At 43.3% G+C, this 57,671-nt stretch carries 51 protein-coding genes (2 of these 51 cut by a window edge); 36 read left to right on the forward strand and 15 right to left on the reverse strand.

The features are described from left to right. Positions 1 to 674, reverse strand: partial view of a hypothetical protein gene (locus AB4111_RS27750; protein WP_442034277.1) — the 5' portion only. 250 nt of this gene lie to the left of the window's left edge; only the first 674 of its 924 coding nucleotides appear in the window; the start codon lies at positions 672 to 674; its stop codon lies beyond the left edge, outside the window. Between the two features lie 496 nt (positions 675 to 1,170). On the opposite strand from AB4111_RS27750, the gene AB4111_RS27755 reads away from it, so the two are divergent. Further along, positions 1,171 to 1,644, forward strand: a complete 474-nt coding sequence (locus tag AB4111_RS27755) for a hypothetical protein (protein WP_442034279.1) — start codon at positions 1,171 to 1,173, stop codon at positions 1,642 to 1,644. A 22-nt stretch (positions 1,645 to 1,666) separates the two neighbouring features. On the opposite strand, the gene AB4111_RS27760 is transcribed toward AB4111_RS27755, so the two are convergent. Both AB4111_RS27760 and AB4111_RS27765 read right to left on the reverse strand, forming a co-directional pair. After that, complete coding sequence (locus AB4111_RS27760) at positions 1,667 to 2,818, reverse strand: hypothetical protein (protein WP_442034281.1); 1,152 nt, start codon at positions 2,816 to 2,818, stop codon at positions 1,667 to 1,669. 53 nt (positions 2,819 to 2,871) lie between these two features. Further along, entirely contained in the window at positions 2,872 to 3,120 is a 249-nt protein-coding gene (locus AB4111_RS27765; RefSeq protein WP_442034283.1) for a hypothetical protein, read from the reverse strand. Positions 3,121 to 3,383: 263 nt separating this feature from the next. Between AB4111_RS27765 and AB4111_RS27770 the strand changes: the two genes are divergently transcribed. Next, the gene (locus AB4111_RS27770) at positions 3,384 to 3,761 is read left to right on the forward strand and encodes a helix-turn-helix domain-containing protein (protein ID WP_442034285.1); all 378 of its coding nucleotides are present in this window, start codon (positions 3,384 to 3,386) and stop codon (positions 3,759 to 3,761) included. 41 nt (positions 3,762 to 3,802) lie between these two features. Here the strand turns inward: AB4111_RS27770 and AB4111_RS27775 are convergent, their stop codons facing one another. The 4 genes from AB4111_RS27775 to AB4111_RS27790 all read right to left on the reverse strand — a co-directional run bounded on the left by AB4111_RS27775 (position 3,803) and on the right by AB4111_RS27790 (position 6,005). Further along, entirely contained in the window at positions 3,803 to 4,054 is a 252-nt protein-coding gene (locus tag AB4111_RS27775; protein WP_442034287.1) for a hypothetical protein, read from the reverse strand. Between the two features lie 69 nt (positions 4,055 to 4,123). Continuing rightward, on the reverse strand, positions 4,124 to 5,167 hold the full coding sequence (locus AB4111_RS27780; RefSeq protein WP_442034289.1) for a hypothetical protein: 1,044 nt from the start codon (positions 5,165 to 5,167) through the stop codon (positions 4,124 to 4,126). A 32-nt stretch (positions 5,168 to 5,199) separates the two neighbouring features. Beyond that, entirely contained in the window at positions 5,200 to 5,583 is a 384-nt protein-coding gene (locus AB4111_RS27785) for a hypothetical protein (protein WP_442034291.1), read from the reverse strand. After that, positions 5,580 to 6,005, reverse strand: coding sequence for a hypothetical protein (locus AB4111_RS27790; protein WP_442034293.1), 426 nt, complete (start codon positions 6,003 to 6,005; stop codon positions 5,580 to 5,582). The genes AB4111_RS27785 and AB4111_RS27790 overlap by 4 nt, the downstream gene beginning before the upstream one ends. A 345-nt stretch (positions 6,006 to 6,350) precedes the next feature. Here AB4111_RS27790 and AB4111_RS27795 point away from each other — a divergent pair, with 345 nt between their 5' ends. The 24 genes from AB4111_RS27795 (at position 6,351) to AB4111_RS27910 (ending at position 37,101) form a co-directional block, all read left to right on the forward strand. Beyond that, positions 6,351 to 7,811 (forward strand): ATP-binding protein, encoded by a 1,461-nt coding sequence (locus AB4111_RS27795; protein ID WP_442034295.1) that lies wholly within the window; start codon positions 6,351 to 6,353, stop codon positions 7,809 to 7,811. A 1-nt stretch (position 7,812) separates the two neighbouring features. Continuing rightward, the gene (locus tag AB4111_RS27800; protein WP_442034297.1) at positions 7,813 to 10,542 is read left to right on the forward strand and encodes a Z1 domain-containing protein; all 2,730 of its coding nucleotides are present in this window, start codon (positions 7,813 to 7,815) and stop codon (positions 10,540 to 10,542) included. Then, entirely contained in the window at positions 10,532 to 11,467 is a 936-nt protein-coding gene (locus tag AB4111_RS27805) for a PD-(D/E)XK motif protein (protein WP_442034299.1), read from the forward strand. The genes AB4111_RS27800 and AB4111_RS27805 overlap by 11 nt, the downstream gene beginning before the upstream one ends. Before the next feature lie 19 nt (positions 11,468 to 11,486). Beyond that, positions 11,487 to 13,565 (forward strand): AIPR family protein, encoded by a 2,079-nt coding sequence (locus AB4111_RS27810; protein ID WP_442034301.1) that lies wholly within the window; start codon positions 11,487 to 11,489, stop codon positions 13,563 to 13,565. A gap of 16 nt (positions 13,566 to 13,581) precedes the next feature. Beyond that, the gene (locus tag AB4111_RS27815; RefSeq protein ID WP_442034303.1) at positions 13,582 to 15,273 is read left to right on the forward strand and encodes a DNA cytosine methyltransferase; all 1,692 of its coding nucleotides are present in this window, start codon (positions 13,582 to 13,584) and stop codon (positions 15,271 to 15,273) included. Next, a complete protein-coding gene (locus AB4111_RS27820; protein WP_442034462.1) occupies positions 15,236 to 15,457 on the forward strand; it encodes a very short patch repair endonuclease in 222 nt (73 codons plus the stop codon). Before AB4111_RS27815 ends, AB4111_RS27820 begins: the two co-directional genes overlap by 38 nt. A 201-nt stretch (positions 15,458 to 15,658) precedes the next feature. Further along, positions 15,659 to 16,435 carry a hypothetical protein gene (locus AB4111_RS27825; RefSeq protein ID WP_442034305.1) on the forward strand — a complete coding sequence of 259 codons (777 nt, stop codon included), beginning with the start codon at positions 15,659 to 15,661 and terminating at the stop codon, positions 16,433 to 16,435. Between the two features lie 467 nt (positions 16,436 to 16,902). Then, positions 16,903 to 17,934: an NUDIX hydrolase gene (locus tag AB4111_RS27830; protein WP_442034307.1), complete on the forward strand. Its 1,032-nt coding sequence runs from the start codon at positions 16,903 to 16,905 to the stop codon at positions 17,932 to 17,934. An 84-nt stretch (positions 17,935 to 18,018) separates the two neighbouring features. Next, positions 18,019 to 18,939 carry a bacteriophage abortive infection AbiH family protein gene (locus AB4111_RS27835; protein WP_442034309.1) on the forward strand — a complete coding sequence of 307 codons (921 nt, stop codon included), beginning with the start codon at positions 18,019 to 18,021 and terminating at the stop codon, positions 18,937 to 18,939. Positions 18,940 to 19,189: 250 nt separating this feature from the next. Then, positions 19,190 to 20,389: a hypothetical protein gene (locus AB4111_RS27840; RefSeq protein ID WP_090780241.1), complete on the forward strand. Its 1,200-nt coding sequence runs from the start codon at positions 19,190 to 19,192 to the stop codon at positions 20,387 to 20,389. Between the two features lie 704 nt (positions 20,390 to 21,093). After that, a complete protein-coding gene (locus AB4111_RS27845; protein WP_442034311.1) occupies positions 21,094 to 22,266 on the forward strand; it encodes a hypothetical protein in 1,173 nt (390 codons plus the stop codon). Between the two features lie 209 nt (positions 22,267 to 22,475). Further along, positions 22,476 to 22,673, forward strand: coding sequence for a hypothetical protein (locus tag AB4111_RS27850; protein WP_442034313.1), 198 nt, complete (start codon positions 22,476 to 22,478; stop codon positions 22,671 to 22,673). Next, positions 22,666 to 23,238, forward strand: coding sequence for a zeta toxin family protein (locus AB4111_RS27855; protein ID WP_442034315.1), 573 nt, complete (start codon positions 22,666 to 22,668; stop codon positions 23,236 to 23,238). The genes AB4111_RS27850 and AB4111_RS27855 overlap by 8 nt, the downstream gene beginning before the upstream one ends. 548 nt (positions 23,239 to 23,786) lie before the next feature. After that, a complete protein-coding gene (locus tag AB4111_RS27860) occupies positions 23,787 to 24,713 on the forward strand; it encodes a metal-dependent hydrolase (RefSeq protein WP_442034317.1) in 927 nt (308 codons plus the stop codon). A 130-nt stretch (positions 24,714 to 24,843) separates the two neighbouring features. Beyond that, positions 24,844 to 25,551 carry a uracil-DNA glycosylase gene (locus AB4111_RS27865; RefSeq protein WP_442034319.1) on the forward strand — a complete coding sequence of 236 codons (708 nt, stop codon included), beginning with the start codon at positions 24,844 to 24,846 and terminating at the stop codon, positions 25,549 to 25,551. A 104-nt stretch (positions 25,552 to 25,655) separates the two neighbouring features. Further along, the gene (locus AB4111_RS27870) at positions 25,656 to 26,018 is read left to right on the forward strand and encodes a hypothetical protein (protein WP_442034321.1); all 363 of its coding nucleotides are present in this window, start codon (positions 25,656 to 25,658) and stop codon (positions 26,016 to 26,018) included. Between the two features lie 562 nt (positions 26,019 to 26,580). Beyond that, entirely contained in the window at positions 26,581 to 28,737 is a 2,157-nt protein-coding gene (locus AB4111_RS27875) for a cache domain-containing sensor histidine kinase (RefSeq protein WP_442034323.1), read from the forward strand. Then, positions 28,728 to 30,506, forward strand: coding sequence for a response regulator (locus AB4111_RS27880; RefSeq protein ID WP_442034325.1), 1,779 nt, complete (start codon positions 28,728 to 28,730; stop codon positions 30,504 to 30,506). Before AB4111_RS27875 ends, AB4111_RS27880 begins: the two co-directional genes overlap by 10 nt. Positions 30,507 to 30,696: 190 nt before the next feature. Beyond that, positions 30,697 to 32,010: an extracellular solute-binding protein gene (locus AB4111_RS27885; protein WP_442034327.1), complete on the forward strand. Its 1,314-nt coding sequence runs from the start codon at positions 30,697 to 30,699 to the stop codon at positions 32,008 to 32,010. 71 nt (positions 32,011 to 32,081) lie between these two features. Next, the gene (locus AB4111_RS27890; RefSeq protein WP_310342013.1) at positions 32,082 to 32,951 is read left to right on the forward strand and encodes a carbohydrate ABC transporter permease; all 870 of its coding nucleotides are present in this window, start codon (positions 32,082 to 32,084) and stop codon (positions 32,949 to 32,951) included. Positions 32,952 to 32,966: 15 nt separating this feature from the next. Continuing rightward, positions 32,967 to 33,842: a carbohydrate ABC transporter permease gene (locus AB4111_RS27895; protein ID WP_442034329.1), complete on the forward strand. Its 876-nt coding sequence runs from the start codon at positions 32,967 to 32,969 to the stop codon at positions 33,840 to 33,842. Between the two features lie 187 nt (positions 33,843 to 34,029). Beyond that, positions 34,030 to 34,653, forward strand: a complete 624-nt coding sequence (locus tag AB4111_RS27900; protein WP_442034331.1) for a polysaccharide deacetylase family protein — start codon at positions 34,030 to 34,032, stop codon at positions 34,651 to 34,653. 164 nt (positions 34,654 to 34,817) lie between these two features. Continuing rightward, positions 34,818 to 36,071 (forward strand): mechanosensitive ion channel family protein, encoded by a 1,254-nt coding sequence (locus tag AB4111_RS27905; protein WP_442034333.1) that lies wholly within the window; start codon positions 34,818 to 34,820, stop codon positions 36,069 to 36,071. A gap of 175 nt (positions 36,072 to 36,246) precedes the next feature. Next, on the forward strand, positions 36,247 to 37,101 hold the full coding sequence (locus AB4111_RS27910; RefSeq protein WP_442034335.1) for an aldo/keto reductase: 855 nt from the start codon (positions 36,247 to 36,249) through the stop codon (positions 37,099 to 37,101). A 109-nt stretch (positions 37,102 to 37,210) separates the two neighbouring features. On the opposite strand, the gene AB4111_RS27915 is transcribed toward AB4111_RS27910, so the two are convergent. After that, positions 37,211 to 40,384, reverse strand: a complete 3,174-nt coding sequence (locus tag AB4111_RS27915; RefSeq protein WP_442034337.1) for an alpha-mannosidase — start codon at positions 40,382 to 40,384, stop codon at positions 37,211 to 37,213. A gap of 199 nt (positions 40,385 to 40,583) precedes the next feature. Here AB4111_RS27915 and AB4111_RS27920 point away from each other — a divergent pair, with 199 nt between their 5' ends. Further along, complete coding sequence (locus AB4111_RS27920) at positions 40,584 to 41,507, forward strand: helix-turn-helix transcriptional regulator (RefSeq protein WP_091012062.1); 924 nt, start codon at positions 40,584 to 40,586, stop codon at positions 41,505 to 41,507. A 135-nt stretch (positions 41,508 to 41,642) separates the two neighbouring features. Here AB4111_RS27920 and AB4111_RS27925 read toward each other — a convergent pair whose 3' ends face one another. From AB4111_RS27925 to AB4111_RS27955, 7 genes are all read right to left on the reverse strand, one after another. Further along, positions 41,643 to 42,326 carry an ABC transporter ATP-binding protein gene (locus AB4111_RS27925; RefSeq protein WP_442034339.1) on the reverse strand — a complete coding sequence of 228 codons (684 nt, stop codon included), beginning with the start codon at positions 42,324 to 42,326 and terminating at the stop codon, positions 41,643 to 41,645. Continuing rightward, positions 42,326 to 43,447 (reverse strand): ABC transporter permease, encoded by a 1,122-nt coding sequence (locus AB4111_RS27930; protein ID WP_442034341.1) that lies wholly within the window; start codon positions 43,445 to 43,447, stop codon positions 42,326 to 42,328. Before AB4111_RS27930 ends, AB4111_RS27925 begins: the two co-directional genes overlap by 1 nt. Positions 43,448 to 43,568: 121 nt before the next feature. Further along, on the reverse strand, positions 43,569 to 44,135 hold the full coding sequence (locus AB4111_RS27935; protein WP_124118296.1) for a TetR/AcrR family transcriptional regulator: 567 nt from the start codon (positions 44,133 to 44,135) through the stop codon (positions 43,569 to 43,571). Positions 44,136 to 44,389: 254 nt separating this feature from the next. After that, complete coding sequence (gene pdxA, locus AB4111_RS27940) at positions 44,390 to 45,391, reverse strand: 4-hydroxythreonine-4-phosphate dehydrogenase PdxA (protein ID WP_442034344.1); 1,002 nt, start codon at positions 45,389 to 45,391, stop codon at positions 44,390 to 44,392. Further along, a complete protein-coding gene (locus AB4111_RS27945; protein WP_442034346.1) occupies positions 45,388 to 46,683 on the reverse strand; it encodes a four-carbon acid sugar kinase family protein in 1,296 nt (431 codons plus the stop codon). Before AB4111_RS27945 ends, pdxA begins: the two co-directional genes overlap by 4 nt. Before the next feature lie 93 nt (positions 46,684 to 46,776). After that, the gene (locus AB4111_RS27950) at positions 46,777 to 47,763 is read right to left on the reverse strand and encodes a 2-keto-3-deoxygluconate permease (protein WP_210110264.1); all 987 of its coding nucleotides are present in this window, start codon (positions 47,761 to 47,763) and stop codon (positions 46,777 to 46,779) included. A gap of 167 nt (positions 47,764 to 47,930) precedes the next feature. Then, positions 47,931 to 49,613 carry a PrpR N-terminal domain-containing protein gene (locus AB4111_RS27955; RefSeq protein ID WP_442034348.1) on the reverse strand — a complete coding sequence of 561 codons (1,683 nt, stop codon included), beginning with the start codon at positions 49,611 to 49,613 and terminating at the stop codon, positions 47,931 to 47,933. Positions 49,614 to 49,840: 227 nt separating this feature from the next. Here AB4111_RS27955 and AB4111_RS27960 point away from each other — a divergent pair, with 227 nt between their 5' ends. The 9 genes from AB4111_RS27960 to AB4111_RS28000 form a co-directional block, all read left to right on the forward strand. After that, positions 49,841 to 50,059 carry a hypothetical protein gene (locus AB4111_RS27960; RefSeq protein ID WP_442034350.1) on the forward strand — a complete coding sequence of 73 codons (219 nt, stop codon included), beginning with the start codon at positions 49,841 to 49,843 and terminating at the stop codon, positions 50,057 to 50,059. A 102-nt stretch (positions 50,060 to 50,161) separates the two neighbouring features. Further along, a complete protein-coding gene (locus AB4111_RS27965; RefSeq protein WP_442034352.1) occupies positions 50,162 to 51,115 on the forward strand; it encodes an alpha/beta fold hydrolase in 954 nt (317 codons plus the stop codon). A gap of 197 nt (positions 51,116 to 51,312) precedes the next feature. Next, the gene (locus AB4111_RS27970) at positions 51,313 to 52,017 is read left to right on the forward strand and encodes a PspA/IM30 family protein (protein WP_442034354.1); all 705 of its coding nucleotides are present in this window, start codon (positions 51,313 to 51,315) and stop codon (positions 52,015 to 52,017) included. A gap of 36 nt (positions 52,018 to 52,053) precedes the next feature. Further along, positions 52,054 to 53,085 carry a TFIIB-type zinc ribbon-containing protein gene (locus AB4111_RS27975; protein WP_253429098.1) on the forward strand — a complete coding sequence of 344 codons (1,032 nt, stop codon included), beginning with the start codon at positions 52,054 to 52,056 and terminating at the stop codon, positions 53,083 to 53,085. Next, positions 53,082 to 53,882 carry a TPM domain-containing protein gene (locus AB4111_RS27980; RefSeq protein ID WP_442034356.1) on the forward strand — a complete coding sequence of 267 codons (801 nt, stop codon included), beginning with the start codon at positions 53,082 to 53,084 and terminating at the stop codon, positions 53,880 to 53,882. The genes AB4111_RS27975 and AB4111_RS27980 overlap by 4 nt, the downstream gene beginning before the upstream one ends. 47 nt (positions 53,883 to 53,929) lie before the next feature. Continuing rightward, positions 53,930 to 54,967 carry an SPFH domain-containing protein gene (locus AB4111_RS27985; RefSeq protein WP_442034358.1) on the forward strand — a complete coding sequence of 346 codons (1,038 nt, stop codon included), beginning with the start codon at positions 53,930 to 53,932 and terminating at the stop codon, positions 54,965 to 54,967. A 252-nt stretch (positions 54,968 to 55,219) separates the two neighbouring features. Further along, positions 55,220 to 55,447: a DUF896 domain-containing protein gene (locus AB4111_RS27990; RefSeq protein WP_091012171.1), complete on the forward strand. Its 228-nt coding sequence runs from the start codon at positions 55,220 to 55,222 to the stop codon at positions 55,445 to 55,447. A gap of 115 nt (positions 55,448 to 55,562) precedes the next feature. Beyond that, complete coding sequence (locus tag AB4111_RS27995) at positions 55,563 to 56,519, forward strand: ring-cleaving dioxygenase (RefSeq protein WP_442034360.1); 957 nt, start codon at positions 55,563 to 55,565, stop codon at positions 56,517 to 56,519. A gap of 235 nt (positions 56,520 to 56,754) precedes the next feature. After that, positions 56,755 to 57,671, forward strand: partial view of a low temperature requirement protein A gene (locus tag AB4111_RS28000; protein ID WP_442034362.1) — the 5' portion only. The gene runs 172 nt beyond the window's last position; the window shows 917 of its 1,089 coding nt (coding positions 1-917); the start codon lies at positions 56,755 to 56,757; the stop codon falls past the right edge of the window.

The following is a 57,671-nucleotide window of genomic DNA, read 5'->3' on the forward strand; positions in this document are numbered from 1 at the left end:
TTGGATAAGCTAGATAAAATAGATGATACTGTATTTCCGTGTAGGGATACTAAGATTTGAAATGTTGAGAATGAAAACTCAGAAATAAACTCTGGACGTTTTATATCAGTTAACAAATTTGGATGAAAAGTAAGTTCATATTTATCTCCAAGTCTTTCTACGACCTTTTCTCTTAACATATCCCCTTTATAATTTGCAAAATAATCAACTAGATTATCTGCTGCTATCTCAGCATGTGGAGTATAGCATTGTTCAATTCCTAACATGTTCAATAGGTAATTAGTTGGAAGTATATATTTATTTGAGACTCGTCTCGATTCTGATGAACTTAAATCTATGATGTAGTGCATATTTTCTACAAGAAAGCCTGTATCGCTTTTTAATTTATTTGATGCTCGCTCAGCAAATTGTTCAAGATTTCGCATTCCGCCAATAGGGAGCGGAATGGGGAAAAAAAGAGTAGCCAAGAAATAGTGTCCTCTATTTAGTATGTCAAATTTTAGCTCTCCTGCATTACTCAAATGCTTTATAAAGAGGGACGTTGCAAGTGCGACGCTAGTTCCTTGATCAAAAATATTAAGGTCAGAAAATTTTTGATCTTGAAATCCAATAATCTCAAAAGTAATTCCGTTAGCATATCTTTCATCTAAGATCGGTTGTGTAGTTGTATTCATGTTGGACTCCTTTGTTAGTTTTATAGAAATTTTTAATTAAACTCTCCTATTTAAATAATGTTAAACATACTAAACGGATAGAATTAGTTGGTTTTTAGATTGAGTTTCACTTCCTTTCTCTTTAAAGATCGCAGGTGCGTCTAAGGTAAAACTTATTCTGATTTCAAAGGGCAGCTGAAAAGCTTTGTATTCCGTGAGAAGAAATATATCACAATATGCACTAGTGGTGAAGACCTACAACTGTCGACATATAAGGGTTTGTGGTGAAGTTACAAACGTATATGACTATTAAAATTCATAACTTTTCAAAAATAACTAGTTTTATCGGATAATATGCAAAAAAAATAGCTTATATTTTAATGTGAGTATACGATAGAATCCTGGTATTACTTAAAATATCGAGAGTGGGTATATATGCAAAGGTGTTATGGGAGTCATCGGCGGTGAAGGATGAATGTGACAAATTTGTGTCATAAACTGATTGAGGGGAATTTATATGGAGAAATCAATATCACTTGTAAACAGAAGAGAATTTATAGTTAAGTGTGTAACAGATAAAATAGTCACTTCTCAAAGACAATTAAGTAAAATGTTGGTTAAAGAAGGGATTGTTGCTTCTCAATCAACATTAAGTAGGGACATTGAAGCTTTAGGTATTATTAAGGATTCAAACGGAAAAATGACACTAGGTGATGGAGCAAAAAGAGAAAAACAGAGAGAACTACTTATTCAGTTGCTCACAAATGAAGAAGGCTATGTAGTGACCAAAACAAGAACGTTTTTCCTGGTTGCAAAAAATCGAAGTGCAGAAATGATTGGACACTTATTAGAAGAACTGTATGAAGACAAGATATTGGGTACATTGGCAACAGAGGGTGGACTGCTTGTTATTGTAAATGGTGATACTTATGTGAGTAACAGTTTAAAGAAGGAAATAAGAAATTTAATAAAAAAAGGAATCGTCCGATGACGATTCCCTTTAGAGTATTTGATTATCTCTTTAACCACTCCAACCACTTTTTATTTACTTGCTCTAACCCTTCGAAGCTTTCTACAAAGGCTTCTTCCAAAGTTGGCTTGCTACTGGTTAGGAAGGTATCGTACTTTTTGGCTCCGTACTGTTCATATAAAAATGTAGTAAACGTGTAGCCTGCGATATAAGGTGTACGAACAACTAAATTATCTTTGTATAAGGTAATGTGTTCTTGAGGATTCTTGAGAATGATTGGTTTCCAATGGGCTTTATTTTTCTCTAAATCTTTGGTGCCTTTCGCTGCAAGGTACTCTGCCTGTCCCTCTTTGATCCATTGTGTCTCCTGCCCCCCTGGATACCACCCTTTTTCACCACGAAGTCTCTCTGCAATCATTGATTGTGGGGTATGGATGAATTCATGTTTGAACAGGTGAGTAAAGTATTCCGGGTTATCGTATGTTCCACCATCTAGGGTGTATCCTTTCTTCTGATATGCGGATGGTGTGAGAACATGGATTTCTGATTTCAGAACTTCGGCAGTACCATACGTATAGTTGTAGGCTGAACCTTCACTAACTTGGTCAGTTGCCGTAGGATGTAGATAAATGTAGATCGGATAGAGATCGCTATTTAACATGGTCTTCACTTCTGGAAGCAAATTAGTGAATTCTCTAACCGCAACCTCGTATCCTTTCTCAAAGTCAGCTTCGACTTGCTTAATATCTTTTTCATATGTCTTCGTATATAGAAGTGTAAAATGCTTCGAACGGTATTCCAGCCAGCCCTCTGATTTGTTTTTAGCAGATTGGAGTTCGGCGACCTGTTTCTTGAGAGTTGATACCTGACCTTGAAGCATTTTAATATTGGCGGCATCCTCACTCTTTTTGTAGCTATTGAACATGAGTGTATTTGATTTTGAATCATACATATAGTTTGCTCGGATGACTCCTCCAATAGCTGGAGCGGCAATATATGTTGTACCATTTTGACTTAACGTTGCAGGAACCATTTTATTTCCTACCTGAACTTTTCCTTTTGTTCTGGTCATATCAAGAGTGAAACCATCTAATCCAATTTTGAGGATGCTGGTTGCTCCTGATACTACTGCGGCAGAACTGAACAGTGAGATACAGAGTATGCTTATAATGATTTTCATTTTGGTAAGCTTCAATATTGGTGCCTCCTTAGGTGCTTTATTGAGAGAAACTGTTAAGTTTATGTAGCCTAACGATTACCCTTTCTCGCCCCGATTGTGATTAGTCCAATAACAACGATAATGATACCAGTCCAAACATAATGATTCTTAGCGAAAGACAAGCCCCATTCGGCTATTCCGATTCCTAACATAATGCAGATACCGAAAACAACGATCAATCCGTAAAACCCTGCAAATGTTATGGATAGCACTCGATTGAGTATGATAAACAGTGTTATTCCTATGATGAGACCTACAATGATACTAAATGTGCTCAAAATTCATCTCTCCTACAGTAATTTAGATGTCAGTTTCTTCGTTGTTTGAGTTGGAAAAGTACCAACCTCTCTCATCTGATCCTATGACTATAAGCTTATCCCCCTTTGACTGCTGATATGGATTTCATAGGTTACTAGCACTATGCGTACTATATATCCATTATAAGAACTTATAAGTTATAAAAACAATAGTATCTTATAGTTTGATACTCTGTTTTCACTGATCAGGATTACCTACCCTTGAAATAAGGGTGGTGGTAGACGTGTCTGATTTTTTAACTTTTGTAGGAGCCAGAATTAAGCAGTTAAGAATGGAAAAGGGTTTCTCCCAAGCCCAACTTGCGGAATTAGCTGAACTCCAGGATTCCTATATCGGTGGAGTTGAGCGGGGAAAGCGTAATATATCGCTAAACTCTTTGGAGAAGATCATGTTAGCTCTTGAAGCCGATCCAGTAGAGGCGTTTAAGTTTGGTAAGCTTGATGAAATTCCTGATCGGAATGGTAAGTTGGAAAAGAAAGATGTGTTAGACCTGCACATATCTTTACTTCGAGATCGGAGTCTTCCAGAAGTGAATTTGGTTCAGCGGATGGTACGCGACATGTTTGAAACTTATGATGGGAAGCCAGGAGATAAAGCATAGTTGGTGGCGGGCGAGTAATGTATGTTACTTGACTCGTCTTTTTATTTGTCTTCATTTGGTGAGTGTGTGAGGATAATCTGGACTTTAGCATTTGGCTGGGTTTTATCAGTTCTAGCCAGGTTTAGATGGGCATCAATAGAGAGTGGTATTCTTCTTCTAGTATGAAAATCCAGACTTTCATACTTATTTGGAGGTTTCTTTACTGTGGATAACAGACTGATTGCTGTTTCAATATAAGGAAGAATACGAGCTGTTTTAATGAGTAGATCAATGATAAAGTATAGAAATCTCATGGGAAAGTTCTCCTTTTTATTTGTGAATGTATTGTTGAGTTGTTGCTAATATCTAATAAGAAACGAGGGCTAACTCTTTCCCTGAATATATTTGGGATTAATAGATAAAGAATCTTCAGCATGCTCACTGTAGAGCTTCATGTTGCGAGTAGAGTTGTTAGCTTGCTTAGTGAATTTTTCGGTAAGATGTGTGTCATCAAAAATGAAGAAGTCTCTTCCGGCTTGATTGCCAAAAAGGGCTATCATAGCGTAATTGTAGCTAGACGGGTTGCAGATACCTCCAGTACCTAGGGGGATAAGGTTGATAATGTCCTGAACGGTAAGTTTATTGGGGAGAACAGGCTGGATATCCAGTGCAAGTAACAGGCAAGCGAATAGGCGATCTGAATTTGCTCGGTTAGCAATCAAATTCAGGTTAAACTGTTTCGTATCGATTATATCCCAGTCAAACTCTGTTATAATCGGCTCCAGATTGTTAGTTTTGAGCGCGCTAACTTTCTCTAGAACATCTCGGTATCCGTAGGCAAACAAAAAGCGACCTAGCTTCACGGAAGCCTGATCGCCAAGTATAGATTGTGTCTTGGGGAGGATCTGACGGTAAAAGTCACTGTATTGCTCTATAGTTGCGGACACATCTTCAAGTACTACGCACTCATCCGGCATTTCAGCTTCTGTGAGCAGGTCGTTCATACCTTTGACTCGACGGGAATCTGTGAGTACGACCTGATTGGGGCATAGAAGATGAGTAAGAAAGGCGATTGTATTGAACGCATATTCGTCTTTTCCGAGTAAGTCTTTCCAGTATGAGATAACAGATGACGGTTCTGGTTTATACTGTTCCACGAAGTTCTTCCAATTGCTAATGACAGTTAGGTGGAGCTTTTTGTACGGGTATGGAATGTTTTGTTGTTGCCATTTGCTACAAGACCATGACAGAGCAGAACGTAGAGTATGGGCTTCAATGCTGGCAGGATCAGAGAACTGTTGTTTCCAGGCCTCTATTGGCTCAATGGGATACTTGGCAAAGGGAAAGCGGCTAAAGTGCTGTTCATGATGTGTTTTCACGAGCGAAGCCAGTGATTTTTTCTTGGCATCAGTCAGTTGCAAAGACATTTGAGGATGCTCCTTTTATTGGTAGATTAGGCTTAGTTGGCGTTGGCAAGGAGCCATTGCTCGGTCTCTGTTGAATGAATACCTTGTAACGTAAAAAACGTCATGCTGCACTCATTGTCTAGCATGACGTGGATTTTATACAAAGCGTATTCCTCATTAAAAGTGTATTGTTCGATGTATTCAGGGTAATACGTACCCGCCGAACAGGAGAAGGCAGTTCCATCGTGTTGAATGGGAGTAAGCTGATCGAAAGTTTCCAGGATGAAGTACCATTGACCGGGTGGAGGGAAGGCTTCTCCTTCATGTGCATTGCGAAGTTGTTGCATATAATCGCGGATGAAAGTAAGGCAGTCTGTAGGAAGTGCGTTGGTTTGGATTAAGGTGGCGAACTGCATATCAGATGTCAGGTCGATCATTTTTCTGATTCCTCCTGATGATTGTGACCTTGTGGGTTATTACTATAGCGTGGATGGCTGTTAGCTTCGGCTGCTGCAAGAGCTTCGGGTGAAACATAGAATGGTTCAGCCAGTTCCGCTACCCAGCCCAGCGCGAACTCAATGGGACTTCCTTCAATGGCTGGGGGGTTATCAGCCCATTCTTTTTCCAGAGTGAATTCGATGCTGTCCTCACCTATTGTTACAAACAGGTCTGTACCGTCATAATAAGGGTTTACTGTATCTCCTTCTTGAAATGTAAGAGCGACCCGCACTTGATGCACGGGCCGCTCTTTTTCGTAGACTTGCATTTCTTTTTCTGCAATTGCCAAGAAGTGAATGTCTCCTTCGGGGTTGAGGGTTGAATGGAGTAGTGATAATAGAAGATTGTGATGTTCGCTCATAGTATACCTCCATAAAATGTATTCGAAGATATGATATATGAACGAAAAATATTTTATTACTAATAATTAATGATTATTGTTGAAGTTTTCATATCTTATTCTATGTTAAACATCATCTTTGAATTGGAATATTAGATTTAATTGCGGAACGAATTAAAATCTGTATCTCTGAAAAAACAAGAAGGGGTAGCAAATTTAAATCAATAAGACTTGATCCATATCAATAGAAGCAAACATTAAAACAGTAGTGATGTATTAGATAGAACAGGAATATGGGAAATCCTGTCGAACTATTAGAGTATACAGCAAGTTGATGACTGCGTTTATGAAAGGGGGAAGCAACTTATGGAGGTCATTTCTACACCGCCATATGCACCAGTTCTTATGGAGGCAACCCGAGCAATTGGTTATTCAGTAGAAACTGCGGTATCTGACATTATTGATAATAGCATTACTGCAAATGCCACACAAATAGACATTATGTTCTTCCCTGTTGAAGATCCTTATATTGCAATACTTGATAATGGTAAAGGAATGAATAAAGAGGAATTAAAGAATGCCATGAGGTATGGCAGCAAAAATCCACTGGATGATCGGTCAACAGGTGACTTGGGGAGATTTGGACTAGGATTGAAAACTGCATCCATGTCTCAATGCAGAAGGCTAACTGTTATCAGTAAAAAGGAAAGTCAGATTACCGGGGCACAGTGGGATTTAGATTTTATTCAATCAACAAATGACTGGTCACTGAAAGTCTTTGGATTAGAGGACATAACAGATATTCCGCATGTTGAAGCGTTGAAAGAGAATGAGTCAGGGACCTTGGTAGTCTGGCAAGTATTAGACCGACTAAGCGTGGCAGAGATCAACTTCGATAAATCAATGGGGAAATACATGGATCAGGTTCGGGGGCACTTATCCCTTGTATTTCATCGGTATCTTGCCGGGAGAGAGCCCGGAATCAAAAAGGTTGAAATCTGGATTAATAAGGTAAAGATTGAACCGATAGATCCTTTTTTAGCAGATAGAAGTACACAAGTTATGGATGACGAGAGTATTTTAATTGAAGGACATAAAGTTATGGTGAGGCCATATAACTTGCCTCATATTTCTCAACTCTCAGAAATGGAGTTGAACATGCTTGGAGGAAAAGATGGTCTTAGAAGATTGCAAGGGTTTTATGTGTATCGCAATAAAAGGTTGCTTGTTTGGGGTACGTGGTTTCGTTTGATGCGTCAAGGAGATCTAACAAAGCTTTCCCGTGTCCGTGTTGACATTCCTAACTCTCTTGATTACTTGTGGACGCTGGATATTAAAAAATCAGTTGCGGTACCTCCAGAGATTGTGCGTAAAAATTTGGCCAGAATTATTGGGAAAATATCTGAAAGCAGTGCAAGGACTTGGACCTATAGAGGAAAAAAGGAAACCGACGACTCTCAAATTCATATATGGTATAGAGTGAAAACTCGAGAAGGAGGAGTTATTTATAATATTAATCGAGATTACCCTCTAATTGAAGTCCTGAATTCAAGCACTAGTTTAGAAAGCCGATTGTTGGAAAAGCTGCTGATTCAAATTGAGAAAGGCCTACCTTTAAACCAACTGTACATTGATCTGACTAATGATCAACGGATTTTAAATGAGAATGAAATATCCAAAGCTGATTTATCGGTGCTTTTGGAACAGATTCTATCTGTATGTAGAAGTAAGCAAGAACGGGAAGAAATACTTGATAGGCTGGCTGGTACAGAGCCTTTTAATCAATACCCTCAATTATTAATAGAATTGGTTCAGGAGGTTGAATAAAATGTTAAGTCAATCCGCCCAAATGCTAGAGAAATTTATATCGGTTGCAATTAATACTAAATACCCTGATGTTCCTCCAACTGAGGAAGAATTTATTACAGAGGCAACGGCATTGAGGGAAGCTTTTCCTGTAGCGAATGAAGAGTTTAATCAGATTGTACGAAATTTAAAATCAGCCTTGGTCATAACAATGGATGTAGGAGTTTACATCTCAAATAAAAGTAGTGATCATCAATCATGGCTTCCCGGTCGAAGGGCAGAAATAGACTTTTACTACTGGAAACGTTTTAGACGTTACTTAGAAGAGGTGAAGGGATGGAACACCAGAGTAACAGCCAACCTTGAGATAGTATCTAACGATATTGTGGATTTGTTTGGCGATCCTCAAAATGATAAGCCCTGGCAGAGAAGGGGATTGGTACTGGGAGACGTTCAATCGGGGAAAACCGTTAACTATACTGCTATTTGCAATAAGGCTGCAGATGCCGGATATAAAGTGATTATTGTTTTAGCCGGTATGATGGAAAATCTTCGTATGCAAACTCAGAAACGGCTAGATAAAGAGTTTGCAGGCAGATTGAGTAAAGACCTATTGCGTTTAAAGGGGAAACAAGAAGTAAGAAATGTTTTTGATGGTGTAGGAAAAATTGATTCATCCAAAAGAATATCTGCCTTTACATCAGTGCTTTATGATTTCAATACCAGCATTCTGAACAGCAATGATCTAACCTTGAGAAATATAAGCGAGCCTGCCTTATTTGTTGTGAAGAAAAATAAGTCAGTGCTTAAAAACCTGGAAAGTTGGCTGCTTAACAACAATGCAGACAATTCTGGGAAAATAGACTTGCCTCTGCTTCTTATCGATGATGAAGCTGATAATGCATCGGTAAACACAAAAAAAGAAGAGGAAGATCCCACAGCGATTAATGCGGCAATACGTTCGATATTAAATCGCTTTTATCAAGCTACATATGTAGGTGTGACGGCTACGCCGTTTGCCAACATTTTTATAAATCCCGAAACCGATGATGAAATGATAGGGGATCAGTTGTTTCCAAAAGATTTTATTTACTTGCTATCTCCTCCAACAAATTACATTGGTGCCAATGCTATGTTCGGAGATAGAGCGAGTTATGAAGAGAATATAGAAGAAATAGATAATAGGGAAATCGATATGTTCTTTCCGTTTAAGCATAAAAAGGATCTTGTTGTTGACGAATTGCCCCCAAGCTTATACGAAGCAATGGGCTACTTTTTGTTGGTGAATGCGATAAGAGATGTTCGTGGCGATAGTAGAGATCATCGTTCCATGCTTATAAATGTAAGTCGGTTTACTGATGTCCAAGTGAGAATACGTGAGAACATAATAGTTTGGTTGGAGCAAGTCAAATCTGATGTGCATAATTATGGCGCCCTTGATGAGGCACAGACTATGAAGATAAAGTCATTGCGGATGATGAAGCAAATCTGGGACAAGCATCATTTGGAAGAGAAATCTGGGGTTTCATGGGAAGAGCTTCTCGTCGTGTATTTGTATAAAGCAATTGCCCCAGTAGAGGTTCGGGCGGTCAATCAAAAAACAGGGGCAGCCAGTTTAAATTATGATACCTATGAGGAGAACGGATTGCGAGTGATTGCAATTGGAGGCAACAGTCTGTCACGCGGTCTGACACTTGAAGGATTGTGTACTAGTTATTTTTACCGCAATTCTCAAATGTACGATACTCTTTTGCAAATGGCACGATGGTTTGGTTATCGTCCTAATTATAGCGATTTGTTCAAAGTGTGGATGTCGCCCGATGTAATTGATTGGTATGGACATATTACTTCAGCTTCCAACGAGTTGAAAGATGAAATCAGCAGAATGAACAAGTATAATCTTACACCAAGAGACTTTGGCCTCAAAGTAAGGCAGGATCCTAACTCACTTATTGTTACAGCTAGAAATAAGATGAGGACTGCGACGCAGGTAAGCAGACCAATTTCAGTAACCGGGAAATTGTTAGAGACACCACGATTAAAATCCAAGCCAGATGTTCTTGTAGCGAACGAGCGTGCTTTTAAGTTGTTTGTGGCAAGTTTGGACACAGCAGGCTCAAGACGTGACGTAGAGCAATCTGGGATCATGTGGAGCGGCATTCACAAAGACCTTATTGTAGAATTGTTATACAGCTTTGAGACTCATCCTTGGCATATGTCATTTCAAGGTAAGGCTCTAGCTGAGTATGTTGAAAAGAGTTCAGGACTTACTGAATGGGATGTGTTCATTCCTTTCGGCTCTGATTCAGATGATTTCGAACTTGAAGGTGCTAATGGAATCATTAAAATCAAAAGAGAAAAACGCTATGTTGAGGAAGTAAATGGAATGATTAAGGTTATGGGGACTAAAGTTAGAGTAGGATCTGGAGGTTGTACAAAGGCAGGGCTTAATAAAGGTGAGATCAAGGAAGCTGAGGAGAGATTTAGAAAACTTAACCCAGGTAAAACAAATAATATTCCTGATAGTGCATATCTTATAGGGGATCGGAAACCTATATTAATGCTACATGTATTGAAAAGTACTGGGAAGAAGGATGCTCCAATCAATCCTAAGATCCCTGACACATTGTATGCCATTGGGGTTGGGTTTCCCGGGAACGGTTATATTAAAACAGCAAATTACGTTGTGAATATGGTGGATTTAAGCAACTGGATGGACGTCGATGATGAGGATGATAACGATGTTGACTAATGAACAACTTCTTGATAAATGGAATAGCATTGTTCAATACACTAAGTCATATGTAAGGATAGATGGCAGTCATACCCTGGATTGGCACATCGGCTATGAAGACATTAATCAGAAATCTCTTTTAATAATTTGTAGCTATGAGCCAGAAGTTTTGCCATCATCCAAATCAATTATATCTTCAGTTGGACGCCGCGGCGATGGGAAATGGACAATGACATTTCGTTTAGTTCGTCAAGAAAATGAAGAAGTGTTCATTCGATTATGTTGCGATTTGATTGAATCGTCAAGGAACCAATGCGACTCAGTGCTAGGAATTGAATTTGTTGCAAAACGGTATATGCAATGGTCAAAATTAATGGAGCAGCAGAGCAAAGGGTTATTGAGTGATTCAGAAAGAAAAGGGCTTTTGGGGGAATTAATTCACTTGCAAAAATGCATTTTGAATGGAATTCCTATGCATGAAGCAGTTGAGAGCTGGATGGGGCCTGAAGGAGCAGATCAGGATTTCGTTTTTTCAACTACCTGGCATGAAGTCAAGGCAACTGGAATTGGGTCAAAAACTATATCTATTTCTTCACTGGAACAATTAAAAGTATTGAGCCCTGGAGAGCTTATAATATATTTTATTGATAAAACTGCTCCTAACTCTTCTAATTCTTTTACTTTATTGAGCAAAGCGGATGATATACGAGGAATCTTAAAAGGCAATCCAGTAACTTTCGATTTATTCAACGACAAGTTATTGAAAAATGGATTCATAGATTCATTAGAATATAAAGAATTCTGGTATAGACTTGGCGGAAATCAGAGCTACAGAGTAGATGGCAGTTTTCCTAAACTAATTAACAGCAATGTTCCACATCAAATTGTATCAGCAAGCTATAATATTAGTATACCAGCTATTGAGAATTGGAGAATTCATTGATTAAACTTGGAGGTGCCATATGGATCTGCAGGATTTTAGAAAAGAGTTTCTCGAGGATGTCCGTTCAACTGCTGCAGCCTATGGCGGGGGTTCAAGTGCTGCTTTTGTAGGGATTGTTTCAAACTATCTTGTAAATGCTGAAGTACTTCCGGATTTTGAAGCTTCATTCTATCTTGGCTCAGGAATGCGGAACCGAAAGTTGAGAATTGACGGATACGCAATGGACGAGTTTGATAATACTATGAACCTTATTGTGGCAGACTATCTCGGAGATGATGCTGAGAGGACGCTCATTCGGTCTGAAGCAGAGCAAATATTTCAGTGGCCTCTTCGGTTCGTTGAAGAAACTTTCAAAAATAAATTGCATGACAAAATAGAGATAAGCAGTTCAGCAGCAGATTTAGTTGATACATTGAGAACTAATAAGGAACGAATTCGGAAATATCGTGTTCTGCTGTTTACTGATGGATTGATGAGTGGTCGAATTGAAAGCTTCCCGGTCAAAGATTTCGAGGGAGTAGGCGTAGAATTTCAGATCTGGGATGTTGAGCGTCTTTATAAGATGTTTTTGGCGGAGGCTGGCCGAGAAAGCGTTGAAATTAATTTTACGCAGTACTCAGCTAACGGGATCCCTTGTCTTGATGCGGGCAATTTTGGAGATAATTCCTATCGTTCTTTTTTGTGTGTAATTCCCGGTACAGTGGTAGCCGATATGTATGATCATTTTGGCTCGCAATTACTTGAGGGAAATGTGCGGTCATTTTTAAGCACAAAAGTAGCAGTAAACAAAAAGATACGAGAGACAATTCTTACTTCCCCCAAAATGTTTTTTGCGTTCAATAATGGAATTGCAGCTACTGCAGTGGATGTAGTAGTAGAAGAAAAACCCGAGGGGAAATTTATTACTTACGTTAGAGATTTTCAGATTATTAATGGAGGGCAAACAACAGCCTCGCTATCAAGCGCACGATATAAAGATAAGGCTAATCTTGATGGAATTAGTGTACAAATGAAACTGACCGAACTCAATGCTGAGCCTGATGAAACGCATAATCTAATGCAGAAAATTTCAAAGTCGTCAAATAGCCAAAATAAAGTTAGCGATGCAGACTTCTTTTCAACGCATCCCTTCCATGTACGCATGGAACAAATCTCACGCAGAATGTTTGCTCCAGCAATGGGGGGGGATCAACACGATACTCGGTGGTTTTATGAACGGGCTAGAGGACAACATCTCCAAACTCAAATGCGTATGACTAAGTCTGAACGCAACCGGTTCCTTACGCAAAACCCTAAGCACCAACTTATTACTAAGACGGATCTGGCAAAAGCTCGCAATACTTGGCGAGGGTTGCCTCATGTTGTCAGCAAAGGGGCTCAGTCTAATTTTAGAGAGTTCGCAGAATGGATTGATGATGAATGGCAGCTATCAGAGGATTCTTTCAATGAAAAGTTTTTTCAAGAGTCGATTGCTCTCTACGTTCTATTCAAACACGTTGAGAAGCTGGTTACTCATCAGTCATGGTACGAGCATGGTTATCGTGCCAACATTGTAACTTACTCAATTGCTTTGCTGGTACATTTGCTTAAAACTCAATACTCGGCCTACGTCTTGGATTTACAGATTATTTGGAATAAACAAGATGTGCCAAGTGTTCTTACAAGCCAATTAAATAAGCTAGCCAAAGCAGTTCTAGACTCCATAACTGATTCCTCACGAGCTGTTGCTAATGTGACACAGTGGTGTAAAAGAGAAGCTTGTTGGAATAAGGTGAAAAGTTTGAACATTGTTCTTGATGCAGAACTAGAATCGGTGCTCATTGCTTCAGGAGATGAAAAGACAGAAGTTCGCAGGGCCCGCAAAGATCAGAAAATTGTTAGCGGTATTGAGGCACAGACAAGGGTGGTAAATTACGGAGCAGACTATTGGAAAAAAATGCACTTGTTTATTCTTGAAAAGCAAATACCTTATCACACAGAGGCAGATGCTTTAAAAATAGCTTGCAATATGCCCGTGAAGCTGCCAAACTCAATACATAGCCAGAAGTTGCTTTCTTTGCTTGAAAGGGTTATTGTTGAGGGTTGGAAGGACGCTTGAAAAGAGGTGGAACAACGTGTATAGACTATTAGATTTATTTGCAGGTGCGGGCGGCATGAGTTTGGGTTTTACGCAGACAGAAAGATTTGATATTGCTGTTGCGGTTGAGAAAAATAACCATGCAAAAGCAACATATGAACGCAATCATGACAATACAGAAGTATTAAGTGATATCTTGGATATAACTGACTACGATTCTTTCAAGCGTTCATATGGAGAATTTGATGTAATTGTTGGAGGTCCTCCTTGCCAAGGGTTTTCAAATGCAAATCGTCAACGAAATCATATTATTAGCCAAAATAATAGTCTGGTTAAGAAGTATGTTGAAGTGATTCTCAACCTGAAACCGAAAGCTTTTGTGATGGAGAATGTTCGGATGCTTAAGTCAGATACTCACCGTTTTTATTGTACACATAATGATGGGATTGAATTTGAACAACTGGGAATAGTAACCCGCAACGAAACGATTTGTCTTTTAGATACCGAGTGTCCTGTGGGTGATATCTATGAGTATTTGTTTGATCCAGCTATTTTAAATGAACTCATTCTGCCTGACAAGGTATTTTATGCATTAAGAATGCTGCATAAAAACTCTAGGAAGGAAGAAACAAGAGAGAAGGCTCTCAGCAAAGGAAAACTATGTATAAAGCATATTTCAGTACTGCCTCGAAGAATCCCAGCTATTTCGAGACATTATGTTAATTTTGAGCAAGCTTCGCTTAATGCATTTATTCGATATGCTGGAGAGGAAATTTCATTTGAAGAAGCGGAGAATGAAATGCTGGCATATCTTAATGTTCAACGTCTGATGATGCATGTAAAAGAACTATTGGATAATAATATTGCTGTACAAAACTTAAAGGTAGATCAAAGAGGCGTGTACGTAGATGCTAATTCATACTCGGTTATTGATTATATTGGAAAAAGGCTGGGACAGCTGTATCAAATAGATGATGGTGTGCTTAATGCTGCATGGTTTGGGGTGCCGCAGCTTCGTGAAAGATATATTGCTATTGGGTTGAGAAAAGATTTACATCTCCAACCGGAATTACCTGTAAAAGTGTATAAAGAAGCAGAATATTTTACTGTATTTGATGCGATTCAGGATTTGGAGCAAATATATCCAGTTTTTAATACAGAGGATGATCCCATCCCACTAGATAATGACTTTCAAACAACGGAGCTTACGCGGCAACTACGCAATTCAGCCATACTAAGCAATCACGTGGCCACGGAAACAAGAGAGACTGCCAAAAAACGTTTTGAAGCTTTGGGTCAAGGGCAGAACTTCCATGATCTAGATCGCAGTTTAATCGAGAATACGTATACTCGACCAGAAAGAACACAGAATTCAATCTATTTAAGACTTGAATATGGCAAGCCTTCTGGAACAGTTACAAATGTACGCAAATCAATGTGGATTCACCCAACAATTCCAAGGGCAATAAGTATACGAGAAGCAGCCAGACTGCAATCCTTTCCCGATGACTATGTATTTGTAGGGACCAAAGATTCGCAATACCAGCAAGTTGGCAATGCAGTACCGCCATTCATGGGAAGGGCTATTGCTGCTAAACTTGCAGAAATGCTGGATTTGTGTAGTAGACTATCCAACATGCAGGGAGGACTTGCTGATGGTGGACACACTGATAACAGAAGAACGCAGCAAGATGATTTCCAAAATAAAGTCGAAGAACACTGCTCCTGAAATGATTGTCAGGAGGTATCTGCACAACAAAGGTTTCCGCTATAGACTGCATGATAAGAAACTGCCGGGAAAGCTCGATCTTATTTCGCTAAAGTATAAGGCAGTTATCTTTATACATGGATGTTTCTGGCATGGCCATGAAGGTTGCAAGTATTACCGTATACCTAAATCAAATACAGATTAATGGATTAAAAAAATAGAAGTCAACATATTAAGAGATCAAGATAAACAACAGTTACTTCGGGATATGGGCTGGAGAGTTATTGTGATTTGGGAATGCGAATTGAAGCAGGATTCGGAGTATAGGTGTCTTGAGTTGATTGAGCAAATTATCTCTTAGTCACGTATGGAAACTTTTACGGTCCATTCTATTGGGGGGATTGAGTTGGAATTTGTAGATTTTTTGGGTGACAATAGATTGCGTCATAAAATCGTTTATGATAAGAATAACTCAGACTGTATTTATTGTGGAGAAATTGCTGATTCGAGAGAGCATGTACCTTCCAAAGTATTTTTAACTAGACCATTTCCTGATAACCTTGGCATTGTTCCTGCTTGTAGCAAGTGCAACAAGTCATTCTCGAGTGATGAAATCTTTTTATCTATTTTAATTGAGAAGCTTAAGAGCAGATACTTTTATCCAAACTACGAATATTCTTCGGAAGTTGAAAGCAGAATAAATTACAATAAAAAGATAGTGAGTGATATTGAAAACATATTACAGAACAACGATGTTAGTTATTTTGATGACAGAATTCAAAGAATGCTGTTTAAATTGGCAGTAGGTCATTCTGTCTTTGAAATTTCTGAGGGTTATTGTATTGAGGAAGGAACAATAAACTATTCTTTTGCAAGTGATATGTCATTTGAGGAAATAGAAGAATTCACTCTTCCCTTCAATATTTCAGAAGAACCTTTGCCTGAAATGGGGAGCAGAGTATATGAGAGAATATTAATTGTAGAATACACGTTACAGAGTATGGAAAACGCTAGAGATTTCCTTGTAGCTCCTTTAATTTTGTTGGATTGGGTTGACGTGCAGGATTGTAAGTATTCTTATACTTGCTATAGATTTGGTGATGAAATAATAGTTAAAATGGTAGTAAATGAATTCTTGTATGCTACAGTGGTATTTGACTTGGATCAGGAGGGGATTTATTGAGCCCCTCCTGATTCATTTTAGTTTACCATATAACCGATAAGGATGACCTTAGCTTAATCTTCATCCTAAGCAATCTCGCCGAACAATCGTATTAAGATTGTGGTTTTGAACAGCCAGGGTTCGTTTATCGGAACCTTTGTCCATGCAAAAACACCATTGTTAATGTTGGGCAAGGTTTCAGTCGGCTTGTGGTTAAAACATTTTTTAGAGGTACCGCCAATTGTGTCTAGGTGACGCTTTTGGCGGTACTTTTCTTGTACTCCAGTAGCTTTGCCTGTTATTGAAGATGGTGGGCACATTTCTTATGGCTTTAGATTGATTACTGAGATGACAAGAAAATGGATGGGCAGTCGATTTGAGTTGCTGGTTTAGAAAGTCCGGTAGTCATTTTGGGAGAACAGTGTTTCTAATTATATGATATAATAACTTAGTTAAAATAACTTTATAATATGAAGGGGTGTAGATTGTTGAGTAAGCTGAATATAGAGCAACTTTTAACAAAGCCCATACGAGTAAATTGGACTGATTTAGCTGATCCACAAGCTTTAGCATATGAGGTTCACCTAAATGGACAGTTTTATAAGAGATTGAACTCTGATGAAACTTCTTGTGTTGTTAGTGAATTAGTTGTTGGATCTCAGAATAACATTTCAGTTTACGCCCACTACTCCAATGGTGAAATACGTTTATTGCCAGGAGCTGGAGAATCTGTTGAGGCTTTTCAGACACCTGATGGGTTACCGGTAGATATTTGTGTTTTTACGGTAATTCCTATGTTTGAGCACAAAAAACGCCCACATATGCCGACTTTCAAGCCGTATATTTTGCTAATTCGTCGGAAGGAAGAAACATACGAGGGAAGGTGGGCATTACCGGGAGGATTTTCTAAGGTAGATGAAACTTTAGATGCAGCGGCAGAAAGGGAGTTAAAAGAGGAGACCGGTATTGTCAAGGACTTTAAACTCGATCAGCTAAAGACATTCTACTACGAAGGTAGAGACCCAAGGGGATGGATACCATCTGTTGCATATTTTGCATTAGTAAGACCAGAAGTTTTTGTAACTGTTCAAAACGGGACTGATGTGTTTAGGGAGGTAGTATTTAAGGATCTAGAAGCGAGTACAGATGCTATGGAAGCAAAACTTTTTACCTTAGATGAAGCACTTGAATTAGGATTAGCATTTGACCATGAGGATATACTCCGTTGCGCTATTAAACGAATGCATACTGAATTATTAACAAAGACAATAGCAAGGCATTTTTTAGATGAAACAGGATTTACTCTCCGAGAGTTACATCGACTATTGAGGGATACTGTGCCTGAATTTCAGGTTGACGAAACAAACTTCTCCAAAAAACTTCTTTCAACTAAGGGAAGACAGGGTCTTTTAGAGGTTCTTAATAAGAAGGAACAAAGGTATGCCGGACCCAAAACGCAACTCTATCAATTTAGAGACGAGGAACTCGAACTCAGTCTATCCATTTACAACTCATTTTAAATTGGATTATACAAAACACAATTAACTAAGTTATATTGACTTAGTTAATTGTGTTTTGTATAATTGGGTAAAGGGGTGATTCAAATGGCGAATTTATATATTATTGGTAATGGATTTGATTTAGCTCATGGTATGCAAACATCTTATGAAGACTTCCATCAATATCTTAAGGAGGAGTATCCTGATGCTTTATTCGATGGATGTGTACCCGAAGCTCAAATGATGCCCGATGGTGATATGAGTTATGGTGATATTGATGTAGTAGGTTTCTTGATAGAGGTCGTTACCAATGCCGAGCCGGAAGGTGAAAAATGGTCCGATCTCGAAACATCACTTGGTTATTTAGATTTAAATGAATACCTCGATAACTATGACGACGATGATGATAACGAGTGGCACACAGTTTACAGAAATGAAGACCTATCAAACAATCTCGTTGGAGCAGTATTGGAGATTACCGATTATTTTGCTGAATGGATTAATACAATTGATATTGATGAAGTATCTCCCAAGGGTGATTTTGAAAAGCTGATTGATAATAGTAAAGATCTTTTCCTAACTTTCAATTACACTGCTACTTTAGAGGCGCTATACGAAGCGAAGAATGTTTGTCACATTCACGGGAAGCAAGGGGGCAAATTATTGTTCGGGCATGGAAACGATACTGATTATACAGAAGAATATATGGGTCGCCATGTTGGTTCTGAGAATGCACTACAGGATATGCTAGAAAAATTAAGAAAGAACACAACCGAAGCTATTAAAGGGAACCAGGATTTCTTTAATAGTATTGGAACAATATCTGTTGATAGAGTATATTCTTTCGGATTTTCTTTCTCGGAGGTTGATAAAATATACATAACGGAGATTTGTCGCAGGTTATCGAATGCAAACGTTACTTGGTATCTAAATGACTTTGATGATATTGCACTACGTAAGCAATACGAAAGTATTATTAAATCTTGTGGGTTTAATGGTGTGTTTGATACTTATCATGTTTCCTAGAGGTTAACACATCAATGGAAGATGTTTATTAATCCATCTTCTCAAAAACCCTCAGCATCACGCGGCGGCGAATTATGGATTTACAGAGCCATGGCTCTGTAAATCCAACCCTTGTTCATTTAAACCAGGACCAGTATTGTTGGACATGGTTTCATCATGCTTCCAATCAGATTGGGTGAAAATAGCATTGGAGTGAGAGTAGCATATTCGTATCTTAGAGCTAAAACTAGACCAAAGGAGAATTGGAAGAATGAAAGCTATCATTCTGGGAGCTGGCGCATCAAAAGCTTATGATGGTTCCCCAACAAAGATTAGAATGCCCGTTGCAATTGATTTTTTTAAAACTTACAACAAGTTAGAAATAAGTCAAAATCCATGGGTTTTGGTAGGAGAGATTATTAATTACTTGAACCAACACCACAAGATGAAACCAGAAGATTTTGTGAATTATAGTACAGACATTGAAGTTTTACATTCTGAGATTGAGGAAAAGTTACTTCATGCTTTTAATGATTCACAAGACTTTGTCAGTCTTAGGGAATCCTTTAAGTCTTATAATCAATTGGTGTTTCTATTTACTTCTGTTATTAATGAAATACAAAATGGGCCTGTGTCTGAACCACACATAAATTTAGCTAAGCTTTTGAAAAAGGATGATGTTATTGTTACTTTCAATTGGGATACGCTTATGGATCGAGCATTAGCAGAAACTACGGAATGGACTCCGGATGCTGGGTATTTTGTAACGCCTAAAATGATCTATAGAAATGCATGGGAACCTGCTTCAATCCCACAAAAAACTGACTATCCTAAGCTTATTAAGCTACACGGTTCTACCAACTGGCTAAGTAGTGCAACTACAATTGAAAATGAGAAGATAACAATGACTCAGTCAGCTGGCCCTGAAACTTTTTATATTTTTGAATCTACTATTGATCCTTACGATACACATAATGGTAGATATATGAGTAATTACGAACCGTACTCCTATGGATATTACCCACCGAATATACCGGACCCAGGAAAGCCAGCTCCAGAAGATCAAGTGTTCGTTAGATTAACCCCAAGATTTCCTCATATGCCTGAAGGCACTGCTGGGAAGTCTGGACTTACTTCAATGCCTTTAATTATCCCACCTGTTAAGCATAAAACCTACGACATGTATGGCGACTTGTTTAAGGAGTTATGGAGAGAAGCAGAACTTTGCTTGACTGAAGCGAGTGAGATTATTATTATTGGATATTCCTTTCCAGTGACGGATATTCAAAGCAACCATTTGTTTAAAAATGCTTTTATGAAAAGGAAAACTGTACCTCGAATTACGATTGTTGATCCCAATCCGCACAGAATAAAGGAAAAATTCTCATTCGAATTTGGTATACCTGATGATCACTTAGTAATTCATCAAGATTATTATTCTAAGGACTTTCCTATGGATAAATTATTTTAGCAGCACTACACCATTCCAAGTCTCAAGCAACCTCACCAAACAACCGTAGTATCACAAAATAGAAAATTGTGGATTTATTAATCGGAAAAATGAGCCCTTGTCCTTATAAAGCCATAACTATATGGACAGGGCCCACTTTGAGGATTTGAATTCTTGTTTGGAGGAATCATTGGTCAATTAAAGCAATGGCTCACATTGATCGCATTTTGATAATTCTGCAGTAACCATGAGGTGAGTTGATCAATATAGGTTCTAAAGGAGTATACAAAAGTATCATAATTTATAAATAGGAGTGATAAAAATGGGGAGCAGTTGGGAAATTGATAGTACAGAACTTATTTCAAGTTCAAAATGTGCATGTGGACAAGGGATGATAGAAAGATATAAAGTTGAGTTATCGCATAAAAAAGTAATACGTTCAAAGACTGAATATGAAACTGAGATTTATTGTCCAAATTCGGAGTGTCCATCAAAGTGAAATATGCTAAACCTAAGATAATTCCCAGAACATTCTGAGCATCACGTAGCGGCGAATTGTGGTTTTGAACAGCCACGGTTCGGAAAATCGAACCCTTGTCCATACAAAACCACAACGGTTAATCCAGGACAGGGGTTCAATATAGTTTTGTGTCCATTATAATACTATCGATGTGAAATCAACCTCATTTCAAATACTTTGGAATGATGAAAAGGGGCATTTTTCAGTGACAGTTATAGCCATGTATCGTTTTGATGACTCTGCTATTTTCGTATCTGATTTTAGAACCACTCTTAGAGATGGGACACAGTATGATGTTATGTTGAAGTTTATAGATTACGATAAGAGATTAGGGCTTTTCCTTTCAGGCGATGTGGGATTTTGGAAGTCTGTCCTTCCAAAGATCGAAAAGAGATTGAGTGAGATCACTCTAAGAAATATAGATGATCCCGACGGGCCGTTTAGGGAGGAGTTGAAATTTGGTGCATATACTGGTCTGGGGAGAAGCAGAGCTCGTGCACTAGGATTCATTATAGAGGGTAAGGATAATCGCATGTTTCAAGTGGATTTGATCCCCGGTGGAGCGGCTTTATGGGGAGATATCCCTCCTAACAGCGGAGTTGTTATAGGTTCAGGAGGACATTTATATCGTATTCAAGCTCGAATCGAAAATGCTGTTCGTCACACTGTCAAGGACATCGGGATGGATTACTACAGCATTGCTGACAGTGTGAGGAGGGAGATTACGGATAGCATGCGAGATGCAGGCACGGGGTCATATGGAAAACTTGGGATATCCCCCTATATGTGCTTATCTAGTCTTGTTGGTGGGCACTTTATGATTCGGGGAGAGGAAGTTAAGGGGACTCATTATGATACAGACGGACCTCCGAGGAAATTTCGCTATCAGTTTATACGGAATACAGATGATACCCTTGTCCTTCGGGACCTATCTGAAGGTGTGGAACACAAAGTTTATAATTTTAACACTTCCGATAATGTTGAAAATTACGAAATTTTTGACCCTGAAGGTAAGACTTTGCCGGCTTTCGATATAACAGAGACCCTATCGGAAAGGGATCACGTCTTTCTCTTTCACCAGTGGGTTACATACCATGAAGAAGATGACATTTATAATGTATACCGAAGTGTAAAGAAAATTGAGTTTGTTGAAGTACCGGGGAGAGGTAGAATTCAAAAGAGTTCTACTCCAATTATTTTTCATCGGGATTTTGATCCTTCAATTGGTGAGAGATATTTAGATTGTAGGGATGTATACATTGAGTTGAATCCGGGTAAGGAACAAGGATTCGAAAAAGAAATAGATGAATCTCTTCTGTTCAATGATTCCTGGTTAGCGGATCATATTGTTAATTACTACTCAACATTTTTAGGGTAAATGCGATTCAGCAATCATATTTATGCCAAAATAGCCGATTATCCTATGCAACCGCCCCAAACAATCTCAACATCACACTCCGGCGAATTGTGGTTTTGCACAGCCACGGTTCGCCTCCATTAGAGTCAAGATACCATCAACCAGTAATCTGGTTGGTGGTTTTTTAGTTTATGATATAATAAGTATAAATTTAGATTGGGGGACTCAAGATGTTTGAAAATCGAGAACGGCTCCAAGAAATTTTAAAAAAAGCCAATCAACATGCACGGAAACAAGCTAAAGAATCAGGTGCCTCTATTTACTATATAAAGAATAACAAACGCGTTCGTGAGGATGCTGAGGGTAATAAATTCGAAATTATTTTTGATGCTTATGGGAAACGGCAGGAGTTTGAGTATCATGAGTGAAACCAAACCAGTCATGACTGTGTTTGCTGGAACCAATGGAGCAGGGAAAAGTACACTCAGCATGCAAATGAGAGAGTGGCTTGGTGAACTGGTTGATCCTGATCAGATTGCAAGAGAGTTAAAGCCAGAGAATCCTCGTAGTGCTGATCTGTCTGCTGGCAGGGAAGCTGTAAAAAGAATCCGATCACTCATTAAAAGTGGTGTAAACTTCGCTATTGAAACGACATTGTCCGGATCATTTGTTTTAAAACATATGGAAATAGCAAAAGAAAACAATTATGAAATTGTCGTATACTATATCGGTCTTGAGGATGTTCAAATGCATATAGATCGTGTTGCCTCTCGTGTTGAACAAGGTGGACATTGGATTGCAGAAGAAGACATTCGTTATCGATATGGTGAGTCATTGAAGAACCTTAAACCGGCTCTAGCCATCGCAGATCAGGTTATCATCATTGATAATACATACGAGCCTTTAATTGTTGCAGAAATCATGCAGAGTGATTTGATCTATTGTGTTGAGTCCATACCTGCGTGGGCTAATCCTGTTCTTACGGGTTACTGATACTTGGGCGACTTCAAAACTGTGATTACACTGGTAGAAGCTTATGTGTCGTTATCTTCGGGTCAAAGGTTCGATACCCCCTCAACTCCATTAAAGTTAGCAAAATCTACCAACCATTGTTCTGGTTGGTGGATTTTTATTTTATGATATAATATCCTAAATTATATAAATGGAGGAAATTGGGGTATATGTAGGTCGGAAGTAACTCCCGGAAAGTATATCAGATACATTTAGGCTCTGAAACGTATATAGGTATCTATAGCCTGCTTTAGCTAGACCAAATTATGATAATAGAAAATACATACGGATCATCCATTGTTATGGGGATTTTAATAGCTTTTGGATCCCACTTGTGTGGAGACTATGCTGACTTGGTACGCGAATTTAGATCTAAGAGAGTAGAGTGGATACATCCAAACGGAGACTACTCCCCGCAGACCTTTGGAAGAGGTCCGACTCTCAGGGTATTTTATATGAAAAACTAATTTATAATTTTTAACATTAAATATCATATTTTTTGATGCTAACAGAGTAAAGGAGTAGTTATTTTGGATCCGTACTTATATTTGTTTTTTCATGTTCTATCACATGCTCTTCTTGGGGCGGTAATTGCATACTGCTTTTTGCCAAGGGATACATGGAAAAATCTTATGATATGTCTATGTTCGGGTGCGCTGTGTGGGATAATTCCTGATATTTTTGGAGACAGAAGTGTAGCTCCGTTGTCCCATTCTATTTTGTTTGCGCCCATCTTAGCTTTAGGAATAGCATATTTGACAAAACTGTTCTATAAAAAGACAAGTTTCAAATTAATCTGGGGATCTTCTATTTTGTCTGTCTTGTTTGGACACTTATTTTTAGACTATATGGGACACGATTTACCAGCATTCTATCCCCTTAGCGATAAATCATATATTATGGAAGCCATTACATTGGGAGATCCATGGATATGGTTTCCGTTAATTATTGGTCTTGGATTGAGTGTTTTTTTGAGGAACAAGCCTAAATTACCTGTAATTACTTCGATACTATTCATATTGGTATATTTAGTTTTTCGAATAATATCAAAAGAAATAATCGAGCACAAAGTTCAAGTTCAACATCCAGTTCCTGAAAAGTCATATATTATAGTGGAGCCCGATAGTCATTATGAATTCCCTTTAGATCCCAGAAAATGGTTGGAGTTCAGATTTCGAGTCATCAGTCCTCATTTCTCTAAAGGTGGTGATGCGGGTATACTGGGAGAGAAGTCAGACAAACTATTCTGGTACGATTTTTATCCAGTAGCCTTTGAGATTAATTTATCAAGAGGGAAATACGTTTTAATAAATTCACAGGATTCTAAAGTTGTCCTATCTGTTACTAAGGAATGGAAAGAAGCGGGTTCTAACTTTATTGAAGGAAAGTATAATGGAAACCTTCTTACCTACAAAGAAACCACCAATGGTCAGTGGGAAGAAGTTATACCGCAATAGTTTACTACGGCTTCTGTCCACCACCAACCAGCGTTCTGGTTGGTGGTTTTTTGGTTTATGATATAATCTTTGTAAAATAAGCCGATGCTAGCCCGATATACTCTGTATCTCCCAAAGGAGGCAAAAAAGCATGAGCCAAACGCAGCAAGAGATTCGCGATTTTGTTGCAGGGATACAAGCATATGTCTCGCCCGTAAATGTGATTAATCCTTGGAGAGATTATGTGACGGGCTATGATATCGGCCCCGAAGCGGTGAAGATTCGTTCGGAACATTTGGTCAGGTATTTGGAACCAAGAATGTGCAGGGCTCGGTACATATTTATTGCGGAAGCTGTGGGATATCATGGGGCGAGGTTTTCCGGCGTACCCTTGACGTCTGAGCGAATGGTTACCGGGAATCACTCGCTGGTGGATCACCAGATGATTTTTCCAGGCAAGCCGGGTGTCCGAACAAGCCTGCCCAATATTGCCAAACCTAATCGGAGTCAGGCACTGTATGGATTCGCAGAACCGACAGCATCCATCATATGGGGCGAAGTGTTATCCAGTGCAAGGTGGAAGCCAACGGACTTTATATTTTGGAACATCTATCCCTTTCATCCCTATCAATCTTCCGAGAACAGGATGACGAATCGAACGCCGACTTTGGCAGAGTTGGAGAATGGTGTGTTATTTGCCAGACAGCTAATGCAACTGAATCCTGATGCTCAGATCGTGGCTATTGGCAGAAAGTCAGCAGACACGTTAAGCTCCCATCTCATTAAACATCACCATGTTCCCCATCCTGCAAATGGAAGGGCAGTACAATTTCAAAAAGCTGTAAGGTCAATAATCTAGCCCATTTGGAACTGGAGAAATAAAGGCTGACACATGCATTCTTATCTTCAAGTGCTCGCACATAACGTAATACCTATTCTATAAAGATTGGTTGGTGAAGCTAAATGAGTGAAAAATACTGGCTTGTGGTGCAATATCCGCTGAAGAGCGCGCAGGGCAGCAAACGAGATCATTGGTTAAAGGAAAAGGCGATGGAATATCTCGAAACCGTTCTGACCCAGGAGGAGTTGGGAGAGGTGGATGGATGTGATCTGGGTAGCCGTGTGGCTGATCCGAAGGCATATGTAATGAATATTTTCTGTGTGGTAACGGACGTGGATCGGAGCATAGCTCTGATTAAAAAAGTGCTGAGAGAGAGTCGGTTGGATTACACCCGCATCCAAATCGCTACGATGCCATATGGCATAGAAGGAAGCTACACGCTGAAATATGCCTCCAAAAAAGGCGTTACCGAATTCTCGCTTTGATCACAATTCGCTATTTCTCACAATAACGAACGGTACTGTTCCTGCCCGGGGGCGGTTTGCCTCCGACAATTTCCCCACTTAATTTCATTATACGAGAAAATGATGATTGGACTTCCCAACCTAAACCACTCGATCAACGCACGGTCAGCAGTAAGAATTATGCTCTTACATATCGTAATCTTGCTCAAAACAATGCGCATATCGGTAGATATTTATCTGCGTCTCTTGATATTAAGATCTTCCGCGTCCCCCGCAGCACTCTCCATCCAGCACAACTTACAACTTACTATCTGTATCCTCCAAATTTTTTATAAAACAGTGCTCCTTGTGGTTCCAATTCAGGGGGCCTCTACCCGTTGCATTCACAACAATCAGGTCCTCAAATCTCATTCTACTTTACTCAGTCAAGTCATCCCCAAGCGATAAAAAGAATTGAGCCTCCTCCATACACCGTCCTATAATATACAATTGTATACAATCCAAGAGAGTGGTGGATAGCACAGTAGGTCATCCGATCCAAACCGTTAAACCCATCACACTTCGGAACCAAAGGAGGGCCAGAGTGAAAAACAGAGCAAAGGATGCAACAACAGATGCAGGAGCAACAACAGAAGGTGATGCAACAATTGAAGCGAAAGCAACAGCAACAGCATCAGATGTCAAGACCAATGCAGAAGCAAACAAAAATACGAAAGCAAACACAAGAGCAAACCCCAGCGCTATGAAGCGGAAGTGGGCTCCCCGTTTCAAAGAGTTTATTCGACGCAAGCCCAAGACGCTGGCTTTTAAAATCCCGTTTGCCTACTTTGTCATTATTCTGCTAACGGTGGCGTTCAGTGCGTTGGTGTTGAATCGAATCTCGGAAAATGACGCGCAGCGAAAAATTAATGAAGCATCACTGCAGACAATCACATCCATTGAGACCAATGTTAATCTGATGATCGGGAACGTAAACAATTATTCGAAAATGATTTTCTCCGATCCCAACTTGCAGAACCTGCTGCGGCAGGGCAATGTGTACTCCAATTTACAGACACAGTCCAAGGTTAGCGCGTATTTGACTAATCTTATGCAAGCGGTTCCAATTATCGATTCAGTCTATATTTACGATAATTCGGGTCACCGATTCTCGGTTGGTACACAGGAATGGCCTACGTTTATGGAAGCGAGTGTAAAGGAAGCACCGTGGTATGAACAGGCTTTGAAGCACAACGGACGATATCTGCTCAGGCTGAATGGTGGCAACAAAGATAGCGGAGTCTCGGCCATGGGGGAGAATGATGGGCAAGAGGTGGTCTCGTTTATTCGCCTCATTCGGGATCTGGATGATACGTCTCCGCTTGGATTTCTGGTCATGAACATCAAGGGGGCATCCATCGCTCAGGCCTACGCTAACCTGTCTGCACCGGATTCATTTCAGGTGGCCATTCTGGATGAGCATCAGCGGGTGATCGCAACCAACGCAACTGATGGAAAGAAGGACGTGTCTGTGGTATCCGACGCATCCATATCCTTGTCTGCGGCTTCTGGACAGGAAGGCATGCACGAGATGTTAGAGGCCAATCAGGCTAAGTTAAAACAAGCATTTCAAGAGCAGCCCTCCGGCTTCATCACCTTGCAATCAGGTGGTCAGGAATATGCGGTGACCTATCGTTCGGCTGGTGATGATCAGTGGAAATTCATCAGTATGAGTCCATACCGGGCTACGGATACCCGTAATAAATCCATGGTGCTGCTCGCGTTGATCCTGCTGGCGGTGAACGGGGCTGTATTTTTTGTAAGTTCATTCATCATCTCGCGCAGTGTCATCAAGCCGATTCACAAGCTGCTTCGTGCCATGCAGAAAGCGCCAAGCGGCAACTTCCGTAAAGTGACGGTTGAGCTGAACAGCTACGAGTTCGAACAGCTATATGGAGGATACAACCAGATGATTGAGCAGATTGACCAGATGCTGAAACGCATCATTCAGGAGCAGCAGACGATCCGCCGTGCAGAGCTGAATACACTTCAGGCGCAGATCAAGCCGCATTTTTTATACAACACACTGGATTCCATCACCTCCCTGGCCATGTCGGGCATGAACGATAAGGTATGTGAGCTGTTAGAAGCGCTCGGAAGTTACTATCGCCTGAGTGTCAGCAAAGGCCGTGAACTGATTACACTGCACGAGGAGGTAGAGATTGTACGCAATTATCTGACGATCCAGCAGGTGCGCTACCCCGGTGTGTTTGAGGTGCAGTACGATATTGCTCCAGATTGTGAGCGGGTGATGATTCCCAAGCTCGTACTCCAGCCGCTGGTGGAAAATTCACTGTATCATGGCATTCGCCCCAAAGGCAGCCCAGGCAAGATAAGCATTCAAGCACGTCGATTCAAGGAAGGGGTACTTTTAACGATTACTGACGACGGAGTTGGCATGTCCGAGGAAGAAGTGCAGCAGGTTCAACGCAAAGAAATAAACCGTTCTAACCGTTTTGACTCAACGAACTCATCTAACTCATCTAATTCAACTAATCTTTCCAATCCTTCAGATCTTTCTAATCTTTCTAAGATTACCTATAACTCTAAACACAATCCAAGCTTTGGCTTATGGGGAACGATGGAGCGACTTCGTATTTTCTACGATAGAGAGGATGGACTCAAGCTGGAGAGCGAGGTTGGAAAAGGAACCACCATTATGATAACGATCCCGAAGGGAGCCAATGAATCATGGAATTAACTGTGGAACCTTTAAAGGTATTGATTGTGGACGATGAATACCTTATCCGAAATCTGCTGCGTATGCGTATCGATTGGGAGCAGCAAGGCATGGTCATCGTTGGCGAGGCCTCCGAAGCTGCGGAGGCTTTGGATCAGGTTGAACTGTTGCGTCCAGACATCGTATTCACGGACATATACATGCCAAAGATGGACGGCATTGAACTGAGCCGTATCCTCATGGAGCGTTACCCGAGCCTGAAAATCGTGGTTGTGACGGGACATGATGAATTTGAGTATGCTCGTCAGAGTGTGAAGCTGGGCATATCCGATTTTATTTTGAAACCCATTCGTGCTTCGGAGTTATTACAGGTTACGGCGAAGCTGCGAGCGGCGATCGAACAGGAGATGGGACGCGAATGGGAGCTGATAAAGCTGCGGGAGGAAATGGAGCAGAGCTTGCCTTATCTCAGGGAGAGGTTTGTGAATCAATGGTTAAGTCATGTGGTGCCTGAGGATGAACTACACGAGAAGGCGCGATTCTTCGGCATTCCTATCTCGTCTAGTGAATCAGGATTACGCATCGCAGTAATGGAGGTTGAGGTTGCTGTACCGCAAGCGAAGATAGAGGCACCAGATGTATATCCATATCTGCCCGAGACATCTCATCAAGCACATCAAGCACATCAAGCCAGTCAACCCCACCAACTCAGCCAAGTTCAAGGAGAGCCTCAACACGATCAAACCCATATAAGCCGCCATCAGACAGAAGCCCATCCACAACCCGCTGAGGAAGTACATATTCTGCTGCGAATGGTAGGCATGAAGCAGGTGCAGTCTTTTTATCCGCAGGATTCACACACCCTTATCGTTATGGACCCGCATAACCGGATCGTTGTACTCTCGCTTGGTGCGGATACCGAATTCACCAATCAGGTACAGCAGCTTCAGGAAGAACTTCAACATACGCTTAAATTCGAAGGGTGTGAAGTTGATGTGACCGTAGGGATTGGGCAATGGCAATCAAGATGGGAAAAGGCCTGTGTGGGATACCGGGAAGCTTGTCGTGCACTCGATTATCAGGCGTTTGTAGGGAAAAATCAGGTCATTTGCTTCGAGGATCTGGTCATCGAAAGCGGGAATAGGCCCTACCACTCGGATGCTCAGCTGCTCCAACAACTGCAATTTAACGTCAGTGTTGGTGCGGGAGAAGAAGCGGTATTGTTGCTGGAGCGTATGCTGTCTGTGCCATTCTCGGACGTTTCACAGTTTCGGATGGCAGCCATGGATGTGGTTACGGAGTGCCAGCGCGCTGCCATAGAGCAGCAGCTTGAGGGAGAGCACGCATTGAACAAAGAGGCCGTTGCAGCCATTTTTACAGCAAATCATCTGCCCGAACTAAAAAGCATGCTGAAGCAGCATGTCCGCACCGTATCGGATGTCGTACAAGCCAAGCGACAGGTCAAGGAAGGCAACCTGATCGACCGGGTGATGGCTTATCTTGAAGAGAACATGAGCAATGTTGAAGTGGGACTTTCCAGTACCGCGGCTGCTTTTTACGTAAGTTCGGGCCATCTGGGGCGGTTGATGAAAAAAGAAACCGGGCAGACATTTGTGGAATATCTGACCCAACTCCGCATGAAGAAGGCTGAACTGCTGCTGAAACAGACGGATATGAAAGGTTATGAGATTGGGGAGCAGGTAGGCATCCCGGACCCACACTATTTCAGCGTCTTGTTCAAAAAACATTTCGGCCGATCCATGAATGAATATCGAAATGTAAAAACATGAAAAACGAGAAATGTAGTCTGGAGTGTTGGGGGAGTGCGGCGAAGGTCTGAGCGTAAACTCGCTTCTGGTTCCAGTTCCACATATGTTCGAAAATTACAAATCGATGCCTGTTTTCTAAATGGAGAACAAGGCACAGTTTGCCTAAAATATGGGCTAGAACCAACGAAAACACATAGGGAGGTCCGTAGATATGAAAGCGCTATTAAAAAAATCAGCAAGTTTAATTCTGACGCTGGGCATTGTAAGCAGTCTGGCAGCATGTTCATCCGGCTCGTCCGGCGGTGCACAGGGGGAAAGTAATGGGAAGATAAAGCTGACGCTGTGGGATCAATCAGTCGGCAATACCGATCCTTCGGCCAAGCTGCTGCCCGAGATTGTGGAGAAATGGAACAGCGAGCATCCAGACATTCAGGTTGAACGTACGGGCACGACAGGAGAACAGTACAAAACCAAAGTCAAAACATCGATTGCAGCTGGTGAAGCGCCGGACCTGTTCTATGGCATGGGTGGCGGCAGCTTCATGCAGCCGTACATCAAATCCGGTAATGTGCTGGAAATCTCAAGTTACCTGACGGACGATATCAAAGAACGGATGGGCCCGGGTATGGCTGAGGCGATCAATATGGACGGCAAAATCTACACGTTGCCCGTGTACACACATATCGCCAACCTTTACGTAAATACGGAATTGTTCGAGCAGGCGGGTGCTAAGATTCCGACCACCTATAACGAACTGCTGGATGCAGTCGCCAAGCTGAAAGCGGCAGGTATCACCCCGGCTGTGATTGGGGAAAAGGACCGCTGGCCGGGCATGTACTGGTACGACATTATTGCGATGCGCCAGGCAGGCAATGCTGCGGTGATGGAAGCCTTTAAAGATCCGTCAAAGTGGGATTCGCCCGACTTTGTTGCCGCCGCAACCAAAATGCAGCAGCTTGCGCAAGCAGGAGCATTCAACAGCAGCATGTTCAGCATGAGCTATGACGAGATGCTTGGGGCATTCAATGCAGGTAACGGGGCAATGATGTTTCAGGCCAACTGGGTGAATGCAGGAATTGAGGACCCGTCCTCCGCAGTCAAAGGCAAAGTGAAAGTGATTCCGTTCCCGGTGTTTGAGGATGGTAAAGGCACCAATACCGAAATCTTCGGCGGAGCCGTCGATGGTTTCTACATTAACCAGAATACCAAGCATCCGAAAGAAGCGGTGGAATTCCTCAAGTATCTGAGCGAGCAGCTGGGTACGCAAGGTTTCCTGGCCGGAGCCGGTCTGCCAAGCTGGAAAACCGATGCACTCGACACGTCCAGTCTGTCCTCCCTGGATCTGTCTGCGGCAGATATTATGAAAACGGCGACCTCATTTATTGCCTGGTGGGATAACATTCTGCCAGCGGAGTCTGCCGAAGCGCACAAAAACCTGATTGCTCAGTTGCTGGCTGGCGATGTAACACCTGAGGAGTTCTGCAAACAAATGGCACAGCTCAAACCAACAGAACTAAGTCTGTAGGTTAAACAGCTAAAGCCCAAACAAGGCGTGGTCCGGCATATCCCGGTCACGCCTTTGAGAGGAGAACAATAATGAACTCTGTATTTTCCAATAAAGGCACGATCGCCGTCTTTGTACTGCCCACCCTGATTCTGTTCTGCGGGATTGTGCTTATTCCGATCTTTGTCTCCAGTTATTACAGTCTGCTGGACTGGAACGGCGTAGGCAGGGGGACATTTATCGGCCTGGACAACTATGTGGAGATGTTTAAGGATACCCGTGTGCTGAATTCGATCAAAAACTCTCTGTTATTCGCGGGTGCTTCGGTGTTCATTCAACTGCCGATCTCGCTCGTGCTCGCACTGATTCTGGCGTCCAACGTTAAGGGGGAAGGGTTCTACCGGACCGTGTATTTCATCCCGGTATTGATCTCGACAGTGGTTATTGCGCAGTTGTGGTCAAAAATCTACAATGCCGATTATGGCCTGCTGAACGTGCTGCTGCAAAGTATCGGCTTATCCAGCCTGGCACAGGATTGGCTGGGGCAAAAGGATACCGCCCTGGCGGCATCGTTTATTCCAACCTTGTGGCAGTACGTGGGGTATCACATGCTGCTGATGTACGCAGGAGCGAAATCCGTCTCACAGGATGTGCTTGAAGCTGCAAGAATGGATGGTGCTTCACGTCTTCGCACGGCGTGGTCCATTATGATCCCTTTAATGAAGCCCATCCTGAAGGTAAGCCTTGTATTTTCGGTTATTGGTGCATTCAAGGTGTTTGACCTGATCTATGTGCTGACAGGCGGCGGCCCGTTCTATACCACTGAAGTGCCGAGCACGCTGATGTACGCCACCATTTTTGATACGTTCCGGTACGGATATGGCAGTGCAATCTCGGTATTTATCATTGTGGAGTGTCTGGTATGTACGATCCTCATTAATTCATTGTTCAAAACGGAATAGAAGGAGGCATGAGGCATGAGTACCGTAGAAGTCATGTTGCAAAAAAAGCCCAAGCCAAGGTCCATCTCCGGACCAATCGGGAAAGTGTTCCTGCAAGCGTTTCTGATCCTCGTTGCAATTGTGCAGATCTACCCGCTCATCTGGCTGGCGCTGTTTTCCTTGAAGGATAACAGTGAAATCTTCAGCGGCGATGTTGCCGGATTGCCGAAGGCGTTTCTGTGGAGCAATTACACCAAAGCCATGTCCGACGGCCATGTGCTGACCTATTTTATGAATAGCGTGCTGGTCACAGCTGCCTCCATTGTCTTGGTACTGATCTTGTCTTCGATGACGGGATACGCAATCACAAGAATGAACTGGAAGCTCAGCGGGCTCACGATGACGATTATTTTGCTGGGCATGATGGTGCCGATCCATGCGGCGCTGCTGCCATTGTTTATTATTTTGAAGAATCTGAGCCTGCTCAACAGCTATTGGTCTCTGATTATTCCCTATGTGGCATTTGGCATTCCGATGGCGGTATTCATTCTGGGCAGTTTTTTCAAAGGTATCCCGGGAGAGATGGAGGAGTCGGCGGTGATCGACGGCTGCGGCATCTACCGGACGTTTTTCTCTATTATTCTGCCTCTGGTAACCCCGGCTATATCAACGGTAGCCATCTTCACGTTTTTGTCGTGCTGGAATGAGCTGATGTTTGCGGTCACGTTTATCAATAACACGGCTTATCAGACATTGACGGTGGGCATGATGTCGATGGTGGGAACGTACATTACGCAATGGGGTATCATTGGTGCGGGATTGATGATTACGACGGTGCCAACGGTGGTCATCTATCTGCTGTTGAACAAACAGGTGCAGAAGAGCATGATTGCAGGTGCGATCAAAGGTTAGTTGGAGGCTGGACTGGAGGGCGTAGCGGTAGAAGCGCTTGCTGCTCGCTCACTGTACTCTCTTTCTGGTAGATATCGGCTTGATTCAGGATTTCGCAAGGTGTGATCTCTGGACTGGACCGCAGTCTATGAACATGGAATAATAAGGGGTATATATCCAGTCAGTTGCAGAGAGGGGTCATTATGATATGGTCAAGATCGCGATGGTAGAGCAGGAGTCTGTTCGGGAAAAGGTTGTGGCGTTTACGTTTGATGATGGGCCGCATCCGGTGTATACACCTCAAGTACTTGAGATATTCCGTCGTGCTGGTGGGCAGGCGACGTTTTTCATGATTGGGAAAGAGATAGAGGCTCATCTGGAGATTGCGGCGGAGGTACACCGTGAAGGGCATGAGATCGCAAACCATACATACACGCATCCCGACCTGACCAAGCTGACGCTGGAGGAAGCCGGGAAAGAGTTGCAACGCGCAGAACATCTTGTTCAAGAAGTTACAGGGCAACCCGCCCGCAGCTTCCGACCGCCGTATTTTGGCGTAAACGATGATGTATTGTCTCTGGCAGCGGAGCGTGGATATCGCACGGTTGGTGCGGTCAACGGTGATGCGAAAGATTGGGACAATCCCGGCGTTGAGCATATTCTGGAGCATACCCGGTCTGCGGTGAAACCTGGCAGCGTGCTGATATTCCATGACGGGTACGGGGAGCGTTCCCAGACGGTGGAGGCGGTTCGTGTGCTGGTGGAGGAATTGGTCGCAGAAGGGTATCGATTGGTGACGGTGAGTGATTTGTTGGACATTTCACGTGATTAGGATGAAAAGATAACATAATCAAGTGGACCCATCATTCTTTGAATGACAGGGTCCTTTTTATATATAATTTGTATAGGAAGAACGGAGCGAAAGCACAAACTTTGCTTGCCCTCTCAAACTACTTTATAATAATAGGCTAAACTAGATTATGTCAGGAGGAAACAATGGACTTTATCAAAAATCAACTAGAAGAACTCGGCATGAGTGGACCCTCCATTGGTTATCTTTCAAACATCATTATGATTATTTTTATAGCAGTGATCTCGATATTGGCAAATGTGATTGCCAAGCGAGTGGTACTGAAGACGGTGCATCGTATTGTAAGTAACAACCGTTTCAAGTGGGGCCACATCGTGGTTCAGAAAAATTTATTTCAGAAGCTGTCACACCTCGTGCCGGCCATTATTATCTATTATTCGGCTTATATTTTCTCGCCCTATCAGGCCATAATTGAAAAAGCAGCAATGACCTACATGATTGTCATCATGATCACGGTACTGAATGCTTTGCTTAATGTATTTGATGATATCTATCGTACCTATGAGGTGTCGAAAATTCGCCCAATCAAGAGCTACATTCAGGTAGCCAAGATTGTCCTGTTCATAATTGGGGGCATTATCGTCATCTCCAGCCTGATCGGACAGAACCCGCTCATTATCCTCAGTGGACTTGGGGCGTTATCGGCGGTATTAATGCTCGTGTTCAAAGACTCGATCCTTGGCCTCGTGGCTGGTGTACAGCTATCGTCAAACGATATGGTGCGCGTCGGAGACTGGATCGAGATGCCCAAGTATAATGCGGACGGCGACGTCATCGACATTACATTGAACACAGTGAAAGTGATGAATTTCGATAAAACGATTACGATGATTCCAAGCTATGCCCTCATATCGGACTCGTTCCGTAACTGGAGAGGCATGCAGGTGTCCGGCGGTAGAAGGATTAAGCGGAGTATCTATATTGATATCAGCAGTATTCGTTTTTGTACGGAAGAGATGGTGGCTGAATTTGAGAAGATTCATTACCTGACGGATTATGTCACTTCCAAACTTAAAGAAATTCAAGCATACAACATGGAGCACGAGGTGAATACCGAAAGCAACGTGAACGGCAGACAGCTCACAAACGTCGGTGTATTCCGGGAATATATCCATCAATACTTGAGGAACCATCCAAAAATCAATAAAGATATGACGATGATTGTGCGACAGCTGGCACCGGAAGATCGTGGGCTGCCTCTGGAAATCTATGCATTCAGCAATGATATTAACTGGGGTGTATATGAGAATGTTCAGGCGGATATTTTTGACCACATCTTCGCGGTGGCGTCAACATTCGGACTGCGTGCTTTCCAGAATCCAACCGGACATGACATTGTGCAGCTGAAAGAGGATAAGCAATTTGTACGAGAATACTAGGGTCTCTTAATAGCTCTGCCTTTTCCAAAATACTATTTCAATTCACCCTGTAGATTCTCTTATGCCAAATTGATTCAAGCCCCCTAGGAGGGGTAGAATAACGAGAGGGCGATCAATTTCTAACAGTCTAATCTCGGAACGAAAATCTAACCTTTTGGCAAAGGAGAGGTCTCACATGAACCATCAGATTCCGGAATATACATTGAACGATGGCTTGAAAGTACCTGCAATTGGATTTGGTACTTATAGTTTGATAGGTGAAGAAGGCGTTAAATCGATCGCGTCCGCAATGGATGCGGGTTATCGATTAATTGATACGGCGTATAACTATGAGAATGAGGCAACGGTGGGCAGAGCAATCAAACAAAGCTCCATCGCCAGAGAAGATCTGCTCATTTCCTCGAAGCTGCCGGGGCGTTATCACGCTCATGATAAAGCACTGGTGGCGATCCAGGAATCCCTGTACAGAGCGGATCTGGATTATTACGACCTGTATCTGATTCACTGGCCCAATCCGAAGAAGGACATGTATGTCGAGGCATGGCAAGCACTGATCGAAGCCAAAAAACGTGGATATATCCGATCCATTGGAGTCAGCAACTTCCTGCCTGAGCACAATGAACGGCTGATCAAGGAAACGGGGGTAGCGCCGAGTCTGAATCAGATTGAGCTGCATCCATTCTTCGACCAAGCCGATCAGCGGGAACAGGATACAAAACATGGCATCGTGAACGAATCCTGGAGTCCGATCGGACGTGGCAATGATGCCGTACAGGATATTCTGAAGGATGAGAACATTCTTGGAATTGCTGAAACGCATGGCAAAACGCCAACCCAGATCATTCTGCGGTGGCATGTTCAGCTGGGTTCCATTCCAATTCCGAAAGCGGGCTCCTTGCAGCATCAGCAGGAAAATATCGATATATTCGATTTTGAGTTGAGTACAGAAGAGATGCAGGTCATCTCTGCATTTAATCGTACGGATGGACGGTTGTGGGATCAGGACCCAAGCGAGTACGAAGAGTTTTAAAGAACGACAAATGAAGGGCTGCTCCCATGTCAGATATGACAGGAGGCAGCCCTTTATTGTTGAAGCATAGTAAGCAATGTTGCAGTTTTTCATGTTGCGTAATTTCTGCTTACTGTCCCGCAGGGATACGGAAGGTCAGAATCTCATACGGTTTGATATCAAAAGAAATCCGGCCATTTTCCACGGCGCATTCCGCTTCGTTGTTCTCGAGCAAATCACATGCGTATGCCGTAGCACCTGCTCCTTCAGGTAATTGCAGGGAAGCACGGCTGCGGCGGCCATGTGCTTCATAGAGACGGATGATCATATCATCGTTGTTCTCGGCTTTTTTGATAACCTCCAGCACGACATTATCCTGATCGACCGATGCGAGTGACCACAACTCAGGTAACGTGCCGGTTTGCGATGCAATCTCACGAGCAACCAGCGGCCGGTTGAGATCATAAGCAGCTTGGATGACACGTCCTTCACGGAAGTCGCCCTTATGCGGATAGAGCGCGTAGGTGAATACGTGCTGCTCTTTGTCAGCATTTTCATTTGGGTACGTTGCGCTCTTGATCAGCGACAATCGCATCACCGAGTTATGAATATCATATCCATACTTGCAGTCGTTCAGCAGTGCCGCACCGTACCCGTTCTCCGCCAGATCAGCCCACTTCTGTCCGCACACTTCAAACCGGGCTTGATCCCAGCTCGTATTCCGGTGGGTAGCACGTTCAACGTTGCCGTACTGGATTTCGTAGACCGCTTTCTCACTCCAGATGTCCAGCGGGAAGGCGGTTTTCAGCAGCAAATGCTCCTGTTTCCAATCCACAAACGTACGGAAATCAATTCGGCGTGTATGCGCGTAGAAGATGATCGTTTGTTCAACGGCAGAGTCCAGGAACTGTCGCGTCACTTGCAACACGGAACGCACCGGCCCGCTTTCAACCCACTCCAGTGACTGCAGGTCATTAATCTCCCACATATGCTGTTCATAATAGTCGTCAATGTTCCATGCCTCGTATTCTGCAGGTCGATCCTCGAACACTTGTAGCACATTACCACGCTTGCCAGACTGAAGCAGCTCACGCCCCTCCAGCTTGTCCCATACGGATATGAACTCGGCACTTTCATTCAGTTGAATATCGTACCAAGGTGTATGGATGTGGTGCTGATTGGCTTCCCACTGTGCAACCGATACGCCCGCAACAAGTTCATCTGTCAGATCCGGTGTGATTCGGAAGGATTTATACCCGGATGCCGGCACGTTCTCTGCAAGGAACACAAGTCCGCCTTCGGGAGTATGCTGGCTTGGTACAGGGCGATCTCCATCATGGACGGTCACTTTTCTCGCAAAAGCAGGCAGTTCAACCACGTCCGTCCGTACGAATCCGGTAGTGTTGAATACGACAATGGCTTCGCCATCAGATGTAATTTGGCTTGCAATGCCGTTCAGTGCGCTGTCTTTCAGCTCATCCGTGACACGCAGCACTTCTTCATATTGCTCCTTGGAATCCACATATACCTGCTCAATGGAGCTGCCCGGGAGAATATCATGGAACTGGTTCAGCATCGTCAGCTTCCATGCATGCTCCAGTGCATCAGTTGGATAGGCCGCTTGGGCATTGGCCTGACGATGAATCATGGCATACAGCTCGGCATCGGCCAGTGCAAATTCACTATGACGGTTGTACCGTTTGTTGCGGGCCATGGAAGTGTAGGTACCGCGGTGATACTCCAGATACAGCTCACCCGACCAGCAGGGAACGGAAGGGACATCCGCCAGATTTTGCTCCAGCTTCTCGAAAAACTCACGTACAAAGGTACGTTTCACCGCAGGCACACCCGGCAATCCAACATCAAGTCGTCTGCCATGCTCCAGCATCTCTTCGGTTGGTCCTCCGCCGCCATCACCGAATCCGAAACATTGCAGAACATCTGAATTGATGTTTTTGTTCTGGTATCGCTGCCACGTGCCTTTGACTTGAGAGGCGTTGAATCGTCCATTATAAGTCGTCTCGAAGCGACGTTGTCTGAAATCAGGATGCTTGTCATAGTCTGTCGCTGTGATGAAATGGGTTAGAACTTCAGAGCCGTCAATACCTCTCCAGTACATCGTGTCATTCGGAATCTGGTTCGTATCATTCCAGGCAATTTTGGTGGTCATAAAATAATCAATGCCACTCTTGCGCATAATCTGCGGCATCGCTGCACTATAACCAAATACATCCGGCAACCAGAGCACACGGTTCTCTACGCCGAACTCATCCTTGAAGAAACGTTTCCCGTATATAATCTGACGGATCATGGATTCGCCGGAGATCAGGTTACAATCGGCTTCCAGCCACATCGAACCTTCCGCTTCCCAGCGGCCTTCGGCTACCTTTTCCTTGATTTTTTCATAGAGAGACGGGTAGTCTGCTTTCAGGTACGCATACAGCTGGGGCTGAGAGGACATGAACGTGTATTCTGGAAACTTGTCCATCAGATACAATACACTCGCGAAGCTGCGAATGACCTTCTCTCGAGTCTGATCCAATGTCCATAGCCATGCCACATCGATATGCGTGTGTCCGATACAGTGCACGGTAGGGATGTGATCACCAGCAGGGCGGACATCACCATAGACATGATCTTGCAGATATTGGCGCGCTTCCGGTACCGAAGCATGGAATTCTGCGCTGTTCTCCTGACGCAAATCCAGCAGATTCACGGCTTTATTCAGATGTTCGACCAAATTCAGCCGCTCCAGATCATCCTCACGTAGCAGATCCGCAGCATCGAGCGCAGCCTTAAGATCGTAATATAGATCTGTGACAGGCTGATGATGCTCAGCTACATAGACATTGAGAAAGACATCGGCCGCCGAAGTACTACAGTACGCATATAAAGCCAGTTCGAATTCTTCGCCTTTTGCCGCAGCAGGTGTCAGGTCAATTTCCGTATGGTTCACATCCAGACCGCAGATCAATTCTCCATTGATGAATGCCAGGAATTGTGGATTATCATAGTTCCAGATATCATCCGCACCGGTGACAATGGTACATACGACTTTTTTTCCTTCCATATGATCCGGGATGCGAATCCGGGTTTTGAAGCAGCTGTGTACATCTTTACCGCCCCAGCCATCACCCTTACGAAATACGTTCCAGGAGGAAGGGTCCTCATGCACCAGCTCCCAGGAGTGGTAACCACTTTCTTTATGATAAAGCTCCGGTATATATGTTTTTGAGGTCAGTCGTGCACGTTCCAAGTGTTTAACTATGGTATGGATCCGAGTATACAAGGAATTCATTTTCATGTTGGTTTCCCACCTTGGTTTGTAGTAAGTACAGGCTGTAGTCGTCGTTGGAGCAAGAATACTGCAAGCGCTAACATATCAACTCTATCATAACAAAGGGGAAAGGGAGCAAACTACGTAATGTATGCTGAAAAAGACGTCTTTTTATTGCATTTCATGCTAAAATAAAATCATTAGTATCGGGATAGGAGGCATGTCCATGACAACATCCGTTTTGACATACGAGCAGGGATATGTAATCCATGTCAATCAGCCTGGAGACGAACTCTTTTATCATCTGGACTATGACGAGCGTTCTCATGACCTGAATATGGAGTTTCAGCACTTTCATGATTTTTATGAAGTCTGTATTCTTCTGGATCGTACGGCTGCGCATATTATTGAAGGCAGTTTATATGAGATTCAGCCATTGGATATCGTGCTGCTGCGACCTTCTTTGCTGCATAAGACGCAGTATCCGAAAGGTACACCGCCAAAACGGTTGATGATTAATTTTGCGATGCCTCGCCATATGCCAGGACTTGAGAACGGTTACAATGAACTATTCTCCATTTTTGATGAAGAGGTTCCGATTTTCCGCTTCCCGGAAGAACGGCGCAAAGAAATCCTCGCGCCCATCAATGATATTTTTGCCATATCCCAGCAGCGATCTACGCTTCAACCGGTTGTGATCCATCATAAATTTGTAGAATTTCTATGTGCAATTCATCGTTACGCGGCAGAGAACGGGTATGTGCGAGAAGAGACAGGATCATCGATGTCCCGGCGCATGTATGCCATTGCATCCTATATTCACAGCCATTATCAGCAGGATTTATCTTTGGACGAGGTGTCCAGGCGGTTTTATGTAAGTGCCCACCACTTGTCCCGCCAATTCAACAGGGTCACTGGTTTTACCTTCACGGAGTATGTGCAGATGACCCGTATTCGAAATGCCCAGCAATTGCTGCTGAATTCGAGTGAAAAAATTACGGACATTGCTGCACAGTGTGGTTTCGCCAGCTTTTCCCAGTTCAATCGCATCTTCAACAAACAGAGCGGTATGTCACCAAGTGCCTATCGACGGAGCAGACCATCGCAGAGCAAACATGAAATGATGCTTGTGGGTGAAAGACCCGAGTGACGTTAGCGCCTAGCGTGAGATAATAAGCGGAGTGATGGACAGGCTTAAATTGCTAGTTAACGGGCTATTTTTCTGGACAGGAGATTTTTATGAAAATAATAGCTAAGACATGGTATAGGGTTGGGTCCATCTATTTTATGATTTAGCTAGGGACAAACCGCCATCATACATCCGATATACTTTGTCACAATATTCAAGCATGCGCTCATCATGGGTAACCATAATGGCTGCTTTTTGGCGTGATTTCACTTCTTGCGCGATTAGACTAACCACTTCATGGGCTCGTTTGGTGTCCAAACTGGCGGTTGGTTCATCGGCTAAGATGATGTTGGGATTATTCATTAAAGAACGCGCAATGGCTGTCCGTTGTTTCTCACCACCGGATAACTCTTCGGGAAAACTTTTTAACTTCAAACCGAGCCCCAGTTCTTCCAGCAGCTTGGTGGCAAATGCCTTATCCTCTTTTTTGACCGTTCCCGCCATTCTTTTTACAACTAACAGTTGATCGAGAACATTTAGATAGGGAACTAGATTTGAAGATTGCATAATAAATCCAACTTCTTGCAGCCGTATAGTAGATAGCTCTTTCTCCGTAAGCTTCGAAATATGATTTCCGTTTAGTTGAATATCTCCTTCGGAGGCTTTTAGCATAGTCCCAGCAATAGACAAGAATGTACTTTTACCAGAACCAGAAGGTCCAACGACAGCAACAAATTCCCCCGGTTCCACGGATATGGATACATGATCGAGCGCGGTGATCCGATTGTTTCCTTCGGCATAATACATGGTGACTTCCCGCATGTGCAATCCCTTACTCATTATTCAACCCTCCCGAGCGCTTTAAGCGGATCAATCTTCGTAATTTTGCGAACAGATACCAGTGAACTTAACATAGCGATAACCAGCAGGATAATAGAATAATTGAATACAAGACTGGTTTCCAGCTTAAATGGCATTCCTTTTGGCATAATTGCTGCTGTCCCATAAGTCAGCAAGATTCCAACAACAATGCTAGTCAGCGAAAGGACAAACACTTGCGAGATAATGGCTTTTCCCAAGAAACGGTTGCTGGCACCGATCGCTTTCATAATGCCAAACTGATTGGTCTTTTGCATCGTAATGACATAGAAGAATACCCCGAGTACAAATGCTGAGATCGCGAGCAGAAAGGCAAGCATCATCAGAATCGTTCCGTTCTCTTCTTTGTATCCTGGCATGCCTTGCACAGCTTCCGACCGGGTAACGGTATCCGTACTGGATAACTCTTTGTTTATCGCTTCAGGATCAATATTTTCGCCTTGTAACATGATCGCATTAACCGGTCCGGCAATTCCTTTATCTGAACCTGGAGCCGCAAAGGCAATCTTCCGCCATTCAGCCATTGGTGTAAATACAGATGCAACGTGGTTATACGTCTGATTCTCCACAAATCCGATAATGGTCAATGATTCCGTCGTGCCATCCAGTTGAAAGGTGTCCCCGATATTATAGCCCTCATCTTTTAGGGTCGAATTCACTACCACACCGGTGGGATTCTCGGAAGACAGGCTGTCACCTTCTACAATAGCTGGTTCCAGGAAACTTCCTGGGTTAATTCCTATAATCGCTATATCGACTTTATCTTCATTCTTGGTACTCGTCTCTTTCATTGCTGTTGCCATCGTACTTCCCATAGGTGATGCAGCATCTACATTAGGAAGTTGTTCCGCCTTCGCCACCAGTTGATCTGACAGCAGTGACTTGCTCATGGAAGACTGAGCCCCTTCTTCAAAGATGACATAATCAGCCTTCATGGTCTTGAATGTTGATGCGGCTAGGGTGGACAATCCATTCCCCAGACCGGATAAAATAAATACCAACCAAGCCATCAGTACGAAGATAATGATAATCATCAAAAACTTCATTTTACTATGCATTAACTCCTTCATCGCTAAAAACATGATCTGTTCAACTCCTTCTCTCTTTTTTTGACACTTGTGTCAAATTAGATGCGCGGCCACGCGGTCTTCATCATTAAACGATATAAATGACACTTGTGTCAAATTTAATCCAAGAACAAAGTTAGCTCTTGGCTCCTCCGATCCACATTTGGAACAGTAGCTTTCCCCAATCAGGCGTAGGGATATTCATCATGTTAGGCGTATTAATTAAGTTGAAGAATACACCAACAAGTACAGGTAGAGGGATATCTTGCCGGAGGGCTTGATCCTGCTGTGCACGTTCAAATAAGCGTGATAATTGAATTTTGAGGGTCTTATGTGCTTCCTCAATAAATTCAAGATCTCTCGCTGCCGCAGCAGAATTAGTCGTATTAATTTTACTGGCATCTCCCAGAAGTTGATGGAGCGTCGATTCTTCTGCGTAGATCAGAAGCAATTGCTCAAGAGCATCCATGGGATCAGTCTCATCAACGGCTAATGAATTCTCCAACACGGTTGCTATTACACGCTTCATACAAGCAGCAACAATCTCTTCTTTATTGGCGTAATATTGATATATCGTGCTCCGGGCTCCAGACAGATGCTGTGAGAGCAGCTTGAGATGAAAACCGTCGTAGCCATGCTCAAGAATTAATTTCTTGGTCGTATCCAGTAGCTCTGTTTCGGTAAAAGATTGTTTTCTTCCCATTGAATCTCTTCCTTTTTCATTCTCATTTAAAGTCTCTTGTTTATTATGATCAGTTTAGCATATGTTTGATGGCCATAATACCAACCAAGACGATTGGTCTGAATAAATGGGTGGACGATATACAAAAAGGCAAATCCTTGAACTTACAAAGGGTTTGCCTTTTTCCTTCTATATATCGAATACCGACGATATACCGATACGTCTATAATTGATCTTACGATCAGACTCACGCATGTACCGGATGAATCTTGGTGTTATCCCTGATCCTTCGGTGCCATCTCAATGGCAGAGCGGATGGCAGCCAACATGCTTTTGTCATCGGCGATGTTCTTACCTGCGATGTCGAAGGCTGTACCGTGGTCAACCGACGTACGAATGATGCCGCCCTTCAGACCAACGGTGATGTTCACGCCTTCCTCGATGCCCATTACCTTAATTGGCGCATGGCCTTGGTCATGGTAGCAAGCTACTACGATATCGAAGTCGCCGCGGCCAGCGCGGAAGAAGAGTGTGTCCGCCGGGAGTGGACCAACGACGTTAATGCCTTCCTGTTGCGCACGCTCAATGCCGGGCTGCAGTTTTTCTTCTTCTTCCCCGTTGCCGAACAGTCCGTTCTCTCCGGCATGAGGATTGATTCCGCATACGGCTACGCGCGGATTCTCAAAGCCTGCTTTTTTCAGCGTATTATGGGCAAGCTTCACAACGGTGTAGGTTCTTTCCGGGTTGATACTCGCGATGGCATCAATCAGACCCATGTGTGTCGTCAGGTGAATGACTCTCAGATTAGGCGTCGTCAGCATCATCGAGAAGTCCTGTGTATCCGTCAGGTCAGCCAGAATTTCGGTGTGCCCTGGATACAGGTGCCCTCCTTGATGCAAGGCTTCTTTGTTCAAAGGTGCTGTGCAGATGGAGTGAATCTGGTGTTTTTTGGCGAGATCAATGGCTTTGGCGAGAAACTGGAATGCTGCATCCCCAGCCACGGCAGATACTTTGCCGTATTCCAAGTCCGCAGGGACAAGGTTCAAATCAATCACATCTACAGTACCGAATTCATACTTGGCTTCGGAAGGTTCTTGAATTGCGTTAACGTTCAGACTTGAGCCGATGACTGGCAGTACGCGCTCCAGAATCTTCGCATCACCGATAACGAGTGGGTTGCACTGATCATACATCTCTTGATGACCCAGTGCTTTCATAATAATCTCCGGTCCAATGCCTGCTGCGTCGCCCATCGTAATTCCAATTGTAGGTTTCATACGAGAATACCCCCTTTTAATTTTTGAATCGCATGGATAAAGACATCGGGTTTACCGAATCCGCCTGCTTTGGTAATCACATGCAGATCATCAATACCTATAAACTTGGAGATCGGCACGCCGATTTCAAGCTCATCCAGCAGCTCGAATCCGCTAATATTCCATTTCAGACAGATTTGTTTTGCCGTATCGCCACCAGTCATGGAGACACCCTTGAACAGTCCCTCTTCCAGCAGTCTGGCGCAGATCTCACCCATCGCGAGTACAATTTCATTGCTAACTTCGGTGTGATTAAGCCCCCGAACTTCGCCTGTGGCACGAGCCAGTTCAATATCAATCTGTTCAGCGGTGGAGTAAAGAACGACATCTTGTCCTTCCAGCGCCTTGTCTCGGACCTCGTTATAGACACGTTCCATCTCTTCCGTACGGTCTGCGGTTGCGGATACCGCTTTGAAAGAATGGAAGGAGACGGAAGCCACGCGGGACTTGCGCATCAAGCGATGCAGCTGCTCACGGGAGTTTTTGTTCACACTGCCTACTACCGTGAGAATTGGACCCGAATTCTCCGGGATATCAAGTGAAGCAGCCCTGGATTCCAACTCGTAATGCGCGGGGAGGTAATCCGCAATGCCCGCCGAACCTGCCCAAGTAAAGGTATAATCCAACTCGCGGGTCATCTGCAGAATCAGTTCCAGATGGCGTTCTTCGGTGGAGTCCACCATCACATACGGAATGTTATTTGTTTTCAACTGCTCCAGCTTGGTGCGAATATGATTCTGCCCGGCTTCCAGATCTGCGACGGTGATCTCGCCAACTTCGTACTTGGTCTGTTGTTTCAACAAGTCCGGAAGGTAGGAAATCGTAACAGGTGTCTTCGGATCATGCGCAATTTCAGTATCTGCCAGCGGAACGCCGTTCAGGTAATGAATTCCGTTCAGAATAGTCCGGTTATTTTTCGGATATCCTGGAGCAATCATCATAAAATCAGGCTTAACTATATCATACACAGCATCAATCTCGATGCCGATATTACCGCGCATGGTGGAGTCCATCTTTTTGAAAATCGTCTCAAATCCATTGTTCGTCAGCAATTCAGCGGCCCGATATACACGGTCATACGCTTCCTGCGGGGATATGGAACGACTATCTGTATCAAAGACGACAGCATCGTAATGTGTAAGAGGTTCTTCATTCATATTAAAAAGAACACTGGTCTTCAAGCCATGACGGGCAAGCTGCACCCCGCTGTCATTGGCACCGGTCAAATCATCTGCAATAATAGCTAATTTCATGCAGTCATCCCTCCTTGTAAGCAAAATTTCATAATAAGTCCGTCAGATCATCAATTAGCACAGATTAAGCATATCGGATCAGGTGATAACCATTTATGTGGTTGGTCGTTGATTGTATTTCTCGACGCCACCTGATTTCTCCAGTCGTTTGGAGAGGAAGCCGATGAAGATCGGTAACAGGATAGCTGTCGTTACAACACTCGCCGCAATTTGCACAGTAGCAATCTCCGCAATCGGGCCAAATGAAGCATTAGCAGCCACGATGGCAGCAGGTGTACCTACCGCATTCCCGGCTGTTGAACCTTCGGACGCACCAACGATGGGGTTCCAGCCAATGGCTTTGAACAACAGGTATCCGATTCCGCCTGTGAGAAGCACGGTCAGAACACCAAGCAGAATGCCACCTAGACCACCTTGGATGATGGAGGAGAAATTGATTCCCATACCTAGGGAGAATGCAAAGAACGGAACAAGTTTGTCACTGCCTTTGTACAGCCAATCCCCCAGATTACGGTCCAGATTACCAATAATGACACCAACGATGAGCGGAAGCAATACAGCAACGAATGCCATCGGGGAGAACATGCCGTTCGCAAAGCCCATTGCACCAAAGATCGAGAGCGCTACCATGGTCAGGAACGGACCATCGCTAAGCGCTAGGAACGGGTAAGCTGCCTTGTCATCTTCTTTACCGTATTGACCAGCGAGTGCGATGTACAGACCACCGTTAGAGTTGGTCATCGCAGCGATAATGGCAAGTGGGGCCAGACCCAGGAATAAACCGCTTGAATCCGCAAACAAAATAGCGATAAAACCAAGGCCTGCACCAATCACCCATTTGAACGTAAGCAAGGTTAAACCTTTGCCGACAGATGAACCTGCCGTTTTGAACGTAATCTGTGTACCCGCAATTAACAGGAACAGCGCAATCAACGTACTGGCACTGTTAACGAAGAGAGCTTCCGTGAATCCGCCAATGCGCAGAGCATTCGGGAAGAATGTATTGATAGTTGCACCAAGCAACAGGGGGACAACCATCATACCGCCAGGGATACGATCTAAAGTTGCTTTAATGTTCATAGTAGTTAGCTCCTTATGAAGTAATCGTTTTTATGAAGCGCTTGCAGGGATTATATTATCCCATATCGTTTAATATAGCAACAATAATTTATTGTAAATTTTAAATACGTAATTAATTGTTTAAAAATGCAACACATCAAGGCGATAAAAAAGACGCAAACTTAAAGTTAATCTTTAAGTTTACGCCATAATGTGGCCCGGTTAATCCCCAGACGCTCCGCAGCCTTCGATTGATTGTTATTTTCCTCCTGAAGAACGATTTGAATAACTTCCTTCTCGATCTCCTTCAGCGTACCGTTCAACTTCATTGGGCTTGAAGAAGGTTGCTGATCCAGCAAGCGGGATAAGGTAGCCGTGGTAATCACATATTCCTGTTCATTGAGTGCAGCCTGTTTGATCAGATGTTTCAGCTGATTGACATTCATATGTGTGATCTGTTCTTGGATCAGCTGCAGTGCATCTTCTTTTATTCTCACCGCAGTAGTTCCGTACTTCTGGTAGTAACCTGTAAGGAAATGCTGCATCAGTGGAGCCAGATCTTCTGGTCTATCCGCAAGATTAGGCATCATGATTGTATTAAGCTCCAGATCGAGTGACCAATGTGGGTTCAATGCCTGCTCCCCGAGTATAAACACCCCAATCTGGCTTTGAAGGCAGCTCTCGATAAAGGAGAGCAACTCCGGATCTTCCATACGTGTCTCCATGTGGTTAATCTCTACATTTCGAACCTTGACGAGTGGTATCTTGTGCAAATGGCCGGGCGGAACTTGCGAGAGATCGATCTGTAATAACAGTCCGCCACCGGAGTACATCTGATGAATATGTTTGACCAGAAATGATTTACCGGAATCCGCTTCACCCAGCAGATAGATCGGTTCGTGATTCTCGTAAAGTGCTCGAATGTTCTTTAATACCGCCTGCATGGCAGGGGATTCGGCAACAATAGGCTCCATCGATGCGTCCGTGAACGTGGTTATGCCGAATTGTGCAAAGGCATACGGTTGTCCTTTTTCCAGCATATATACCTTGTAGTTTTTGTTGTCCAGGGTCGTTTCATAGGCGTTAACCGTGAGCTGGTAATCATCCACCATGAACACATTTTGGATCTGGGATTGATGGAATTCCAGACTGGTGTTGGTCAGATACATGTGATTATCGGTCAGCGGATTTTTCTCAAAGTCGGTCAGGTTCTCGAATACGACTTCATTCTGTTCATTTAAAATGAGCAGATTCGGATGTTCCCGTGTAACCAGGTCATTCAGTATGATCGATATCGCATGGTTTTTGCTCAAATAACGGTAGACCAACTGCGCATCTTCCATCGCTCTAAGGATGGATTCCTGACCGGATTGGATTAACAATCCCTCCAGACCATAAGTCTTCGCAGTGTTGACGGTGATCACATCTCCGACAATCTGGCGGTACCCGGAAGCTTTTAACTCCAAGAGCAATCGTGCCACATCTTCCGAGCTATGTATGGTATAGACCTTGAGGGGCAGATCCATCAGATCAATTATCGATTGTGCACCAGAGGTGATGTTGGAGAAACCAACAATGGCTGTTTGGCCGTTAAACTGGCTTGCCAGGGTAAGTGAACGAATCATATCATAACCCGATAACTGCACATCAATAACAGGAATGGTTACTGCTTTTTTAATCAATTGGGCGGTACCGCCGCGGCTGATGATAATCTCTGCCCCGTTTTTCTCAGCTTGAGCTGCTAATTCCACACCGTTTGCCAAGTCACCCACGTCTGTCTGAATGGTTAACTGGGGAAAGCGGGGAATGCACTCTTGTATAATAGGAATCATCGATTCGTAGGGAGCAATAAAGTGAACTCGTGTACGCATAATTTTCCTGCCTTTATAGAAAACTTTGATCCCCTTATTATAGCCAACTTGCGAAGGAATGGCACCTATGGGGGACAGGTCACTGTTATGTGTGCAGAATGCTTATCTAGTATGTCGGTATAACCCTCCGAGTGGAATGTGATGAAGTACACTGAATCGAATCCTTAACTATTTCAGAATTAATACATAATTGCACACGTTAAGTATAGAGAAAAGAGGAGTTTTATATGGGAGACATTCATAAAGTAGCTGAGCCCGATCACATCATTAAGGATGTTGTCGCAAAGTTCCCGTGCAGGGTGCTGTGGAGTGAGGGCCGTCCATGTCTGGAGTATCAGCGGGAAGAAGAGTTAGCCGGGATCGAAGAATACGTCCGCGCAGTGTACAATGTTGAGCTGTTGGATGTGTTCTTCACCACGGTGGAGAGCCTTCCGGTTGAGCCCTAGGGTAGGAAAGGATGATGATACGGCAAAGGGTTAAAACCTCATACATCTTCCAAAATACATGGTAAAATCAATAGAAATGTTTATCATTTTGGAGGGGAACCCATGAGAATTGTGTTGAAGAGATTTGGGTATGGCGCCTTGGCAATATTAGGTGTCATATTATTGTTCATTATAATTAGTTTCACGAATCATACGATTAAACTCAAGAGTGAGTTGGCTATTCTGTCGCCACCAGGTGTAGTAGTTAACGTGAATAATCACCAAATGCATGTCTATATAGAAGGCACTGGGTCACAAACGTTGGTCTTTCTGTCGGGTGGGGGCACATCCGCACCTGTATTGGATTTTAAGGCGCTCTACTCCAGATTGTCGGAACAATACAAAATTGCTGTGGTTGAGAAGGCAGGCTACGGCTTCAGTGAAACCGTGAAGGTGTCCCGTGATATGGATACGATATTGGAAGAAACCAGAACAGCTCTGACTTTGGCGGATCAGAATCCACCGTATGTTTTGTTTCCACATTCCATGTCAGGCATTGAAGCCCTATATTGGGCACAACGGTATCCAAATGAAGTGAAGGCGATCATTGGATTGGACCCTGCCATTCCAGAAGTATATGAAGCATATCCTTTGCCCTCGGGCGGTGTGATGAGCCTTACAAGTTTGGGAGCACGAATGGGGATTACGCGCTTTTTCCCTGGGATTGTGGATTCATCCGCTGCAATTAAGGAAAATCATCTGTCTCCTCAGGAAGAGGGAATGTATCGGGCATTGTTCTACAAGAACACCCAGACGTCGAACATGAATGAAGAAGTTAGAATGATTAAACAGAATGCAGCAAAGGTTGCAAAGCGAGGAATTCCGGATGTACCGATGTATTTCTTTATTTCTAATGGAAAAGAGTTGCCCGTTGAGAATTGGCAAACGTACCTAATAAGTTATATCGAGCCTGTGAAGATGGGACAATATCAGATTTTAGACAGCAGTCATTATATACATAATACAGATCCAGATCGAATCGCAGAGGAAAGTATGAAATTCATTAACGAACTGTGAATAGGGAAGAAGAGAGTTAGGAGAGGATTTTCGCATCATGGGACGACACTACAGGTGCTCGTCTTTTCTTATATTGTGCTAATATCATGTGGATTTGGATCGTATGGACACCAGTTGCCATCGTGAAATGTGAAACGTATGTGGGCGTATTCATGTATTATAGTATACATATGAACTTTTCGGAGGAGGAACACGTAATGGGAATCTTATCGAGGTTTAGAGACGTGATGAAGGCCAATGTGAACCACATGCTGTCTCGGGCGGAAGACCCGGAGAAGAGCGTGAATGAGTATATGCGCAACCTTAGCAGTGATCTGGGCCAGGTGAAGGCCGAGACGACGGCGGTGTTGTCGGACGAGAGCCGGGCGAAGCGAGCATTGGATGAGTGCAGCGCCGAGGTCAAGAAGTTACAGCGGTACGCAGAGAAATCGGCGGAGTCAGGAGACGAAGACAAGGCACGTAATTTTCTGGAGAAGAAAGTGAAGCTGGTTGATAAATTGAACGAATTACAGGCTGCCTATGAACGTGCTTCTGCCAAAGCCAAGATGATGAAGCATATGAACGATAAACTGGTTGCAGATCTGGGGCAACTGGAAGCGCGGCATGCAGAACTGAAAGGTCGCATGGCAGATGCGAAGGCGCAGCAACAGGCCAACGAACGGAATGCATCTACGGGCAGAGCCGAAGCGGCATTGAAGGCCATGGAAGATAAGGCGAACCAAGCGTTGAACGAAGCAGAGGCTTTGGCAGAACTGCGTGCTGGAGCACAGGAAGATGATCTGGACGAATTAATTGCCCAGCTCGAGAGGGACATGAACGCGGATGCGGGTAATAATGAAAATGCATCGCCAAGTGCGGATGAAGAACTTGCAGCGATCCAGGAGAAACTAAAGAATAAATAATACGTTACACCATTTCGTTAACATTGAGGTGAGCAGATGCCGGTTATTGAATATAAATGTCCAAACTGCGGCAGTGGTATGATCTTTGACAGTGTGTCAGGTGCACTATCCTGTCCCAGCTGCGGCCGTCAGGACAACATAGAGCAGATCCCCGATCCCTTGAAGAGACAAGTATTCACCGAAAATGAGGTCAAGGAATACCACTGTAACAGCTGCGGAGCTGACATTGTGACCGAGCCGGAGACCAGTGCGACGACATGCAGTTTCTGCGGTGCGGCGGTTGTACTCAGTGATCGGCTGACGGGCAATCTTGCCCCCGCGATGGTGATTCCCTTTTCGATCAACAAGGATCAAGCCAAACAGGCTTTCAAAAAGTGGTGCAAAAACGGCCTCTTAACGCCAAGTGGCTTCATGTCCGCAGATCGGATTCAGAGCATTACCGGCATGTACGTGCCGTTCTGGTTGTACGAGTTACATAACAAAATCGAAGTGCATGGTCGTGGCACCAAGGTTAGATCCTACACCCAGGGTGACTACCACTACACGGAAACACAGCATTTCGATATTTATCGCAGAATTCGGCTGAATTACGTGAATCTGCCCATCGATGCATCGGAGAAAATGAAGGATGAACTGATGGATAAGCTGGAGCCTTTTCCATATAATCAGCTGAAATTGTTCAAGACCCCGTATCTGGCGGGGTACATTGCGGAAAAATACAGTTATACGGACGAAGAACTTTTTCCACGGGCCAAGGAAAAGACGAAATCTTACATTGATTCTTATATTGCTTCAACCGTATCTGGTTATAGCAGCGTGAGCTATACAGATAAACAGATTGATACCACGCTCAAAAATGCGGACTATGTGCTGCTCCCGGTGTGGATGGTCAATTATGACTATAATCGTGCGCAATATACGTTTGCCATGAATGGTCAGACAGGTAAGGTGGTCGGCAAACCGCCGATCAGCAAAGCCAAAGTGGCCGGATGGTTCGCAGGGGTATCCGCAGTCTCGTTGTTGTCACTGAAGCTGGTTTCCTGGATGATGGGAGGTGGATTCTTATGAGAAAAAGAACCCCTCTGGCCGTGATGGCTATGCTCATTTTACTAATGATAACCCTTGTTGCTCCGTTGATTCCCATGTCTTCGGCATTCGCAGCGGAGAACAAAAATCTCATCTACGATGAAGCCAACCTGCTGAGTGAGCAGGATAAGGTTGAGCTGAATGCACTTGCGAATCAGTATGGCGCGGAACGGCAGACGGACTTTATTATTTTGACAACAAATAATATAGAGAATCAGGATGTTGTGCTTTTAACAGAAGATTTTTATGACAAGCAGGGACTAGGGTACGATAAGAAATTTGGTAATGCTGTCATTTTGACGATGGATATGAATAATCGTGAAGTGTATCTGGCTGGATTTTATAAGGCAAAAGAATACCTGAGTGATCAGCGACTGGATTCTATCCGTAACCGGATTACCTCTGAGTTATCCAGTGGGGACTATAAACTCGCATTTGAGAAATATATTGAGCTCTCTTACAAATATATGGGGTACGAACCGGGTGTGAATCCGAACAACATTTTGTTCAACGGCTGGTTTCAGTTGGGAGTATCGGTAGTACTGGGCGGTATTGTTGTTGGCATGATGACCTATCGTTCCGGGGGGCGTGTCACAGTTAATCGTGCGACTTATGAGGATTCAAGCAATTCCAGTGTAATAGATCGTCAGGATCGTTATATCCGTACAACCGTAACCAAGCGCAAAATCGAGAAGAACAATAACAACGGTGGCGGAGGCGGCGGTGGAGGTACATCGCGAGGCGGTCACTCACATAGTGGAAGTAGAGGATCATTTTAATAACTACTGAGTATACGGATTTTCTAATAGAAGGGATGGGAACGAGTATGGGATTTTTCAGAAATCAGTTTTCGAATGTGGTGGAGTGGGAAGAGTTCAGAGATGACATGATATTTTGGAAATGGAGCAACCGGGAGATCAAGAAGGGGAGTAAACTCATTATCCGTTCAGGTCAGGACGCCATTTTCCTGAATAACGGGAAAGTGGAAGGGATTTTCGAGGACGAAGGATCATTTAATATCGATTCCGAGATCATTCCGTTTCTTTCTACTTTAAAAGGGTTCAAGTTCGGATTCAACAGCGGCATGAGAGTCGAAGTATTGTTTGTAAATACCAAAGAGTTCACCGTGCGCTGGGGCACGCAAAGCCCGGTATTGATTCCGACACCACAACTCCCGGGCGGAATGCCGATTCGGGCCAACGGAACATTTAATTTCAAAGTGAGTGACTACGTGACTCTGATTGATAAAATCGCGGGTATTAAGCAGAGCTATTTGGTCGAGGATGTCAAAATCCGTATCACTTCCGTGCTGGATCAGCTTCTAATGAAGTGGATTAGCCGTGAAGGGAAAGACATGTTCAACCTGCAGGCCAATGCGTCGGATATTGCCAAGGGGATTCAGGAAGATCTGGATATGCAGATGATGGACATCGGCATTGGGATTACCGGATTCCAGGTGATGAGCTTCAATTATCCAAAAGAAATTCAGGATATGATTACGAAGACCGCTTCGCATGAGATGATTGGTAATCTGCAAAAGTATCAGCAGGTCAGCATGACAGACGGTATCTCATCCGGTAAAGTACAGGGCGGTGGCGCGGCCTCGGATATGGCAGGCATGATGATGGGTATGAACATGGCCAATGAAATGATGAAGAACATGAACCAGAACCAAAACCAGAACAACAACAATGCCAATTCGTCTCAGAATCAGAATGCCGACCAGAAGCCAGCAGGCAATAGCAACGGTGATTCTAATCCATCTTCAACAGAAGGCAACAAGAAGCCAAACTTCTGCCCGAACTGTGGAGCCAAGAATGAAGGAGCCAACTTCTGTCCGAACTGTGGTCAAAAGCTGGGCTAATAAAATAAACACAGGTAGGGGTTAGGTTCGCAGGAAGTGAAATTACTGCGGAGCTAGCCCTTTTTTTGTTGGGAGCATAGTTATAACAACAGGGGTGAGGGATAGCAACCCAGTTTATTTATTTTAGTTTAGATAAAACAGTTGACAACTTATCACAAATCATTTATCTTTAACTTAAGATATTTAATTTAAATATAAATAACAACCAAAACAAATATCTTTAATCCATTTACATGAGGAGAGATCAAGATGATGATCCCAACATTGACCAGAATTAATGAACTTGCAAGAAAAGCCAAAGAGGGCGGATTGACGGAGATGGAGAAAGAGGAACGGGTTAATCTTCGCCAGGAATATCTGCAAACTTTTCGCGGTTCGGTCAACGACATTCTCTTGAATGCAACCATCTATGATCCGAACGGCGATGACGTGACTCCTGATAAATTGAAACAAGAACAAGCCAATCAAAACAACAACTAGAATATAATTCGTCAGGCCATATATCTTAATTTAAAGATAAAACAAATTTATATAAATCACGTTACTGAATTTTGTAAACACAAAACATGCTTACCAAACCAAGGAGGAATTAATCATGACTATTCAAACAGCAGGTATCCACCATATTACAGCTTTCGCAGGAGACCCACAGGCCAACGTTGACTTTTATGCCGGAGTTCTGGGACTGCGTCTCGTGAAAAAAACAATCAATTTCGATGCACCTGATGTATACCACCTGTATTTTGGAGACGAACACGGAAGCCCAGGTACCATCATTACCTTCTTCCCATCCGCTGGATCACCACGGGGCAAAATTGGCGGAGGTCAGGTCGGTATCACTTCCTATGTCATTCCTCCTGGGTCGATTGGCTTCTGGCAGAATCGTCTGGAGCAGTATAATATTGATGTAACTCACACAAGTCGTTTCAATGAAGAGCTGCTTCAATTCGAAGATAGCGAAGGCTTGCAGCTTGAGCTTGTGGAACGGGAAGAGGGAGCAACCAGCACTTGGGCTCACGAAGGAATTCCAACAGATAAAGCGATCAAAGGCTTTGGCGGTGCTGTCCTGTTCAGTGTAAACCCGCAGAGAACGATGGATGCGCTTGAGAAAATTTTGGGATTTGTCAAAGTGGGTGAAAATGAAGAGTATGCCCGTTTCCGGTCAAGTGGAGACATCGGTAATGTTGTGGATGTTCCGGTAACCCGTATACCTCTGGGCATGGGTGGAGCTGGAACGGTACATCATATTGCATGGCGCGCCACAGATGACGTGGAACATGCACAGTGGAGCGAAGCTGTACGTGATTACGGGTATCAACCGACTCCAGTTCGGGATCGTCAGTACTTTAACGCAATTTACTTCAGAGAAGCTGGCGGCATTCTGTTCGAGATTGCTACCGATCCTCCGGGCTTTGCCAAAGATGAACCTGCGGATTCGCTCGGACAAAAATTGATGCTGCCAGAGTGGTTTGAGAAATACCGCTCTCAAATTGAGGACAATCTGCAACCAATCGTGGTAAGAACACTCGAACCTGCTACAACTGCGAAATAAATTACTATATAGATTAAACTATCCATTTACCAATAACGAAGAGGACAGAAGAAAACTGAAAAAGCGAAGCGTTCGCCTAAAAGCTTTCTGAAAGAAAGCTACATCGGAAGCATATGCTATCCCCGGATTTTCCCTTGAGAGAAGGGAATCGAAAAAATCTGGGGATAACAGCGATTTGAAGGTTATTCTGTCATCGAAGTGTATGTGTAAATGAAAATCAAAGGAGCAACGAAGGATGATGGAGAAAAAGGTTACCTGGCTGGAGCTATTTTACGATCTGCTCTTCGTAGCAGCGGTCTCCAAAGCGGGTCATGTCTTGTTACATGCCGAACACGGAGTAATTACGTTTGAATACTTAATGAAGTTTGTGCTTATTTTCATCCCTGTTTGGTGGGCATGGGTTGGTCAGACCTTGTTTATTAACCGCTATGGCCAAGATATCCTGATCCATAGAATATTTCTCATCCTTCAGCTCCTGTCCGTTATGGTCATGACGGCGAGTCTCTCTACCCATTTTGACCAATACTACCTGTCCTTCTTCGTGGGTTATATCGGTTCACGGGCGTTTACGGCCATTCAGTATCTGACGGTTCACAAGTCGAAAAGCGAGCATCAGCAGAAAGCCGCTCGGTACTTGGGCATCTGTTTCCTCATTGGGATATTGATCTCATCAGGTTCACTATTCTTCGATTCCTGGCTGCGTTACTTGATTTTGTATGCGGGAATTGCGGTGGACATCGTGTTGCCGCTGATCGGACGTAAAAACTTGGTGAAAGTGCCGGTTCAGACTCATCATTTGTTGGAACGTTTCGCGTTATTTACACTCATCCTGCTGGGTGAATCGGTAGTTAGCATTATCGCTGTGCTGCAAGCCGACCATTGGGATATGAAATCCATCCTGTTTGCCGCATTTACGTCCATCTTTGTCATTGCGATGTGGTGGCAGTACTTTGACAACGTGGAGAAAAAGGTCAGCAAAGAGATTCAGACTGCCGGACAAGCGATCATATACGGACATCTGTTCATCTACATCTCCATGAGTATGATCGCTGCTTCAATTCAGCTGTTATATCAGAATCAGTTAAACTATGTGTTCATGCTAGGATTTGTATTTGGATCGGCGCTACTATATTTCTTGTCGACCTCACTTGT

Source organism: Paenibacillus sp. 2KB_22, assembly GCF_052115745.1.
Lineage (GTDB): Bacteria > Bacillota > Bacilli > Paenibacillales > Paenibacillaceae > Paenibacillus.

Coding starts and splice junctions, on each gene's coding strand:
- AB4111_RS27755 (WP_442034279.1), top strand. CDS start 1,171: ATGGAGAAATCAATATCACTTGTAAACAGAAGAGAATTTATAGTTAAG.
- AB4111_RS27775 (WP_442034287.1), bottom strand. CDS start 4,054: ATGAGATTTCTATACTTTATCATTGATCTACTCATTAAAACAGCTCGT.
- AB4111_RS27780 (WP_442034289.1), bottom strand. CDS start 5,167: ATGTCTTTGCAACTGACTGATGCCAAGAAAAAATCACTGGCTTCGCTC.
- AB4111_RS27785 (WP_442034291.1), bottom strand. CDS start 5,583: ATGATCGACCTGACATCTGATATGCAGTTCGCCACCTTAATCCAAACC.
- AB4111_RS27790 (WP_442034293.1), bottom strand. CDS start 6,005: ATGAGCGAACATCACAATCTTCTATTATCACTACTCCATTCAACCCTC.
- AB4111_RS27795 (WP_442034295.1), top strand. CDS start 6,351: ATGGAGGTCATTTCTACACCGCCATATGCACCAGTTCTTATGGAGGCA.
- AB4111_RS27800 (WP_442034297.1), top strand. CDS start 7,813: ATGTTAAGTCAATCCGCCCAAATGCTAGAGAAATTTATATCGGTTGCA.
- AB4111_RS27805 (WP_442034299.1), top strand. CDS start 10,532: ATGTTGACTAATGAACAACTTCTTGATAAATGGAATAGCATTGTTCAA.
- AB4111_RS27810 (WP_442034301.1), top strand. CDS start 11,487: ATGGATCTGCAGGATTTTAGAAAAGAGTTTCTCGAGGATGTCCGTTCA.
- AB4111_RS27820 (WP_442034462.1), top strand. CDS start 15,236: ATGATTTCCAAAATAAAGTCGAAGAACACTGCTCCTGAAATGATTGTC.
- AB4111_RS27835 (WP_442034309.1), top strand. CDS start 18,019: ATGGCGAATTTATATATTATTGGTAATGGATTTGATTTAGCTCATGGT.
- AB4111_RS27840 (WP_090780241.1), top strand. CDS start 19,190: ATGAAAGCTATCATTCTGGGAGCTGGCGCATCAAAAGCTTATGATGGT.
- AB4111_RS27850 (WP_442034313.1), top strand. CDS start 22,476: ATGTTTGAAAATCGAGAACGGCTCCAAGAAATTTTAAAAAAAGCCAAT.
- AB4111_RS27855 (WP_442034315.1), top strand. CDS start 22,666: ATGAGTGAAACCAAACCAGTCATGACTGTGTTTGCTGGAACCAATGGA.
- AB4111_RS27865 (WP_442034319.1), top strand. CDS start 24,844: ATGAGCCAAACGCAGCAAGAGATTCGCGATTTTGTTGCAGGGATACAA.
- AB4111_RS27870 (WP_442034321.1), top strand. CDS start 25,656: ATGAGTGAAAAATACTGGCTTGTGGTGCAATATCCGCTGAAGAGCGCG.
- AB4111_RS27880 (WP_442034325.1), top strand. CDS start 28,728: ATGGAATTAACTGTGGAACCTTTAAAGGTATTGATTGTGGACGATGAA.
- AB4111_RS27885 (WP_442034327.1), top strand. CDS start 30,697: ATGAAAGCGCTATTAAAAAAATCAGCAAGTTTAATTCTGACGCTGGGC.
- AB4111_RS27890 (WP_310342013.1), top strand. CDS start 32,082: ATGAACTCTGTATTTTCCAATAAAGGCACGATCGCCGTCTTTGTACTG.
- AB4111_RS27895 (WP_442034329.1), top strand. CDS start 32,967: ATGAGTACCGTAGAAGTCATGTTGCAAAAAAAGCCCAAGCCAAGGTCC.
- AB4111_RS27900 (WP_442034331.1), top strand. CDS start 34,030: ATGGTCAAGATCGCGATGGTAGAGCAGGAGTCTGTTCGGGAAAAGGTT.
- AB4111_RS27905 (WP_442034333.1), top strand. CDS start 34,818: ATGGACTTTATCAAAAATCAACTAGAAGAACTCGGCATGAGTGGACCC.
- AB4111_RS27910 (WP_442034335.1), top strand. CDS start 36,247: ATGAACCATCAGATTCCGGAATATACATTGAACGATGGCTTGAAAGTA.
- AB4111_RS27915 (WP_442034337.1), bottom strand. CDS start 40,384: ATGAAAATGAATTCCTTGTATACTCGGATCCATACCATAGTTAAACAC.
- AB4111_RS27920 (WP_091012062.1), top strand. CDS start 40,584: ATGACAACATCCGTTTTGACATACGAGCAGGGATATGTAATCCATGTC.
- AB4111_RS27925 (WP_442034339.1), bottom strand. CDS start 42,326: ATGAGTAAGGGATTGCACATGCGGGAAGTCACCATGTATTATGCCGAA.
- AB4111_RS27930 (WP_442034341.1), bottom strand. CDS start 43,447: ATGTTTTTAGCGATGAAGGAGTTAATGCATAGTAAAATGAAGTTTTTG.
- AB4111_RS27935 (WP_124118296.1), bottom strand. CDS start 44,135: ATGGGAAGAAAACAATCTTTTACCGAAACAGAGCTACTGGATACGACC.
- pdxA (WP_442034344.1), bottom strand. CDS start 45,391: ATGAAACCTACAATTGGAATTACGATGGGCGACGCAGCAGGCATTGGA.
- AB4111_RS27945 (WP_442034346.1), bottom strand. CDS start 46,683: ATGAAATTAGCTATTATTGCAGATGATTTGACCGGTGCCAATGACAGC.
- AB4111_RS27950 (WP_210110264.1), bottom strand. CDS start 47,763: ATGAACATTAAAGCAACTTTAGATCGTATCCCTGGCGGTATGATGGTT.
- AB4111_RS27955 (WP_442034348.1), bottom strand. CDS start 49,613: ATGCGTACACGAGTTCACTTTATTGCTCCCTACGAATCGATGATTCCT.
- AB4111_RS27960 (WP_442034350.1), top strand. CDS start 49,841: ATGGGAGACATTCATAAAGTAGCTGAGCCCGATCACATCATTAAGGAT.
- AB4111_RS27965 (WP_442034352.1), top strand. CDS start 50,162: ATGAGAATTGTGTTGAAGAGATTTGGGTATGGCGCCTTGGCAATATTA.
- AB4111_RS27970 (WP_442034354.1), top strand. CDS start 51,313: ATGGGAATCTTATCGAGGTTTAGAGACGTGATGAAGGCCAATGTGAAC.
- AB4111_RS27975 (WP_253429098.1), top strand. CDS start 52,054: ATGCCGGTTATTGAATATAAATGTCCAAACTGCGGCAGTGGTATGATC.
- AB4111_RS27980 (WP_442034356.1), top strand. CDS start 53,082: ATGAGAAAAAGAACCCCTCTGGCCGTGATGGCTATGCTCATTTTACTA.
- AB4111_RS27985 (WP_442034358.1), top strand. CDS start 53,930: ATGGGATTTTTCAGAAATCAGTTTTCGAATGTGGTGGAGTGGGAAGAG.
- AB4111_RS27990 (WP_091012171.1), top strand. CDS start 55,220: ATGATCCCAACATTGACCAGAATTAATGAACTTGCAAGAAAAGCCAAA.
- AB4111_RS27995 (WP_442034360.1), top strand. CDS start 55,563: ATGACTATTCAAACAGCAGGTATCCACCATATTACAGCTTTCGCAGGA.